Annotated in this window: 49 protein-coding genes (1 of these 49 only partly in view); 24 read left to right on the top strand and 25 right to left on the bottom strand. The window is 64.2% G+C overall.

Going from position 1 to position 56,667, the window contains the following annotated elements:
* On the bottom strand, positions 1-818 hold the 5' portion of the coding sequence (locus H1D44_RS14820) for a calcium-binding protein (RefSeq protein WP_181515634.1). 1,027 nt of this gene lie to the left of the window's left edge; only the first 818 of its 1,845 coding nucleotides appear in the window; the start codon lies at positions 816-818; the stop codon falls past the left edge of the window.
* A 397-nt stretch (positions 819-1,215) separates the two neighbouring features.
* On the opposite strand from H1D44_RS14820, the gene H1D44_RS14815 reads away from it, so the two are divergent.
* The 3 genes from H1D44_RS14815 (at position 1,216) to H1D44_RS14805 (ending at position 5,270) form a co-directional block, all read left to right on the top strand.
* Positions 1,216-2,970, top strand: a complete 1,755-nt coding sequence (locus H1D44_RS14815; RefSeq protein WP_238984543.1) for a type I secretion system permease/ATPase — start codon at positions 1,216-1,218, stop codon at positions 2,968-2,970.
* The gene (locus tag H1D44_RS14810; protein ID WP_181515632.1) at positions 2,967-4,283 is read left to right on the top strand and encodes an HlyD family type I secretion periplasmic adaptor subunit; all 1,317 of its coding nucleotides are present in this window, start codon (positions 2,967-2,969) and stop codon (positions 4,281-4,283) included. Before H1D44_RS14815 ends, H1D44_RS14810 begins: the two co-directional genes overlap by 4 nt.
* 72 nt (positions 4,284-4,355) lie before the next feature.
* Positions 4,356-5,270 carry an urea carboxylase-associated family protein gene (locus H1D44_RS14805; protein ID WP_181515631.1) on the top strand — a complete coding sequence of 305 codons (915 nt, stop codon included), beginning with the start codon at positions 4,356-4,358 and terminating at the stop codon, positions 5,268-5,270.
* Here H1D44_RS14805 and siaD read toward each other — a convergent pair.
* The 5 genes from siaD to H1D44_RS14780 form a co-directional block, all read right to left on the bottom strand.
* Positions 5,267-6,049 carry a biofilm regulation diguanylate cyclase SiaD gene (siaD, locus tag H1D44_RS14800; protein ID WP_181515630.1) on the bottom strand — a complete coding sequence of 261 codons (783 nt, stop codon included), beginning with the start codon at positions 6,047-6,049 and terminating at the stop codon, positions 5,267-5,269. The two genes, H1D44_RS14805 and siaD, sit on opposite strands and share 4 nt — an antisense overlap.
* A gap of 2 nt (positions 6,050-6,051) precedes the next feature.
* On the bottom strand, positions 6,052-6,432 hold the full coding sequence (gene siaC / locus H1D44_RS14795; protein ID WP_181515629.1) for a biofilm regulation phosphoprotein SiaC: 381 nt from the start codon (positions 6,430-6,432) through the stop codon (positions 6,052-6,054).
* Positions 6,433-6,453: 21 nt separating this feature from the next.
* Positions 6,454-6,987 (bottom strand): biofilm regulation protein kinase SiaB, encoded by a 534-nt coding sequence (gene siaB, locus H1D44_RS14790; RefSeq protein WP_181515628.1) that lies wholly within the window; start codon positions 6,985-6,987, stop codon positions 6,454-6,456.
* A 22-nt stretch (positions 6,988-7,009) separates the two neighbouring features.
* Positions 7,010-9,055 (bottom strand): biofilm regulation protein phosphatase SiaA, encoded by a 2,046-nt coding sequence (gene siaA, locus H1D44_RS14785; protein ID WP_181515627.1) that lies wholly within the window; start codon positions 9,053-9,055, stop codon positions 7,010-7,012.
* A gap of 165 nt (positions 9,056-9,220) precedes the next feature.
* Positions 9,221-11,161 carry an exoribonuclease II gene (locus tag H1D44_RS14780; RefSeq protein WP_181515651.1) on the bottom strand — a complete coding sequence of 647 codons (1,941 nt, stop codon included), beginning with the start codon at positions 11,159-11,161 and terminating at the stop codon, positions 9,221-9,223.
* 195 nt (positions 11,162-11,356) lie between these two features.
* On the opposite strand from H1D44_RS14780, the gene H1D44_RS14775 reads away from it, so the two are divergent.
* The 7 genes from H1D44_RS14775 (at position 11,357) to H1D44_RS14745 (ending at position 18,962) form a co-directional block, all read left to right on the top strand.
* Positions 11,357-12,154 (top strand): Cof-type HAD-IIB family hydrolase, encoded by a 798-nt coding sequence (locus H1D44_RS14775; RefSeq protein WP_181515626.1) that lies wholly within the window; start codon positions 11,357-11,359, stop codon positions 12,152-12,154.
* Between the two features lie 162 nt (positions 12,155-12,316).
* Positions 12,317-13,039, top strand: coding sequence for a response regulator (locus H1D44_RS14770; RefSeq protein ID WP_181515625.1), 723 nt, complete (start codon positions 12,317-12,319; stop codon positions 13,037-13,039).
* Between the two features lie 80 nt (positions 13,040-13,119).
* Complete coding sequence (locus H1D44_RS14765) at positions 13,120-14,523, top strand: ATP-binding protein (protein ID WP_181515650.1); 1,404 nt, start codon at positions 13,120-13,122, stop codon at positions 14,521-14,523.
* A 111-nt stretch (positions 14,524-14,634) separates the two neighbouring features.
* Positions 14,635-15,906: an ABC transporter substrate-binding protein gene (locus H1D44_RS14760; RefSeq protein ID WP_422671671.1), complete on the top strand. Its 1,272-nt coding sequence runs from the start codon at positions 14,635-14,637 to the stop codon at positions 15,904-15,906.
* A 93-nt stretch (positions 15,907-15,999) separates the two neighbouring features.
* Positions 16,000-16,932: a carbohydrate ABC transporter permease gene (locus H1D44_RS14755; protein ID WP_181515623.1), complete on the top strand. Its 933-nt coding sequence runs from the start codon at positions 16,000-16,002 to the stop codon at positions 16,930-16,932.
* On the top strand, positions 16,925-17,803 hold the full coding sequence (locus H1D44_RS14750; RefSeq protein WP_181515622.1) for a carbohydrate ABC transporter permease: 879 nt from the start codon (positions 16,925-16,927) through the stop codon (positions 17,801-17,803). The genes H1D44_RS14755 and H1D44_RS14750 overlap by 8 nt, the downstream gene beginning before the upstream one ends.
* A gap of 37 nt (positions 17,804-17,840) precedes the next feature.
* Positions 17,841-18,962 carry an ABC transporter ATP-binding protein gene (locus H1D44_RS14745; RefSeq protein WP_181515621.1) on the top strand — a complete coding sequence of 374 codons (1,122 nt, stop codon included), beginning with the start codon at positions 17,841-17,843 and terminating at the stop codon, positions 18,960-18,962.
* Between the two features lie 51 nt (positions 18,963-19,013).
* Here the strand turns inward: H1D44_RS14745 and H1D44_RS14740 are convergent, their stop codons facing one another.
* The 4 genes from H1D44_RS14740 to H1D44_RS14725 all read right to left on the bottom strand — a co-directional run bounded on the left by H1D44_RS14740 (position 19,014) and on the right by H1D44_RS14725 (position 22,253).
* Positions 19,014-19,454 carry a universal stress protein gene (locus tag H1D44_RS14740; RefSeq protein WP_181515620.1) on the bottom strand — a complete coding sequence of 147 codons (441 nt, stop codon included), beginning with the start codon at positions 19,452-19,454 and terminating at the stop codon, positions 19,014-19,016.
* Between the two features lie 106 nt (positions 19,455-19,560).
* Positions 19,561-20,607 carry a YcjF family protein gene (locus H1D44_RS14735; protein WP_181515619.1) on the bottom strand — a complete coding sequence of 349 codons (1,047 nt, stop codon included), beginning with the start codon at positions 20,605-20,607 and terminating at the stop codon, positions 19,561-19,563.
* The gene (locus H1D44_RS14730) at positions 20,604-21,995 is read right to left on the bottom strand and encodes a YcjX family GTP-binding protein (RefSeq protein ID WP_181515618.1); all 1,392 of its coding nucleotides are present in this window, start codon (positions 21,993-21,995) and stop codon (positions 20,604-20,606) included. Before H1D44_RS14730 ends, H1D44_RS14735 begins: the two co-directional genes overlap by 4 nt.
* Before the next feature lie 72 nt (positions 21,996-22,067).
* On the bottom strand, positions 22,068-22,253 hold the full coding sequence (locus H1D44_RS14725; protein ID WP_181515617.1) for a hypothetical protein: 186 nt from the start codon (positions 22,251-22,253) through the stop codon (positions 22,068-22,070).
* 79 nt (positions 22,254-22,332) lie between these two features.
* Here H1D44_RS14725 and H1D44_RS14720 point away from each other — a divergent pair, with 79 nt between their 5' ends.
* Entirely contained in the window at positions 22,333-22,887 is a 555-nt protein-coding gene (locus H1D44_RS14720; protein ID WP_181515616.1) for a DUF924 family protein, read from the top strand.
* Positions 22,888-22,970: 83 nt separating this feature from the next.
* Positions 22,971-23,213, top strand: coding sequence for a GlsB/YeaQ/YmgE family stress response membrane protein (locus tag H1D44_RS14715; protein WP_181515615.1), 243 nt, complete (start codon positions 22,971-22,973; stop codon positions 23,211-23,213).
* Positions 23,214-23,281: 68 nt separating this feature from the next.
* Here the strand turns inward: H1D44_RS14715 and H1D44_RS14710 are convergent, their stop codons facing one another.
* A complete protein-coding gene (locus H1D44_RS14710) occupies positions 23,282-23,965 on the bottom strand; it encodes a hypothetical protein (RefSeq protein WP_181515614.1) in 684 nt (227 codons plus the stop codon).
* 221 nt (positions 23,966-24,186) lie between these two features.
* On the opposite strand from H1D44_RS14710, the gene katE reads away from it, so the two are divergent.
* Entirely contained in the window at positions 24,187-26,367 is a 2,181-nt protein-coding gene (gene katE, locus H1D44_RS14705; protein ID WP_338073508.1) for a catalase HPII, read from the top strand.
* A gap of 81 nt (positions 26,368-26,448) precedes the next feature.
* Here the strand turns inward: katE and gabT are convergent, their stop codons facing one another.
* Positions 26,449-27,741, bottom strand: a complete 1,293-nt coding sequence (gene gabT, locus H1D44_RS14700; RefSeq protein WP_181515612.1) for a 4-aminobutyrate--2-oxoglutarate transaminase — start codon at positions 27,739-27,741, stop codon at positions 26,449-26,451.
* Between the two features lie 34 nt (positions 27,742-27,775).
* The gene (locus H1D44_RS14695) at positions 27,776-29,221 is read right to left on the bottom strand and encodes an NAD-dependent succinate-semialdehyde dehydrogenase (protein ID WP_181515611.1); all 1,446 of its coding nucleotides are present in this window, start codon (positions 29,219-29,221) and stop codon (positions 27,776-27,778) included.
* A 198-nt stretch (positions 29,222-29,419) separates the two neighbouring features.
* Between H1D44_RS14695 and H1D44_RS14690 the strand changes: the two genes are divergently transcribed.
* Both H1D44_RS14690 and H1D44_RS14685 read left to right on the top strand, forming a co-directional pair.
* Entirely contained in the window at positions 29,420-31,885 is a 2,466-nt protein-coding gene (locus tag H1D44_RS14690) for a DUF1266 domain-containing protein (RefSeq protein WP_181515610.1), read from the top strand.
* Positions 31,886-32,108: 223 nt separating this feature from the next.
* On the top strand, positions 32,109-32,729 hold the full coding sequence (locus tag H1D44_RS14685; protein WP_181515609.1) for a C40 family peptidase: 621 nt from the start codon (positions 32,109-32,111) through the stop codon (positions 32,727-32,729).
* Positions 32,730-32,803: 74 nt separating this feature from the next.
* Here H1D44_RS14685 and H1D44_RS14680 read toward each other — a convergent pair whose 3' ends face one another.
* Entirely contained in the window at positions 32,804-33,691 is an 888-nt protein-coding gene (locus tag H1D44_RS14680; protein WP_181515608.1) for a LysR family transcriptional regulator, read from the bottom strand.
* 126 nt (positions 33,692-33,817) lie between these two features.
* Here H1D44_RS14680 and H1D44_RS14675 point away from each other — a divergent pair, with 126 nt between their 5' ends.
* A complete protein-coding gene (locus H1D44_RS14675; protein WP_181515607.1) occupies positions 33,818-35,020 on the top strand; it encodes an MFS transporter in 1,203 nt (400 codons plus the stop codon).
* Here H1D44_RS14675 and msrA read toward each other — a convergent pair.
* Positions 35,003-35,623, bottom strand: coding sequence for a peptide-methionine (S)-S-oxide reductase MsrA (gene msrA / locus H1D44_RS14670; protein ID WP_181515606.1), 621 nt, complete (start codon positions 35,621-35,623; stop codon positions 35,003-35,005). The two genes, H1D44_RS14675 and msrA, sit on opposite strands and share 18 nt — an antisense overlap.
* 101 nt (positions 35,624-35,724) lie before the next feature.
* Between msrA and H1D44_RS14665 the strand changes: the two genes are divergently transcribed.
* Positions 35,725-37,944: an FAD-dependent oxidoreductase gene (locus H1D44_RS14665; protein ID WP_181515605.1), complete on the top strand. Its 2,220-nt coding sequence runs from the start codon at positions 35,725-35,727 to the stop codon at positions 37,942-37,944.
* Entirely contained in the window at positions 37,937-38,563 is a 627-nt protein-coding gene (locus H1D44_RS14660; protein WP_181515604.1) for a CDP-alcohol phosphatidyltransferase family protein, read from the top strand. The genes H1D44_RS14665 and H1D44_RS14660 overlap by 8 nt, the downstream gene beginning before the upstream one ends.
* A gap of 80 nt (positions 38,564-38,643) precedes the next feature.
* Here H1D44_RS14660 and H1D44_RS14655 read toward each other — a convergent pair whose 3' ends face one another.
* Positions 38,644-39,126: an FKBP-type peptidyl-prolyl cis-trans isomerase gene (locus H1D44_RS14655; RefSeq protein ID WP_181515603.1), complete on the bottom strand. Its 483-nt coding sequence runs from the start codon at positions 39,124-39,126 to the stop codon at positions 38,644-38,646.
* Positions 39,127-39,334: 208 nt separating this feature from the next.
* Here H1D44_RS14655 and H1D44_RS14650 point away from each other — a divergent pair, with 208 nt between their 5' ends.
* Positions 39,335-39,619 (top strand): hypothetical protein, encoded by a 285-nt coding sequence (locus H1D44_RS14650; RefSeq protein WP_181515602.1) that lies wholly within the window; start codon positions 39,335-39,337, stop codon positions 39,617-39,619.
* Between the two features lie 113 nt (positions 39,620-39,732).
* On the opposite strand, the gene H1D44_RS14645 is transcribed toward H1D44_RS14650, so the two are convergent.
* The 8 genes from H1D44_RS14645 to mnmA form a co-directional block, all read right to left on the bottom strand.
* Positions 39,733-40,200, bottom strand: coding sequence for an outer membrane lipoprotein (locus H1D44_RS14645; RefSeq protein ID WP_181515601.1), 468 nt, complete (start codon positions 40,198-40,200; stop codon positions 39,733-39,735).
* Positions 40,201-40,455: 255 nt separating this feature from the next.
* Positions 40,456-42,051 carry an isocitrate lyase gene (locus tag H1D44_RS14640; RefSeq protein ID WP_181515600.1) on the bottom strand — a complete coding sequence of 532 codons (1,596 nt, stop codon included), beginning with the start codon at positions 42,049-42,051 and terminating at the stop codon, positions 40,456-40,458.
* Positions 42,052-42,443: 392 nt separating this feature from the next.
* On the bottom strand, positions 42,444-42,875 hold the full coding sequence (locus H1D44_RS14635) for a GNAT family N-acetyltransferase (RefSeq protein ID WP_181515599.1): 432 nt from the start codon (positions 42,873-42,875) through the stop codon (positions 42,444-42,446).
* Between the two features lie 4 nt (positions 42,876-42,879).
* On the bottom strand, positions 42,880-44,067 hold the full coding sequence (locus H1D44_RS14630; protein WP_181515598.1) for a cupin domain-containing protein: 1,188 nt from the start codon (positions 44,065-44,067) through the stop codon (positions 42,880-42,882).
* Between the two features lie 113 nt (positions 44,068-44,180).
* Positions 44,181-44,744, bottom strand: coding sequence for a cob(I)yrinic acid a,c-diamide adenosyltransferase (locus H1D44_RS14625; protein WP_181515597.1), 564 nt, complete (start codon positions 44,742-44,744; stop codon positions 44,181-44,183).
* A gap of 28 nt (positions 44,745-44,772) precedes the next feature.
* Entirely contained in the window at positions 44,773-46,137 is a 1,365-nt protein-coding gene (gene purB / locus H1D44_RS14620) for an adenylosuccinate lyase (RefSeq protein ID WP_181515649.1), read from the bottom strand.
* Between the two features lie 49 nt (positions 46,138-46,186).
* Positions 46,187-46,825, bottom strand: a complete 639-nt coding sequence (gene hflD, locus H1D44_RS14615; RefSeq protein ID WP_181515596.1) for a high frequency lysogenization protein HflD — start codon at positions 46,823-46,825, stop codon at positions 46,187-46,189.
* The gene (gene mnmA / locus H1D44_RS14610; protein ID WP_181515595.1) at positions 46,822-47,934 is read right to left on the bottom strand and encodes a tRNA 2-thiouridine(34) synthase MnmA; all 1,113 of its coding nucleotides are present in this window, start codon (positions 47,932-47,934) and stop codon (positions 46,822-46,824) included. The genes hflD and mnmA overlap by 4 nt, the downstream gene beginning before the upstream one ends.
* 150 nt (positions 47,935-48,084) lie before the next feature.
* Here mnmA and H1D44_RS14605 point away from each other — a divergent pair, with 150 nt between their 5' ends.
* The 3 genes from H1D44_RS14605 to H1D44_RS14595 all read left to right on the top strand — a co-directional run bounded on the left by H1D44_RS14605 (position 48,085) and on the right by H1D44_RS14595 (position 52,862).
* The gene (locus H1D44_RS14605) at positions 48,085-48,690 is read left to right on the top strand and encodes a TetR/AcrR family transcriptional regulator (RefSeq protein ID WP_181515594.1); all 606 of its coding nucleotides are present in this window, start codon (positions 48,085-48,087) and stop codon (positions 48,688-48,690) included.
* A 108-nt stretch (positions 48,691-48,798) separates the two neighbouring features.
* A complete protein-coding gene (locus H1D44_RS14600; RefSeq protein WP_181515593.1) occupies positions 48,799-49,863 on the top strand; it encodes an efflux RND transporter periplasmic adaptor subunit in 1,065 nt (354 codons plus the stop codon).
* A complete protein-coding gene (locus H1D44_RS14595; RefSeq protein ID WP_181515592.1) occupies positions 49,860-52,862 on the top strand; it encodes an efflux RND transporter permease subunit in 3,003 nt (1,000 codons plus the stop codon). The genes H1D44_RS14600 and H1D44_RS14595 overlap by 4 nt, the downstream gene beginning before the upstream one ends.
* A 93-nt stretch (positions 52,863-52,955) precedes the next feature.
* Here the strand turns inward: H1D44_RS14595 and H1D44_RS14590 are convergent, their stop codons facing one another.
* Positions 52,956-54,053 carry a GlxA family transcriptional regulator gene (locus tag H1D44_RS14590; protein WP_181515591.1) on the bottom strand — a complete coding sequence of 366 codons (1,098 nt, stop codon included), beginning with the start codon at positions 54,051-54,053 and terminating at the stop codon, positions 52,956-52,958.
* A gap of 332 nt (positions 54,054-54,385) precedes the next feature.
* On the opposite strand from H1D44_RS14590, the gene H1D44_RS14585 reads away from it, so the two are divergent.
* The gene (locus H1D44_RS14585) at positions 54,386-56,167 is read left to right on the top strand and encodes a fatty acyl-AMP ligase (protein ID WP_181515590.1); all 1,782 of its coding nucleotides are present in this window, start codon (positions 54,386-54,388) and stop codon (positions 56,165-56,167) included.
* A 24-nt stretch (positions 56,168-56,191) separates the two neighbouring features.
* Entirely contained in the window at positions 56,192-56,602 is a 411-nt protein-coding gene (locus H1D44_RS14580) for a hypothetical protein (protein WP_220128113.1), read from the top strand.
* Positions 56,603-56,667 lie beyond the last annotated feature (65 nt).

Genomic DNA, 56,667 nt, shown 5'->3' with positions numbered 1-56,667 from the left:
AAGGTGCCGTCGTAGCTTTCGCGCAGCTCGAAGGCATAGCCGTTGCCACCGCCGCCTTTGTTGAAAGCGCCTTCGGCGGAGATATCGGTAACGTCGGCATTCACTGATCGCGAAAAATGAAAGGCGGTGGATGGGCCATGCTTGACCTCGATATCGTGGAGCTGCGAACCGATGGTGCCGTCGAGATACACGCCTTTGAAGCCCGTCAGTTCGCTCTCGGTATTCTGGAAGCTTGCAGCGTCGGGCGTGCCGAGCTCGAAATCGATGCCGAAACCCGATAGTGAAACCTCATCGACACTGGCCACTCGTTCCACCTGGGTCTTGCCCGCTTCGAAATCGAAATGCACTCCACGGTCCAGGCTGACTCGCCCATCTTCCACTGCCGTGACCTTGGCCATGCTGGTGCGCAGCTCCGCATGCTCCTGCTTGCGCCACGTGCTGTCGCCGATTTCATCAAGAAAGGCGCTGTCGTTGTCCTGCCACAGGCGCAGGGTATCGCCCACTTCCAGTTGGGTATCGATGGCGATACTCGTCTCTCCCTGCCGGACGGCGGCATCGAGGGCGCCAAGATCGAGGCTGTCGGCTGTGCCGTCCAGTTTGATGGTATGGCCCTGATCCAGGGCGCTGCGGGTGAAGGTCAGGCGGGTAGTGTCGGCGCCGGCTCCGCTGAGGGTGAGGTCGGAACGTTCGATGGTCAGAGGGCCATCGAGCGTATATTCTCCCGCCGTGAGTTCGATGGTGGCGCCGTTCGGTGCGTCATCGATCAGGGTCTGAAGGGCCGTTGCCGTCGTCGATGGGCCAGCCTTTAACACGGACATGTCGTCTCTCCTCGTGCACTTTGTTTGCTTTGTTTTCAAGACTCATTGTCGAGGTTTGCGATGTGACGAGTGGCGAGATGCTAAACGCTGAGCGACGAGAAAAACAGGCGGTCGAGGCGCCAGAAGGGTGGGAATTGGACAGGCTTGCCGGCTTTGTAACGATTAACTCTACCTAGAAAAATTGTCCGGGTCGTGATGCCTGGCGGCGACGCTGATGGCGAATGAAGAGAGAGGACGCCTGGGCAAGAAACATAACAAGACCCGCCGTTACGAAAACCATCATTCCGTAGTCATCGCTTCGCTGCGGCTCTGTTAGTCTGCCCCGCTTCAAGCCTTCATACCGTCGTTCTCGTGCCGCGAGTGCGAGCCGGAGTATCTCTGCGGGAGGATGCAAGCCATGGCCTCCGAGACCGTCGACGATCTCGCGAGAGCGCTGCGCCAGTGCCGGCCGACTCTGGTGTGGGTGCTCGGCTTCAGCCTTTTCGTCAATGCCCTGATGCTGATGCCGGCGCTCTACATGCTTCAGGTGTACGACCGGGTCATTACCACCGGCAGCCGCGAGACGCTGCTGCTGCTTACCCTGGTTGTGCTGTTCCTGATGGCAGTCATGGGCTTTCTCGATGTGGTGCGGTCACGGCTGCTGGTGCGTATCGGCAATCGCCTCGATGCTCGGCTAGGGGGACGTTTGCATCAAGCCATATTCGCCCGGCAGCTCGTCGGCGAGGGGCGTACCTCGGTGCAACCGCTGGATGACCTGCGTACGCTGCGCCAGTTCTTCTCCGGCAATGCGCTGTTCGCCTTCTTCGATGCCCCCTGGGTCCCGCTCTATCTGACCCTGCTGTTTCTCTTCGACCCCTGGCTCGGCGTTTTCGCCAGTCTCGCAGGGCTGGTGCTGCTCGGCCTGACGCTGATCAATGAAAAGCTGACCCGGGGGCTCATGCGGGATGCGGGTGAGCGCTACCGCGAGGCGCGTGAGCAGGTCGCCGACAGCCTGAACGGCGCCGAAGTCGCCCGCTCCCTGGGCATGCTGTCGACGCTGCGGCAGCGCTGGCTGGCCAAACATCGAGCCGCACTCGTCTTGCAGTCGCGCGCGAGCGACCGGGCCAGCGGCCTGACCCAGCTCGCCAGGACCCTGCGCCTGACATTCCAGTCGTTGATCCTCGGCCTGGGGGCGCTGCTGGTACTGGAAGGGCGAATCACGCCGGGCGTCATGATCGCCGCTTCTATCGTTCTGGCCCGCGCTCTGGCGCCCATCGACGGCATGATCGGCGCCTGGCGGGGATTGGTGAGCGCCCGCGACGCCTATCGGCGCTTGGCGACGCAGCTCAGGGAGACGCCCGCCGAACGCCAGCGCCTGGCGCTGCCCGCTCCCCGGGGCGAGGTGGCAGTCGAGTCGGCCACGCTGCTGGCGCCGGGGTTTGACCGGGCCGTGATCGATGACATCGCCTTTCACGTAGAACCCGGCGAACACGTCGGCATCGTCGGACCGAGTGCGGCCGGCAAGAGCAGCCTGGCCCGTTTGCTGGCCGGCGCCCAGGCGCCGGCTCGGGGCGCGGTGCGTCTCGATGGGGCGAGCTTCGAACAGTGGGATCGTGCCGCCTTGGGCCCCTCTCTGGGCTATCTGCCCCAGGAGATCGAGCTCTTCGACGGCACGGTGAGCGATAACATCGCCCGCTTCGGCGAGCCATGCGCTGAGCGTGTGGTCGAGGCGGCGCGCAAGGCCGGCGTGCACCACATGATCCTGCGCCTGCCAGCGGGCTACGAGACTCGGCTCGGGCACTCCGGCGCCATGCTGTCGCGTGGGCAGCGTCAACGGGTGGCTCTGGCCCGTGCCCTGTATGGCGAGCCGGTGCTGGTGGTACTCGACGAGCCCAATGCCAATCTCGACGACGCCGGTGATCGCGCGCTGATGGCGGCGCTGGAACGCCTCAAGCAGGATGGCGTCACCCTGTTCGTGATCACCCACCGGCGCAGCGTACTGGCAAGCGTCGACACGCTGTTGGTGCTCGACGAGGGGCATCTTCGTTTGCAGGGCGCTCGTGATGAAGTGCTGGCCCGACTGGAGGCCGCCACCCGCAGGCGTGAAGCGTCGGTACGACCGTCGAGCCGGCCCGCGCCTTCCCGGCGTACGGCGCGCGAGGCGGGAACATGATCTATCCGCAGGAAGCGACGTCGACTGCCATGCCGGTGCCGCCCGTCGATCCTCGTCCCTGGCAGCGCATCGGTCTGCTGGTGCTGCTGATTGCTTTCGGCGGCTTCGGTGGCAGGGCGGTGGCAGCCAATCTGGCGGTGGGGGTCGTGGCGTCGGGCAAGGTGACAGCGGCTTCGTCCACGCGCTCGGTGCAGCACTACGAAGGCGGTATCGTCAGCGAGATCCGGGTGGCCGATGGCGATCGCGTCGAGGGGGGCGAGGTCCTGGTGGTGCTCGACGATACCCGCGCGCGTTCGCAGCTTCAGCTGGCTCGCAACCAGTATCTGCTCAACCGGGCCAGTGAAGTGCGGCTGTCGGCCGAGCTGTCCGAGCGCGAGACGCTGACCTTTCCAGCCGAGCTGCGCGACAGCCAGTCGCGTCGTGTGCGCGAAGCGCTGGCGGTGCAGCAAGGGCTGTTCTTTGCCCGCCGACAGGCGCTCGACGGTACCCTGGCCACCTTCGAGCAGCAGGCCTATCAGTATCGGGAGCAGCGCGAGGGCTTGGAAGCGCTGATCGAGGTCAGCCGGCAGCGAGTCGCCTCACTGGAGGAAGAGGCGGAGGACCTGCGCAGCCTGTTCGAGCGTGGCCACGGCGATCGGCAGCGTTTGCGTGAGCTGGAGCGTGATCTTCTCGAGCTGGAAGGGGAGACGGCCCAGCAGGAGTCGAATGCCGCGAGCATCGACGCGCAGATCAGCGAGAACCGTCTGCAGCGGCAGATACTGCGCCAGGAGTTCCAGCAGGAGACTGGCGAGCAGCTGCGGGATGTGCAGGCGCAGATCGCCGACGCCGAGGAGCGCATCACTGCGCTAGAGGACGAAGTGCGGCGCACCGCCGTGCGAGCGCCGGTTACGGGCAGTGTCGTCGATCTGCGCCTGCACAGCAGCGGCGCGGTGATCGATCCGGGCGATGCGGTACTGGACATCGTGCCGGCGGACGAAGGGTTCGTGGTCGAGGCGCGCGTGCCGGTCCACGAGATCGACAGCCTGCATCCCGGGCAGACGGCGCGCATCCGCTTCACCGCCTTCGACCAGCGCTCGAGCCGTGCCGTCGAGGGCGAGCTCGTCCATCTCTCCGCCGACAGCCTGGTGGACGAGACCACGGGCAGCGACTACTACCTGGCGCGCATCGCCGTGGACGATACGCGGCTGCCCGAAGAGAGGCGGCTGGTGGCGGGCATGCCGGCCGAGGTGATGATCCATACCGGCGAGCGAACCTTTGCCAGCTACCTGCTCGAGCCGTTCAGCGACGTCCTGGCCCGGGCCATGCGCGGCTAGCCGTTCGCCTGCGTTGACGTGACGTGGCGCGCTATCCGCTAGGCTGAGGGCAAATGTGCTTGGAGAACAACGATGAGCAAGGTACCCGCCGCCTACCAGGCGACCCGAGGCTCCGTCCTCGACGTCGACAGAGCATTCTATTCGCGGCTGACCGACCCAGCGGCCCGGGAGCGGGTCGACTCGCTGGTGGTGCCGATTCGCGAGGGGCGGGCGTGGCAGGTGCCCGCCGGGCACGTGATGCGGCTCACGACCCTGGAGGGCCCGCAGGTCGGCGACCTCAACCTGTGGAGCCGGCACAACCCGCGGGAGCGCTTCTGGGCCTCGCGCACCCGCCAGCTGCAGCGTGCCCACGTCTCCACCTTCGATCGACTATGGTCGACGCTGCCCTATCTGCGCCCCATGGCCACGATCATCGACGACAGCCTGGCGGGCTATGGCGTCGACGGCAGCGGCGTGGACGAACAGGGCGGACGTATACATGATCTGCTGGGAACCCGCTGCGACCCCTACGTCAATCGCCTGCTCACCGGCGAGGACTTCGATCACCATTGTCACTCCAACCTGGTGCGTGCCGTGCTGCCGCATGGCCTTACCGAGTTCGACGTGCACGACGTGCTCAACGTGTTCCAGTGCACCGGCCTCAACGAGGATGACCAGTATTTCATGAAGGCCTGTCCGGCGCGGCAGGGCGACTATCTGGAGCTGTTCGCCGAGATCGATCTGCTGTGTGCCCTTTCGTGTTGCCCGGGTGGCGATCTGTCGGTGGAACTGTGGGGGCCGAACGCCGGCGATCCGCTGTTGACCTGCCACCCGATCGGCGTGGAGGTGTTTCGCCTCGACCCGGAGTTGCTGTCGGGATGGCGCTCGCCGGGCTATGCGCCCTACCGGGGCGGGCACGGTCTTCACGGGCCCAGCATCGACTGGGCGACGGAAAAGCGGTGCGTCGCTGAGCGGCATGAAGGCCGCAACGGGGAGAGGAGTGTCTAGAGAGAGTCGCTGAGGATGCGGTCGCGGCCTGCCCGCTTGGCCTTGAGCAGCGCTTGATCGGCACGCTTCACGGTGAGGTGGTGAGGATCACCGGGGCGGTGCTGGCTCAACCCGGCGCTCACCGTGACCGAGATCGTCTGTTGGCCGGTACGCACCGTGACTTTCGAGAGGCGTGAGCGCAGTCGTTCCACGATAGTGCTGGCTTCGTTGCGGTCGGTATCGACAAGCAGAAGCAGAAACTCTTCCCCGCCCCACCGGGCGCAGAGGTCGTATTCTCGCAGGCTGGCGCTCAACGCCTGGGTGAGGGCGACCAGGACACGATCGCCCACGTCGTGGCCGTGGTGGTCGTTGATCCTCTTGAAGTGATCGATATCGAGCAGCGCAAGGGTAAAGGCGCGGTGCTCTGCGACAAGGGTCTCGAGGCGCTCGCAGATCAGGCGACGGTTGGGAAGCTCGGTCAGAGGGTCGTGTGTCGATGCTTGGCGCAATGCCTTGTTGCGCTCATGCATCAGGGCCTGGTAGCCATCGGAGATACGCGATAGCTTGCGTTGGCGGCGAAGGGTGCGCTCGTAGCGCTGCTGGGTAACCTGCCGCGCTTCCATGGCAAGCAGCTGATAGCGGTCGGAGATGTCGATCAGCCGATGCATTTGCCCGCGCTGCTCACAATGGTGCCGATAGAGGCGTTGCAGGGCATCATGCAGAGGGTGGCCAGCATGCTCACTGGAGTCGAGCAGGGTCGCTATTTCCGCCAGCAAGGCTTCGTCGTGGTCATCCTTCATGGCTAGGTTCCGGCAGGAGTAATGGCAAAAGGATAGCTGCAATCTTCGCGAAACTCATCGGCCAATTCGGCGATGCGTTCGTTGCGAGCATCGTAGTGCCACGTGACCGATACCTCGCGGCCCGCTTCGAAAGCTTCTTCCAGCAGGTCAAAGATGTCCATCATGGCCTTGACCGAGCTGGTGTTCAGGTAGACCAGAGCGAGTTCCAGGTGCAGTGGCCGCTGCTCCTGGGTGAGAAAGTGACGTACCCAGTGAATCACTTGGTCGAAGAGTTCGTAGGAATTTTCAGGATAGGAGTCACCTTGCATGGCAAGACGCCCGGCTTGCCAGTCGCTGCGAATGGTTGGCGTGGACAGGCTGCCGGGAATATCGATATCAGTCATCATGGTAGTCATTGGCAACGGTCAAATCGTGGCTGTCAGGCTGAAGAAACTGCGCTCATTGGGCAGTGGCTGTAATGCCGCTTGCAACGGGCGGCTGGATTTGCGGGCCATATCTAGCAGCCCTAGGCCGGCTCCTGAGTGGCCTCCGGCTTCCCTTGGATGGCGCAGCTGTTGCTTGTAGGCCTGTTTGAGCGCTTGTTTGTCGAGCAGGGCAAGCGCATCGACGGCGGCTACCAGACGCTCACCGTCGGCCCGCTCGACCAGGTTGCCAGCGCTTACCTGGTAGCTTCCCTCGCCACTGCGCGCCACTGCCACCGTAGCCGCACCCAACTCATCGTCATAGCCCTGGCGTCGAGCGTAATGGCGTATGTTCTGGGTCATCTCGATATAGACGGCGAAGACGTCCATGGCCGCAGAGGGTGCGGCTTGCTGGGTATCGAGATAGTTGCGCAACGCCTTGCCGATCTCTTCGATCAGGCTACGTGATATGGGGCCATTGAAGCACAGCATGATGCGCTCATGCTGGTAGCTCTCCCTCATACTCAGTAAGTCCATGGCAATTCCTTGGCTTGAAACGTTATCGCTGATCGGAAGGGGGCGGGTCTCGAGACACCGGCCCGGCCCCTTCCGACGTCGAGCAGAATATCAATAGGGTGATGTCGTCACGTTGACTGTGAGCGCCTCGGTAATCGTCGAGTGCCTGCTCGAAAGCGGCCAGCTGGGCATCGAGTGGTGACGCTGCCTGGGAGAGCAGTAGCTCCTCGAAGCGGCTGTTACCGAAGCCAAAGCCGTGATCCCCTCCGGCCTGATCGAGAAAGCCGTCGCTGCACAAATAGTAACGCCATCCGTCATGCAGCGGCACCTGTTGATTGCTGTAGCGGGTCGGACGGCGATGTCCCAGGGCGCGCTTGTGGCCCTTGATGCGCTCGAGCCGGTTGCCGTCGCTGGCATAGAGGTCGAGCTTGGCGCCTGCATAGGTCAAGCAATGGCGGTCCAGGTCGACCCAGGCCAGGCCGATATCCATGTTGGTGGCAATGGAGGAGGGCAACTGCGATTCCGGAAGCAGCTCGCGGGACTGGTGATCGATCTCATTGAGCAGGGCGGCAGGGTTGTCGGCGCCTTCCTGAGCGATGGCGTTGTCGATGATGGCGCGTGCCAACATGGTCATCAGAGCGCCGGGTACCCCGTGACCGGCACAGTCCACGATGCCGATCAGGTAGCCCCGGGGCGTGGCGCGGAAGATATAGAAATCGCCGCCCACGGTATCGCGCGGTTGCCACAGCACGGCGTAATGAGTGTCGAGGTGTGCCTTGAGCTGGGCGTCGGGCAGGATGGCCTGCTGAATGATGCTGGCGTACTGGATGGAGTCGCCAAGCTGCTTGTGGGCGGCGGCCATGGCTGAGTGAGCGGTCTCCAGTTCGCGGGTCCGCTCGCGGACTTGAGCCTCCAGGTTGACGGTATGATCTTCCACCTGACGGGCCATATGCGAAAAGGCTTGGGAGAGCTCGCCGATCTCGTCATGGCGCTCGGTGGGAAGCCGCGAACGGTAGTCGCCGTCGGCGATGGCGCGTGCCGACAGGGTCAGGCGGTGCAACGGCATCAGGATCAGACGGTGCGTGGCGTAGGCAAAGGCTGCCGTCAGAACGCTCAGAACCAGGATCAGGGCACCAACCAAAGGCCAGAACCAGCGTCCTTCGAGTATGGGGGCGGCTTGCTTGTCCAGCGAGGTGACCAGCAGCCACTGAAGCTCCGGTATATAGCCTACCGAAAGCAGTCTCGGCTCGCCTTGGATGTCGACGTTCAGGGCTTGGATGTCTCCCGGACGACGTATTGCACCCTGCATCGCGCGCCTGAGCTCGTCGCGCTGGCCATTGTCGGCGATCAACGACTGGATATGCTGATCGCTGTCGATATCGAAGGGGCTGCTGCCCGCGCCGAGTGCCACGCGAGCCTGGTCGGGGTGGGCGCGTATCGTGCCGCGGGGATCGACGATCATCGGGGTTACCCCGGGGGCACTGGCACGGATGAAGTGGGTCAGAAAGTCATCGAGATCGAGGGCACCGCCGGCCAGGCCAAGGAGCTCCCCGTCATCGTGGACCTTGACGTTGACCCATAGCATGCTGCGTTCGAGCACAGGGTCGGCCTGGATGGTGATGTCGTAGGTGGAAGTGCTGGCCATGGTGGCGAAGTACCAGGCGTGCTCATCGTCATCCGCGGAAAGGCGATAGTGGGGTGCCGGCTCGGCGTTGCGTCGATCGGCGAAGTAGTAGTCGCGACTGGCGTGATCGATGATGAAGTAGGTATTGCTGCCGAAATGCTGGCGAAAGCCCTCGGCCTCGGCGAAGAAACGTTCGCGGCGTTCGGGGTCGTCCGGTTGGCGTAGCCACTCACGGGTGACCACCGAGTTGGCGAAGCGGCGTGACAGGGCCAGCTCGCGGGATACCGGTGCGGAAATGCGCTGCATCTGCAGCAACGTGTACTGTTCGGCATAGGCCGTGGCGAAGTGACGGCGTACTTCATCGACGGCCTTCCACCCGATCAGCAGGGCCGGAATCAGTGCCAGCAGACAGGCCAGCAGCAAGGTTGCGACCGACTTGCCTCGCAGTCCGAGGTGTACTGCCATCGTATTGGCTTCCCTGATGGGATGGGCTTACCCACCTGTATTATTCCTTTACATTACCTTGCCTTAATTCCTTGGTTTATGCGACTCCTCATTCTTCCAGGGCCGTTACGACGAGGCCCCGACAGGAAGAACCTGCGGGGCCTCGTCGAACGCTCGGTTCGGCTGTCACATGGCCGGGCGTGCCACCAACGAGCGGGTTTCCTCGCGGGCCTCTATCAGCTCCACGCGAATCACGTCACCCAGCTTGTAGCGCTCCTCTCCCTCGACCTGGATGCGGCCTTCCTTGTCGTCGATGGCCACCTTGTCGCGGTCGCTGTGCAGCATCGGGGCCGGCACGAAAGCGGTGGCACCGTTGGCGGTCAGGCGCACCCGCATGCCGCCGCGGCTGATGCCGAAGATCTCCGCCTCGAAGGCCTGCTGTTCCTTGGCCGCCGGTGTCAGGTAGCGTACGTAGAGCCAGTCCTTGACGTCGCGCTCGGCCATGCGGTTGAGGCGGCGCCGCTCGGTGAGCTGCTCGGTCAGCGCCTGGGTCGCCTCGGCCGGGGCCTGCTCGCCCTTGAGAACGCGCTTGATCAGGCGGTGATTGACCATGTCGCCATACTTGCGGATCGGCGAGGTCCAGGTGGCATAGGCAGCCAGGCCCAGGCCGAAATGCGGGCCCGGCCGGGCGGACATGCTGGTGAAGCCCTGGAAGCGGCGCAAGCGGGCATCGAGCCAGGCGTCGTCACGGCTCTCCAGTGCGCGCTTGAGCTCCTTGTAACGGGGCAGTTCGAAAAGCGCCTCGAGTTCGACCTCGACCTGTTGGGCGGTGAGGAACTCGTGGGCGGCCTCTGCCTTCTCCGGGTCGAAGGCGCGGTGCACGTTGAAGATGCCATGGCCGACGTGCTCGGCTAGCAGGTCGGCGCAGCAGGCATTGGCGGCGATCATCGACTCCTCGATCATGCGGTTGGCGATGCGCCGCTCCTCGATGCGTACATCGAGCACGTTGCCGGCCGGATCGAGGTCGAAGACGTAGTCTGGGCGATCCTTGAACACCAGCGCATGCTCGGCACGCCAGGCGGCCCGTGCCTCGGTCATGTCGCGCAGTGCATGTAGCTGAGGGGCAATTGCTGCGTCCGGCGTCCACTCGCCCTGGCCTTCGAGCCAGTCCGAGATCCGGTCGTAGACCAGCTTGGCCTGGGAGCGCACCTGGGCGGCAAAGAAGCGATAGTCGCCGAGGCTGCCGTCGGCTTCCACTTCCAGGGTGCAGGCCAGTACCGGACGATGTTGCCCTTCGCGCAGGGAGCAGAGGTCGTCGGCGAGCTGCTCGGGCAACATGGTGACGTTCTGACCCGGCAGGTAGACGGTGAAGGCACGGGTACGGGCCTCGAGATCGGCCGCATGGCCCTCCTCGACATAGGCGGTGGGATCGGCAATGGCTACCGTCAGGCGCCAGCCGCCACCTTCGCGGGGCTCGATGCGCAGCGCATCGTCCATGTCGCGGGTTTTCTCGCTGTCGATGGTGAAAAAGGGCTCGGTGGTGAGATCCTCGCGCTCGAGGCCTTCATCACGCAGCGGCCAGTCGTTGCCGGCCTCCGGGCACGCCTGTTCAAGAGCGTGGCGGGCAAGGGTGACGCGCCAGGGAACAGCGGGGTCGTCGGACTTGGCCACCAGTTCGTCGATCTGGGTAAAGAAGGCGCGGTCATCAGGCTTGAGCGGGTGACGAACCAGCCGCGCCACGACCCAGTCGCGGTCGCCGATGCTGGCTTCATCGAGGCTGTTCTTGATCCTCGCCTTGAGGGCGTTGTTGATCGAGGGGTGGTCGGGCACCACCGCCAGGCGACCGTCGCGCTTCTGCACCCGGGCGATGAAGCGGCTCAGGCCCGCTTCGAGCAGGGTGTCGGGCTCGACGGAGGTCTTGTCGCCGTTTTCGTGAATCACGGCCTGCACGCGATCGCCATGGAGCACTTGCTTCATGGCCGGGGGCGGGACGAAATAAGACTGGCCGTCATCGGTTTCGAGAAACCCGAAGCCCTTGTCGGTGGCCTTGATCACTCCCTCGGCGCGGGGCGTGGTTTCACGAATCTGTTGCTTGAGCTGGGCGAGCAGCGGGTTATTCTGCAGCATGATCACGAACGTGTGGCGGGATAAGAGAGCCACTATACGGATTCCCGAGGCCGGCGCCAAACGCTGTCGGGCCAGTCGCGACAAAACGACCGCCTGCCAGGGGGCAGGGTAGGCCAGGAAGGAAAGCCGCCTGTTACTGGGCTTCTGCGACTGGCTGCGTTAGCCTCTTTCGAGAAGCTGAAGCGATGGATGCCCATGACACCTCACCTGATCGTCTCCGACCTCGACGGCACGCTGCTCGATGCCAATCACGACCTGCACCCCGAGACCGTCGAGACCCTGCGCCTGCTGGCCGGGCAGGGGCATCATCTGGCCTTCGCCTCGGGGCGCCATTTCCGCGACATGCTGGCCTTTCGCGAACGACTGGGCGTACCGCTCCACGTGATCAGCACCAACGGCGCTTACCTGCACGGCCCTGAAGGCGACCTGCTCTCCTCGCGTCACCTCGAGGCGGAGCTGGCGCGTGAGCTGATTGCGCTGGAGCGGGACGACAGTGTGCGCCTCAACCTCTATCTCGAGCACGAATGGCTGATCGACGCCCCGGAACCGCGTCTGCTGGCCTACCACGCCCACACCGGCTTTGGTTACCGTGTGGTCGAGCCGTCCAGCCTGGACGGGGAGGGAGTGGGCAAGGTGCTCTATATCGGCGAGCCCGGGCGGCTGGCCGGGCTCGAGGAGCAAGTGCGCCAGCGTCACGGGGAGCGTCTTCACGTCACCTACTCCACGCTCAATTCGTTGGAGGTCATGGCCGGTGGCGTCAACAAGGGGACGGCACTGCAAGCGCTGCTCGCCGCCCTCGGCCTCGACAGCGAGCGCTGCCTGGCCTTCGGCGACAACCTCAACGATACCGAGATGCTCAGTCTCGCCGGCGAGGCGCACGTGATGGCCAACGCACATCCCGAGCTGGCTGAACGGGTTCCGGTGGCGCGCCGTATCGGGCACCATGCCGAGACGGCGGTGGCCAGGCACCTGCAGGCGCGTTTTTCCCTGTAGCGCGGCGCCCCCTGGCGTCTGTAGGCCCCTTCGCGGGCAGGTAGCACGATGCGACGTTGGTCTAGGTCCCCTTGTCCCGCCGCTCGTGCATGCCCATCATCGAGCCCATAACGACAACGACCCACGGCGCTGCCTCGGCACCGCCCCTGCCATCGGACGACGATGACGACAACGCCCGCCACTCTGATCGTGGTCGACGACGACCCCGAGATCCGCGAATTGCTGGTCGATTACCTGGGGCGCCACGGCTACCGTGCCCTGGCCGCCGAGGACGCCGGAGCGCTGCACCGGCTGATGGCCAGCGAATCCCCCGACCTGCTGATCGTCGATATCATGCTGCCCGGCGACGACGGCTTCACCATCTGCCGCGACATTCGCCGCGCAAGCGATGTGCCGATCGTCATGCTCACCGCCAGCGCCGATGAAACCGATCGCATCCTGGGGCTCGAGCTCGGTGCCGACGACTACCTGGGCAAGCCGTTCAATCCACGCGAGTTGCTGGCGCGAATCAAGGCGGTACTGCGCCGCTCCCGCGGCGGTGTGGCAGCGGATCCGGCCCGGGCACGGCTGGTTGCTTTCGGCACCTGGCGCCTCGATCGCATGACCCGCGAGCTGATCGACGAACACGATGGGCGCATGCCGCTGTCCGGGGCCGACTTCCAACTGCTGCAGGTCTTCCTGGAGAACCCCGAGCAGGTGCTGTCGCGGGAGGCGCTGTATGAGCTGACTCGCGGCCGGCCGGCACCGCCGCTGGATCGCTCCATCGACGTGCACGTCTGCCGCCTGCGCCAGCGCCTTGGTGAGGATACTCACTATCATCAGTTGATTCGTACCGTGCGCGGTGCGGGCTATGTCTTCACCGCTCGGGTAGAAGCGCTGACGTGAGCGAAGGGCTGAGCCACCGTGGAAAACGGCGTCTGGCACGCCTGCTGCCGCGCACCCTGCGCGGGCGATTCGTGCTGATCATGCTCGTCGGCGTGCTCAGCGCGCAGTTGGCCAGCTACGCCGTGTGGACCTCCCAGGTGCGCTCGAGCCAGCTCGAGCAGCTCGACGAGCTGTCGCGCAACGTTGCCTACAGCGTCGCCTCGACCATGCGCTTCTTCCGCTCCCTGCCTTTCGAATACCGCCATATCGTGCTCGATCAACTGCGCAACATGGGCGGCACACGCTTCTTCGTCAGCGTCAATGAACGCCGCATCCCGGTGGAGGACATCGGTACGGGGCCGGAGAAGGCACTGGTGGTGGACAACTTCCACGAGATACTGACCAGCGAGCTGAACATCGATGACGTGCTGGTCGAGTTCTCTCGCACCGAGACGCTGCGCGTCTACAACAACGAGGTGCTGCTGCACGACCTGCCGCCACGCTGGGGGCAGCACAGCCTGCTGATGGAGCCGCTGTCGCCGCCGATCCTGGTGGTGCAGATGGAGCTGGGCCCCGAGACCTGGCTCTACGTGGCCACGCTGCTGCCGGTGCCCGACCTGTTCAACGAGCATCGCTGGCTCTCCGGGGAGCGTCTGCTGGCGAGTTTCATGGTGCTGCTGACGGTGATTGGCCTGTCGCTGCTCGGCATCCGCGGCGTGACCCGGCCGCTGGCGCGCTTGTCACGGGCGGCGCGCCAGCTGGGTGACGATCTCGATGCGCCGCCGCTGCGCGAGACCGGCCCACGGGAGGTGGCGGCGACTGCCGTGGCGTTCAACCGCATGCAGGAGCGCATCCGTGATCAGGTCGAGGAGCGCGAACGCCTGTTCTCGGCCATCTCCCACGATCTCAAGACGCCTATCACACGAATGCGCCTGCGTGCCGAGATGCTCGACGACCCGCTGCAGCGCGAGCGTTTCTGTGCCTCCCTCGACGAACTCGATCTGTTGGTCAAGGGAGCACTGGCCTCGGTGAAGGGCTTCGACCTGCACGAGGCGGTGGCGCCGGTCGACCCCCGCTCGGTGCTCGGGGAACTGGCCGAGGAGCTGGCGCTGCAGGGCGGGCAGGTGAAGATATCGGGCCGTGCCGAACCGCTGTCGGTAAAGCCGCTGGCGTTCAAGCGTTGCCTGGCGAACCTGTTGGAGAATGCGGTCTTCTACGGCAAGCGTGCCGAGGTATTGCTGGATGACTCGCCCGTACGGCTCAAACTCGTCGTGCGCGATCACGGGCCGGGTATTCCTGAAGATCAGCAGGAGCGGGTCTTCGCCCCATTCGTGCGCCTCGAACCTTCGCGAAGCCGTAACACGGGGGGCAGCGGCCTGGGACTCGGTATTGCTCGTCACATCGCCCGGACCATGGGCGGGGAGGTTCGCCTGGCCAACCCGCCAGGTGGAGGGCTGGAGGTGACCGTGGAACTCCCTCGGCCCACGGGTGTTACAGCGCTGTAATATTAGCCTAATACTTTGCAGGACTAAGTAACCCCCCATGTGGCAGCTCTCGGTTAGCGTTACTGACACGCCGGTCGTAACCGGGTCAATAACAACAGCAGGAGCATGCCGATGTATCCATTCAATATCTCGTTCAGCAAGACGGCTCTCGTCCTGGCCACCACCGCGGCGGCTTCAATGGCGTATGCCAGTGCCCAGGCGGCCGAGGTGGAGGTGCTGCACTGGTGGACCTCGGGCGGCGAAGCCCGTGCGGCCAACGTGCTCAAGGAGCTGATGGAAGCCGAAGGTTATGGCTGGGAAGACTTCGCCGTGGCTGGCGGCGGCGGCGAAACGGCCATGACCGTACTCAAGTCCCGCGCCATGTCCGGCAACCCGCCCTCGGCCGCCCAGATCAAGGGGCCCGAAATACAGGAGTGGGGCGAGCTGGGCCTGCTGGGCGAACTGGACGAGGTGGCCGAGGCCGAGGGCTGGGATGCACTGCTACCCACCACCGTGGCGGATGTCATGCGGCACAATGGCAGCTATGTGGCGGTGCCGGTCAACGTTCATCGGGTCAACTGGCTGTGGGCCAACCCCGAGGTGCTTGCGGCAGCCGGCGTGGAGATGCCGACTACGCTCGATGAACTGTTCGTCGCCGGTGAGGCGATTCGCGAGGCAGGCTACATCCCGTTGGCCCATGGCGGCCAGGCCTGGCAGGACGCCACCGTGTTCGAGAGCGTACTGCTTGCCAGCGGCGGTACCGAGTTTTATCAGCGGGCGCTGGTCGAGCTCGACGAGGAAGCCTTGGGCAGTGCGCAGATGATCGAAGCACTGGAAACTTTCAAGCGTCTGCGCGAGTTGATGGACGATGACATGTCCGGCCGCGACTGGAACATTGCCACTTCCATGGTGATCAATGGCGATGCCGGCATGCAGCTGATGGGCGACTGGGCCAAGGGCGAGTTCACTGCCGCCGAACTCACCGCCGGCGAGGAGTATCTCTGTGCCGCCGCACCGGGCACCCAGGATGCCTTCACCTTCAATATCGACAGCCTGGCCATGTTCCGCGTCGAGGGGGTGGAGCGCGAGGCACAGCAGGCCCTGGCACGGCTGGTGCTGGAGCCGACCTTTCAGGAGGCCTTCAACCTGGCCAAGGGGTCGATTCCCGCCCGTCCCGACCTCGACATGAGCGAGTTTGACACCTGCGCGCAACAGTCACTGGAGGATTTCCAGCGCACCGCCGAGGAAGGCGGGCTGGTGCCCAGCATGGCTCACGGCATGGCGGTCCGGGCCGACGTGCAGGGCGCTATCTTCGACGTGGTGACCAACTACTTCAATTCGCGTGACATGCCAGCCGAGGAGGCCGCGCGGCGGATGGTGAATGCCGCCCAGGCAGCACTCTAGGCCTGGCCTGAGTCACGTTCCGCCAAGGCTGGGCTTGAGAGTCCTTCAGGCCCGGCCTTGGCGGCCCGCCGTTCACGTCCGAGGTTTCCCGCTATGTCTCTGTCTCGTTCCGTGGCGCCCCTCGCTGCCGGAGCCGCTTCCCGGCGCAGCCACTCCGGCCGGCTTCAGGCCTGGCTGCCCAAGCTGGTGTTGGCGCCGTCGATCGCCATCTCGCTGTTGTTCGTCTACGGCTTCATGCTATGGACCTTCATCCTATCGCTGACCAACTCGCGCATGCTCCCCAGCTACGAGTTCGTCGGTTTCGCCCAGTACGCGCGGCTGATGGCCAACGACCGCTGGTGGGTGGCCTCCACCAACCTGGTGGTATTCGGCGGGCTGTTCGTGGCCATTTGCCTGGCGCTGGGGCTGTTGCTGGCCATCCTGCTCGATCAGCGTATCCGTCAGGAGGGGGCGCTGCGCACGATCTATCTCTATCCCATGGCGCTGTCGTTCATCGTCACCGGCGTGGTGTGGAAGTGGCTGCTCAATCCCGGTCTCGGCATCCAGGCCATGGTGCGCAGCTGGGGCTTCGAGAATTTCCGCTTCGACTGGCTGGTGAACCCCGACACGGCCGTCTACACCCTGGTGATCGCCGCGGTATGGCAGGCTTCCGGCTTCGTCATGGCGCTGTTTCTCGCCGGGCTGCGAGGCATCGACGACAGCATCCTCAAGGCGGCCCAGCTCGATGGCGCCAGCTTGCCACGCATCTACTGGCGAGTGGTGATTCCCTGCCTGCGCCCGGTGGTGTTCAGTGCGGTGATGATCCTCTCCCACATCGCCATCAAGAGCTTCGACCTGGTGGTGGCGCTCACCGGCGGCGGACCCGGCTACGCTTCGGATCTGCCGGCCACCTTCATGTACGCCCATGCCTTCACTCGGGCACAGATCGGGCTCGGCTCGGCCAGCGCCATGCTGATGCTGGGCGGCGTGCTGGCGATCCTGATTCCCTACCTCTATTCAGAGCTGAGGAACCGTCGTCATGGATAACGTGATTCGTCGCCGTACGCTGGGCGCGCGGCTAGGTCGGGCCATGCTCTACGCCGTGCTGCTGCTGGCCGCGCTGTTCTACCTGCTGCCGCTGGCGGTAATGCTGATCACCTCGGTCAAGCCGCTGGCCGAGATCTCCCCCGGCACGCTGCTCTCGCTGCCCCGGGAGCCGACCCTGGCACCCTGGGCCAAGGCTTGGGGCGAGGCGTGCACAGGGATGCGCTGCGAAGGCGTGGGGGTCTACTTCTTCAACTCCATCGCCATCGTGGTGCCAGCGGTGCTGATCTCCACGATCATCGGCGCGCTCAACGGCTATGCCCTGACCAAGTGGCGCTTCAAGGGCTCCGAGCTGGTCTTTGCGCTGATGCTGTTCGGCTGCTTCATCCCGTTCCAGGTGGTGCTGCTGCCCATGGCGCAGACCCTGGGCTGGCTGGGACTGTCGAGTTCCCGGGCGGGGCTGGTCCTGGTCCATGTGGTCTTCGGCATCGCCTTTACCACGCTGTTCTTCCGCAACTTCTACGTGGCGGTGCCAACCGAGTTGGTGTCGGCGGCCAAGCTCGACGGAGCCGGTTTCTTCCGCATCTTCTGGCGCATTCTGCTGCCGGTGTCGGCGCCGATCATCGTGGTCTCGGTGATCTGGCAGTTCACCCAGATCTGGAACGACTTCCTGTTCGGCGTCGCCTTCTCGGCTCACAACACCCAGCCGGTGACGGTGGCGCTCAACAATCTGGTCAACACGTCCACCGGGGTGCGGGAATACAACGTCGACATGGCGGCGGCGATGATCGCCGCACTGCCCACGCTGATCGTCTACGTGCTGGCGGGAAAGTATTTCGTCCGTGGGCTCACGGCAGGCTCGGTCAAGGGCTGAGACCCTCTGTACCACCGAACAACAAGAGGTTTTCGACATGGCAGCACTGGAAATCAACAATGTCTGCAAGGACTTCGGCAGCGAGCAGGTGCTCAGGGACGTCAGCCTGGCGATCGATTCGGGAGAGTTCCTGATCCTGGTGGGGCCTTCGGGCTGCGGCAAGTCGACGCTGATGAACGCCATCGCCGGCCTGGAGCCGGTCACCTCCGGCGAAATCCGGATCGCCGGCGAGGATGTCACCTGGCAGACCCCGGCAGAGCGCGACATCGCCATGGTGTTCCAGTCCTACGCGCTCTATCCGAGCATGACGGTACGCCAGAACATCAGCTTCGGCCTGGAGATGCGCAAGGTCCCCAGGGCCGAACGCGAGGCTGCGGTGGAGCGGGTCGCCGATCTGCTGCAGATCTCGCACCTGCTCGAGCGCAAGCCGTCACAGCTCTCTGGCGGTCAGCGCCAGCGCGTCGCCATGGGCCGGGCATTGGCCCGCGAGCCCAAGGTCTATCTGTTCGACGAGCCGCTCTCCAACCTCGATGCCAAGCTGCGCGTGGACATGCGCACCGAGATCAAGAAGCTGCACCAGCGCCTGGGCACCACCATCGTGTACGTCACCCATGACCAGATCGAGGCAATGACGCTGGCCGACTGCATCGCGGTGATGCGCGACGGGCGCATTCTCCAGCTCGGCACGCCCGACGAGGTCTACAACGACCCAGTGGACCTCTTCGTCGCCGGCTTCATGGGCTCGCCGTCGATGAACTTCATCAGCGCCACGCTGGTGGGGGAGAGTGGGACATACCGGCTGCGCGTGGAGACTCCGGGAGAAGAGATGCTGGAGCTGCCCTGGCCGCGGGAGCGCGAAACGCCGGCGCTAGCCGGGAAGGTTGGCGAGCGCGTGATTCTGGGTCTGCGGCCGGAGCACTTTTCGGAGGATGATGACCGGCTCAGGGAACACGCCGAAGGCGTGCTGCTCACGCCGCGGATCAGCGTGGTGGAGCCGACCGGAGCGGATATCCTCCTCCAGCTGAAGTTGGGCGAGGATGAAGCGACGGCGCGAGTCGGCCCCAAGTGCCCGGTGAAGGCGGGCGAGCGGCTGGCGCTGCGCATCGACATGGGGCGCGCAGTGCTGTTCGACCGAGAGACCGAACGGCGCCTGGCCTGAAGAAACCGTGGAGCCGCCACAGAACAGGGGTGGCGGCCTCCAGAGGCGGCCTCAGCGTACGGTGATCACCGTACACTCGGCGACATGGCTGACCTTGTGGGAAACGCTGCCCACCACCAGGCCGCGCAGGTCGCTCAAGCCGCGGCTGCCCATGACGATGGCCTCGACGCCGCGACGGCGGGATTCGCTGACGATGGTGCGGGCCGGGTCGCCCTGGCCGATGACCGTCTCGACCTGGCTCACGCCCTGGGCGCGAGCAGCCTCGGCGGCCTTGTCGACGACCTGCTTGCCGATGTCCTCTCGCTCCTTGCGGGATGCCTCGATGGCGATGGCGCCGATGCCCCACACCAGCGTCGTCTCGTGGGCGAGTTCCTCGGGAATGTGCAGGATGTGCAAGGAGGCGTCGGCTTGCTTGGCCAGTAGGCAGGCAACTTCCAGCGCTTTCTTCGCTCCTGCGGAGCCATCGACGGGAACCAGGATGGACTTGTACATTTTTTGATTTCCTTCTAGGCGAGTTTGAGCCAATCCATACGCTAGAGCGTAACGCTTATGGCCGTTACTGTCATGACCGGCGTCAAGAGAAAGCTCGGCCCCTGCGCTAATCCTGCTTTTCCAGCCGGCGTAGCTGCTGCCAGAGCTCGCTGCGCAGGTCGGCCATGCGCGGTGCCTCGCCCTCGCCGAATACCAGCGGGCGGGTCAGGCGCTGGGTGCGCAGGCCGAGGCGGGCAGTGAGCAGCCCCACCCCCATGCCCTGGCCGGCCCGCGCCGAGAGGCGCCCGGCCAGGTTCAGCGAGAGTAGCTCCACCCCCGCATCGCTGGCCATCTCGGTGGCACCGGCGAAGGCCATGTTGTAGAGCACGTTGCGCAGCAAGCGCAGGCGGCTGGCATAGCCCAGCTCCAGCCCATAGAGGCGACAGATACGGTCGATCATCGCCAGGTTGCGCCATGCCACCAGGGCCATGTCGACCAGCGTCAGTGGACTCACGGCCACCATGACGGCGGTCTCGCCGGACATGCGGGAAATCATGCGCCGAGCCTGGCGGTCACGGGGTGCAAGTAAATGGTGCGCAAGCAATTGGCGCACATCGTCCCCCGTATGGTGCGCCTCCCTGGCGGTGAGGAAGGCCTGCCAGTGGGGGTGGTCGTCGTCCAGGCCTAGCTGCTGCTTGAGCGTCTTCGCCAGCTCGAGCGCCTCGCTGGCATCGGCCTCGGGCAAGCGGGCCAGGCGCTGGCGCAGAGTGTCGTGTCGCTTGAGGCGTCGCAGGCGCCAGGCCTCGCGAAGCAGAGCTCCGCCGCCCAGGGCGATGGCACCGAGCCCCAGCAAATGCCAGCCACCGCTGAGCCAGTGGCCCCCAAGCAGCGCTTCGGGGAGTCGCAGGGCCATTTCTGCAGCGCCTAGCGCGATGCCGCCGACCAGCAGTGCCAGCAGTCCCCAGCGGCGCTTGCGTGGGCGGCCGAGGCTTGCCTCCAGGTCGCGTTCGGCGCGACTGATCGGTGCCTCTCCCATGGCGCGGGTGGGCAACTGGCTGTCGAAGTCCCGGCGCGGAAGGGGCGATTCTGTGCCGGGCGAGGCCGGCTCATCCAGCGTGAAGCGGTGTGCCGGACGCGGATCGTCGCTCTTCGGTTCGTGACGCTCAGCGCTCATTGCAGCTTGTCTCCGATCAACCAGTCCAGGGCGGCGTCCAGCCGGATATGGGGCAGGGCGCCACCTTCGCGAGGGGCGGGGCGAAAGGCACGAAAGTCGAACCCTTGGCGGCGCCAGAACACTGCCTCCGGCAGTCTGGCCGGTACCTCGCCGGGAAACACCAATACCTCTTCAGCGTCCAGAGTCGTGCCCCGCAGCGCCGGCATCGGCCCTCCCTTCTGGCTGACCTCGCGCACTTCGGTGGCGCGGATTGCCGCCAGTGACAGCGCTTTCACCGGCACGTTGGCGTAGCGCAGGTCCTGCAGCGGTTCGGCGAGCAGAGCCTCGAGCAGGGCCGTCAGGTTGGCATGCTGCTCCGGAGTCACGTGGTCGGCCTTGGTGGCGGCAATAGCCAGCTTATCGATGCGCGGTGCGAAAAGCCGCGAGAGCAGGCTGCGCTTGCCATAGTCGAAGCTCTGCATCAGTGTGGCCAGTGCTTGGGAGAGGTCCTCGAAGCGCTCCGGACCGGCGTTGAGCGCACCGAGCACGTCGACCAGCACGATCTGGCGGTCGAAGCGGCGAAAGTGGTCGCGGTAGAAGGGACGCACGATATGTTGCTGGTAGTGACGAAAGCGTGCCGCCAGCGTGGCGTAGACACTCTCTGGCGGCAGCTTGGCCAGTGTCGCCTCGTCGGCTCCTTCCAGTGCCGGCAGCGGAAAGAACTGCAACACCGGAGCGCCCTCCAGGTCCCCTGGCAGCAGGAAGCGGCCCGGCTGCAGGTTGGCAAACCCTGCTTCGCGAGCCGCCTGCAAACTATGAGCATAAAGACCCGCCACGTCGGCAAGCTTGGCTTCGTCGGCTTCGGCTGCGGGGTCGAGTGAGGCAGCGGCGCGATGCCACTCGGCCAGCAGGGCACGCCGCTGCTCGCCGCCGCCGGCCAGTACGCTGCGGCTCCAGCTCAGGTAGTCGTGACCCAGCAGGGGCAGGTCGAGCAGCCATTCGCCGGGGTAGTCGAACAGGTCGAGGTTGAGTTCGGCAGTCTCGCTGCGCAGCAGGCTTCGACGTGCCGGACGGTAGCGAATCGACAGGCGCAGTTCGCTGATGCCCCGCGTGGGCTCCGGCCAGCGGGGCGGTTCGCCGTCGAGTGCCGCCATGGCCTGATCATAGGGGAAGCGTGGCACGCCGAGGTCGGGCTGGCTGACTCGACGGGCGCCCAGCAGGCGGCCTGCGCGTGCTGCCGGCATCAGGTCCAGTCGCGCCTCCAGGCCGGCATGGCGCAATTGATTGACCAGCGAAGTGAGAAAGGCCGTCTTGCCCGAGCGTGAAAGCCCGGTAACTGCCAGGCGCAGCTGGCGGTCGCGGCCGCGTTCGATCAGGTTGGTCAGCTCCCGGGTGAGCGACTGGCGCATTGGCGAGACATCCCCCTCTCGATAGTGTGAGCCGCCAATGTGCGGCTCTCGGCGGCATCTGGCAAGGCGGCGCTACTGCTGCAAACCGGCAAGCAACTGGTACCAAAGCGGCGAGGCGGCGATGAAGAAGCCAAACACCGCCAGCGCATAGCCCGGCCAGCGCTTTTCCCTGCGCTGGGCAAGCGTCAGGCCGACGATACAGATCACCAGCCCGACCAGGTTGAAGATGAATGTGAACATGCCAAGGGTAGGTGTCATGGAGTCTCCATGGCAGCGCAGATGAAATTATCGAAACTCAAGGGCATGATATCAGTCGCACCCACCACGAGGACACGCTATGGACGAGAGGTTGCCCAGCGGCGAGGCGGTGATCGCCTTCTGGTTCGATGAAATCGAGCCAGCCCAGTGGTTTCGCAAGGACACCGAGTTCGACAGCATGGTACGTCAGCGTTTCGGTCCGCTGCATCAGGCGGCTGCGGCAGGGGAGTTGTGGGAGTGGCGCGAGACGCCCCGTGGACGGCTGGCGGAGATCCTCGTGCTCGATCAGTTCTCGCGCAACCTCTACCGTGACGATCCGCGCGCCTTTGCCCAGGATGCCATGGCCCTGGTGCTGGCCCAGGAGGCCGTGGAGCAGGGGCATGACAGGGCTTTGGCAGTCTCCTGGCGCAGCTTCCTTTACATGCCCTACATGCACAGCGAATCGCTGAAGATCCACGACCAGGCGCTGAGGCTGTTCGACCAGCCGGGCCTCGAGGAGAACCTGCGCTTCGAACACCGTCACCGTGACATCCTGCTGCGATTCGGCCGCTATCCCCACCGCAACGCCATTCTGGGGCGAGAATCCAGCGCCGAGGAGCTGGCGTTCCTGCAGCAGCCTGGGTCGTCGTTCTAAGCTACCCTGTGCAGGAACGCTGCTTTGGCACCCTCTATCCCCCCGCAGGGGACAAGAGTCGCTCAATGGAAAGGAGAGAAAGTATGGGACTTATCGCCTGGCTGGTTATTGGCGGATTGGCTGGCTGGATCGCCGGCAACATCATGCGTGGCGGCGGGTTCGGCATCCTGCCCAACATCGGCGTGGGCATCGTGGGCGCGGTCATCGGCGGCTTCCTGTTTCGCCTGCTGGGACTCCAGGCTGGTGGCCTGATCGGCTCACTGGTCACGGCCACGGTAGGTGCCGTGGTGCTGCTGTGGGTCATCTCCAAGATCCGACAGGCGTAACTTCGCGAAGCAAGACGATTCGGCCCGGGCCATTGCCCGGGCCGAATCGTTTACGGCCAGCCTGGAATTCAGAAGGTATAGGAGATGCCCAGTACGGCCACCGGGTAGAACGGCAGCTTGTCGGCTTCGTCCTTGAGCCGCTGCTCCTCGCGGCGAATGTCTTGGCGAAGTTGCGCAGCCCTGTCAGAGTCTCCGTCTTCAAAGCGACGTGAGGAGCTGAGGGAAACGTCGATATTCGTCGCCATCACGCCGAGCTCGGAGAAGACGCCGAAGCCGCTGCGATGGGAGCTGCGCCAGCCCAGCCCGGCATAGGGCTGCACGCCGTCGGCTATGGTCAGGGTGCCCTGGACGTTGCCCAGCTCATCGGTGGAATAGGTATTGCCATTGAACTCGAAGGTCTGGCTATCCCTGGCACGACCGACGACGTTGGCTTCCATGTCGGGCAGCATGATGCCGGCGGTCAGAAAGAAGCGCCCCGCGAAGGGGTAGTAGTCAAGCCCCAGCTTGCCGGCGGAGAGGCTGACGTCGCCGCTGTAGTCCACACCGTCGGTATCGAAGTCGCCGTCCCAGTCGAGCCCACCCGTATAGCGGGCCGACACCCCGAGGCGCTCATGGAAGCGCCAGGAGACGTCGGCGCCCACGCCAGTGGTGCCGGCGATGGCGCCAACCGTGACCTTGCTGTCGAAGGCCTGGGCCTGCGCGGTACCGAAGGTGATCAGTAGAGCCGTCACGGCGCTTGAGAGTCGTTTCATTGCTGTTCCCTGTGTCCTTTGCCTAATGGCATCGGGCTCCAGCCCGATGTCCGACGTACTTGATCGGCAATCCTCGGGAAAACTGTATTTTAATTAATTCTGCCTTTGGCCTTCATAGCCTCGGGTGATTGGCGACCGCCAGGGGGGCAACTACCTTTGATTCGAGGCTTGGCACTGCATTTGGCCGGACAGCGGCCGAGCGTCGTGTTTAGCGCGCAAGGATGGATTCACATCGATACAGGAGTTCGAGCATGGCCAACAACCCCCACACTACGCCCAACAGCGGCCAACCCAACGACACCGAGTTCAAGACCGACGAGCACAGCAAGTCGGAGAGTCTCGAGAAATATCGCAGCGATGCCACCGGGCACGACCTGCGCACCAACCATGGTGCGCGCATCGCCGATAACCACAATTCGCTGAAGGCGGGGGAGCGGGGGCCGACGCTGCTCGAGGACTTCATCTTCCGCGAAAAGCTCAACCACTTCGACAACGAGCGCATACCCGAGCGTATCGTTCACGCCCGCGGTGCCGCGGCCCACGGCTATTTCCAGCCTTACGACAACGCCGCCCAGTACTCCAAGGCGGGGCTGTTCCAGGACCCCGGCAAGAAGACGCCGGTCTTCGTGCGTTTCTCCACCGTGCAGGGCGCACGCGGTTCCAACGACACCGTGCGCGACGTGCGCGGCTTCGCCACCAAGTTCTATACCGACGAGGGAAACTGGGACCTGGTGGCCAACAACATGCCGGTGTTCTTCATTCAGGATGCGATCAAGTTTCCCGACTTCGTGCATGCGGTGAAGCCTGAGCCCCACAACGAGATTCCCCAGGGGCAATCGGCTCACGACACTTTCTGGGACTTCGTCTCGCTGATGCCCGAGTCGACCCACATGGTGCTGTGGACCATGTCCGACCGAGCCTTCCCGCGGCACTACCGCAACATGGAAGGCTTCGGCGTGCACACCTTCCGCCTGATCGACAAGCAGGGCAAGTCGCGCTTCGTCAAGTTTCACTGGAAGCCGCTGGCGGGCACCTGTTCGCTGATCTGGGATGAGGCGCAGAAGCTGTGGGGCCGCGATCCCGACTTCAACCGGCGCATGATGTGGGAGGACATCGAGAACGGCGACTTCCTGGAGTACGAATTCGGCATTCAGGTGGTCGAGGAGGAGGACGAACACAAGTTCGACTTCGACCTGCTCGACCCGACCAAGCTGATTCCCGAGGAGCAGGTGCCGGTCATACCGATCGGCAAGATGGTGCTCAACCGCAACCCCGACAACTTTTTCGCCGAGACCGAGCAGGTCGCCTTCAACCCCGCGCATATCGTGCCGGGCATCGACTTCAGCAACGATCCGCTGCTGCAGGGGCGGCTGTTCTCCTATCTCGACACCCAGATGCTGCGCCTGGGCGGGCCCAACTTCAACGAGCTACCGATCAACCAGCCGGTGTGCCCGTTCCACAACAACCAGCGCGACTCGATGCACCGCCAGACCATCAACAAAGGGCAGGCCTCCTACGAGCCCAACTCCATCGACGGTGGCTGGCCCAGCGAAACCCCGGCAGCGCCGGAAAACGGCGGCTTCGAGTCCCATTACGAGCGCATCGACGCGCACAAGGTTCGTGCCCGCAGCCCCTCGTTCGGCGACCACTACTCCCAGGCCACGCTGTTCTGGAACAGCCAGACGGACGTCGAGAAGGAGCACATCATCGCCGCCTATACCTTCGAGCTGTCCAAGGTGCAGCGGCCGTGGATTCGCGAGCGGGTGATCCAGGAGATCCTGCCCAACATCGACCTGGAGCTCGCTCGCCGGGTGGGCGAGAACCACGGTATCGAGGCGCCCAGCGAAAAGTCCGCTCCCGCCGAGGAGCTGGGCCGGAGTTCGCAGCAGGAGTCGCCGACGCTTAGCCTGATGGCGCGCCTGCCCGGCAACATCAAGTATCGTAAGGTGGCGATCCTGGCCGCCGATGGAGTCGACGCCGGTCAGGTGGAGGCGATCAAGCAGAAGCTCGAGGCCGAAGGTGCCGAGGGCATGGTGATCGCCCCCAGCATGGCCCCGCTGACAGCGGCCGACGGCAAGCAGGTGGCTCCCGACGCCATGCTCAACGGCATGCCCTCGGTGGCGGTGGACGCGGTGATCGTGCCCGCTGGTAGCGACAGCGTGGACGCCCTGGCCCAGTCCGGGCTCGGCCGCTACTACGTGCAGGAGGCCTACAAGCACCTCAAGGCGATCGCCGCCGTGGGCGAGGGCAAGATGCTGTTGGATGCCGCGGATGTACCGACGAACGAGGAGGGCGTGCTGACGGGCAGTGCGCTGGATGACGTCTTCACCGCGCTGCGCGATGCCATGGGGCAGCACCGGGTGTGGGCGCGTGATGGCAAGGCAAACGATATGCCAGCTTGATAGCCTATCGCGTCGACGATAGGGCCTTGACGAGAACGCCCGCCGGCAACTGCCGGCGGGCGTTTCGCTACGTGGTCACGATCAGGCGGTGGCTTTGCTGCCGACCAGCTCCTTGAGCGAGGCCTCGACGATGTCCAGGCCTTCCTGGAGCACGTCGTCTTCAATGGTGACCGGCATCAGGAAGCGGATGGTGTTGCCGTAGAGGCCGCAGGAGAGCAGGATGAGCCCCTTCTCGCGGGCCTTCTTGCACAGCGCGGCAGCCAGGTCGGCGTCCGGCGTGTGCCTGGCCTTGTCCGTCACCAGGTCGATCGCCGCCATGGCACCCATGTTGCGGGGGTTGTCCACGCAGTCGAAGTCGCTCTGCCACTGGCCGAAGCGCTTGGCCAGCTTGTCGCCCAGGGCCAGGCTCTTGTCCAGAATCTGCTCTTCCTCGAACACGTCGAGTACTGCCAGGGTGGCAGCGCAGGAGAGCGGGTTACCGGTGTAGGTCCCGCCCAGGGAGTTGCCGCCCGAGGCATCCATCACCCTGTCGGTGCCTACCACGGCGGAGATCGGCATGCCGTCGGCCATGCTCTTGGCCATGGTGATGATGTCCGGCTCGACGCCGCTATGCTCGATGGCAAACATCTTGCCGGTGCGGCCGAAGCCCGACTGCACTTCATCGACGATCATCAACATGCCGTGTTCGTCGCAGATCTCGCGGATCGCCTTGAGGAAGCTAGGCGGCGCCGGGTAGAAGCCGCCCTCGCCGAGCACTGGCTCGAGTACGATCGCCGCGGTGTCACGCGGGTTGGCGTCGGTCTTGAGTGTCATCTTCAAGCCGCGCAGCGCTTCGTCCTCGCTGACGCCGTGGTAGGGCACCGGGAAGGGGGCGCGGAAGACGTTGCCCGGCATGGTGCCGAAGTCGGTGGCGTAGGGAGCGACCTTGCCGTTCATCGCCATGGTCATGAAGGTTCGGCCGTGGTAGCCGCCATCGAAGCAGATGACGTTATTCTTGCCGGTAGCGGCGCGGGCGACCTTGACCGCGTTTTCCAGCGCCTCGGCGCCCGAGTTGGCCAGCATCACCTTGGCGTGGCCGCGCACTGGCGTGACCTGGCTCAAGCGTTCGGCCACCTTCACGTAGCCTTCGTAGGGAATCACGGTCTGGCAGGTGTGCATCACCTTGTCGAGCTGTGCCTTCACGGCTTCCACGACCTTGGGATGGCGGTGGCCGATGTTGAGCACGCCGATGCCGCCGGCGAAGTCGATGATACGATTGCCGTCGGCGTCCCAGACCAGCGCGTTTTCGGCGCGATCCACGAACTGGGTGGCGGGGCTGGCGGCGCCGTTGGCGACGTAGCGTTGCTTGAGTTCGTTGAGCTGTGCGTTGTTCATCTAGCCTACCTCCTTGGACAGAAGCTGCTGGCGATCACAGGCCGCCGACACAGACGTATTTTAGTTCAGTGAATTCATCCAGGCCGTGGTGAGAGCCCTCGCGGCCCAGACCCGACTCCTTGACGCCGCCGAAAGGCGCCAGCTCGGTGGAGAGGATGCCCTCGTTCACTGCTACCATGCCATATTCCAGGCCTTCCATGACATGCCAGATACGGCGATAGTCACTGGCGTAGAAATAGGCAGCCAGGCCGAATTCGGTGGCATTGGCCATGGCAATGGCTTCTGCGTCCGTGTCGAAGCGGAAAACCGGGGCCAGTGGGCCAAAGGTCTCCTCGCGGGCCACGCGCATCTCGGCATTGACGTCGGCGATCACCGTGGGCTGGAAGAAGGTTCCTCCGAGAGCATGGGGCTCGCCACCACAGACCAGCCGCCCGCCCTTTGCCAGGGCGTCATCGATGTGCGAGGTCACCTTTTCCACCGCCGCCTGGTTGATCAACGGCCCCTGCATCACGCCCTCCTCGAGACCGTTGCCCACCTGAAGCTGGGCGACTCGGGCGGCGAGTTTCTCGACAAAGGCGTCATAGACGCCCGCTTGTACCAGCAGGCGGTTGGTGCATACGCAGGTCTGTCCCGAGTTGCGGTACTTCGAAGCCACGGCCCCCTCTACCGCGGCGTCCAGGTCGGCATCGTCGAAGACGATGAATGGAGCGTTGCCGCCAAGCTCGAGGGAGACCTTCTTGACCGTGCCGGCACACTGGGTAAGCAGGCGCTTGCCGACCGGCGTCGAGCCGGTGAAGGAGACCTTGCGTACGCGTGGGTCGGTAGTCAGGACTTCGCCAATCTCGGCAGGGCGGCTTGCCGTGACCACATTGAGTACGCCTTCCGGGAAGCCGGCCTCCGCTGCCAGCTTGGCCAGGGCCAGGGCCGTCAGCGGGGTGGCTTCGGCCGGCTTGATCACCACCGGGCAGCCGGCGGCCAGGGCTGGAGCGCACTTGCGAGTGATCATCGCCAGCGGGAAGTTCCACGGGGTGATCGCCGCTACCACGCCGATAGGCTCACGAAAGACCAGGATGCGCTTGTCGACGCCGTGGCTGGGTAGGGTCTCACCCGCCATGCGCTTGGCCTCCTCGGCATAGAACTCCACGAACGAAGCGCCATAGGCGACTTCGCCACGGGACTCCGCCAGCGGCTTACCCTGTTCCAGTGTCATCAGTCGGGCCAGTGACTCCTGATTGGCCATGATGGCGTCAAACCAGGCGCGCAGCAGGGCGGCACGCTGCTTGACGGGCTGGCGCCGCCAGGCTGGCCAGGCCGCTTCGGCAGCTGCCACGGCGTCACGAGCATCGTCGGCGGTGAGGTCCGGCACCTCGGCAAGCACTTCGTCGGTGGCAGGATTGGTGACATTGAAACGGCGCTCGCCTTGGCGCCACTGTCCGGCAATATAGGCCTTGTCGGTGAAAATCTCGCTGGGGAGGGACATGGTAGCTCCATAATGTTGATTATCTTGTTGCGGTAGTGTGCATTATTTAAAACGGATCGCCAAGACGGCTACCCAGCGCCAGGCGGGTTTTTCCACCTCAAGCCCATCGGCGCGCGCGGCGCTTTCGGCTACACTAGGCGCCGATTTCCAGATGTGGCTTTGCCGCACTCTTCCGCTCGTAGATTGTCGAGGTGAGACTTGGTCGATCCGCTTAACGCCTGGTGGGCTCAGCAGCTGGTCCTGTGCGATTGGGCCTTCGAGCCCGAACCCAACAAGATCGAGGCCGGGGCGGCCCAGGCCAGGCTGCAGGCGCTTGGCGTTACCGATCGTGGTGAGCTGGGCTGGCGGCTGATCGAGGCCTTCGGCATCGGGACATCCGACCCGGCGCGCCTGCTGGCTGCTCTCGAGCTGCTTGCTCTGGCGAGCTCGGCCGACTGGATCGGCGAATCTCGCCTGCGCAGCTGGTTGCTGCGCCTGACCGACGAAATCTCCAGCCGCCATGCCAGTCTCGAGCACTGGCTCGAGGCGCTGCGGCATGCCAAGAGCGCCGAGGGCTGGGTGCGTGGTGACGATGACTTCTGGGAGGCTTGCGAAGCGCTGGCAGCGCTCGAGCGAGACGGAGAAGGCGTCACCTGGGACAGCCTGATTGACTGGGTGGCCAGGCAGCGCAAGGAGGCCCGGGTCGCGCTCTGGCCGAACGACCCGCATGCCTGCGCCTGGCGGCTCAGGGCGGCCTTCTCACCGGTGGTCGAGGCGCCTCCTGTCGAGGCGGATTGGCCCGATGCCAAGGCGTGGCTGTGGCGCTATTGGCAAATCCAAGACCGTGACGGACTCATTCAGAATCTGCTGTGGCTGGCGGGTTATGGCCATCGACAAGGTTGGGATCTCGATGCCACCCGGCTGTTGACGGCCGATAGCGAACAGCAGCAGGCCTGGCTGGAGGGGCTCGCTGCTACCGAGCGAGACTACGGCAGGGTGCTGCTCGGCTTCGTCGCTTGTGGTGAGCCACTGGAGTGGGCGGCCTGGGATTGGCTGCGGTTGGCTGATCTGGCCTGGGCCGGCGCCTGCGTGGGGTGGCTGCAAGTCGACGAGGCGCAGGATTTCGCCACCCATGCGGCGGACCTCGTGCTGCGTCGCTACAGTGACTGGTCAGCCGTGGCACGGGCTTATCAGCGGGGCTGCAGCCTGTTCGAGGGCCGTGATCGGCTGCGCGATATCAAGAGAGACTGGGAGCTGCTGCTCGATTCTCCTGTCAGCCCCTGGCGGATGCCGCTGCAGCAGCTGCTGGACGAAGAGGAGAGGCAGGCGTCGCGCCACGCGATCATGAAATGGCGGAAGTCGCCTCGACACTGGGTGCTGGCACTGGCCTCGGTCCGCGAACCGGAATTCGGCATGCGCCAGGGCGCGGTTGCACCGGTGGCACTGGAGAGACGCGCCGACGCCTTGCGTTATCTCGATGAAACGCTGGGGCTGCATCCCGATGAGGGCGTGGAGGCGTTGACGCGCTACTGGTTGCCTGCCCAAGCGCATCATCTCAACCAGCTTGCTGCCGACGCAGCTCACGGCGCCTTGCCGCCAGCGGATACGCCGTTCGGTCGGGCAAACGCCGACGACAGGAGCGTGCTTGAAGCGCTGAGGAAGGGCAGCCGGCATGCAGCCACGATCCATATGGCCGAGAAATACGCTTTCTATCTGCAGATGGCCATGGACAGCGAAGCATTCGACCCGGAGGCGCTGAACCGACTGGCCGAGGCGCTGCGGGGCACGCTGTGCCGGTTTTATGCCGATGCCCGACGCCTGCTGGAAGCCTGGGCTCAGTGGGAGGCGTTGCTTCCCGAAGGGGAGCAGCCCCCGCTGGGCAATGAGATCCGCTGGCACCTGGACGATCCTGGTAGCCCGTTTCATTGGCTCGACTGGCAACCTTCACAATGGCACGAGCCCGGCCCTCGCCCGACGCTGTCGCGCTTCACGTCCATGGCGCTGGTGGGGCCGCTCAACAACGCCGCCTGGAGCGAGCCGCATGTAGAAAGCGAACGCGAGGCAGTTTCGATCAGAGAATGGGTCGACGGGCACTATGGCCTGCACGGCGAAGCCGAGCTGGTCGAATTCCTCGACTTCCTGCTCGAGGCTGGCGATCGCCAGGAGTACCAGATCAACTATGCGCCCTATACGCTGAACGGCCAACGACTGGCCTCGGAGATCGCCATGCTGGAGTCCGGCGACTGCAGCGAGGAGGATCGCAATCACCTGCTGCGGTTGCAGCGGGTGCGAGACGATACGGACGGCTGCAACGAGCTGGACATGACGGCCTGGGACGTCGCCCAGGCCGTCGACCTTGCCATCGCCGGCCGCCAGTTGGGCTGGCTCGATGATGCCGCCTTCAGCGCCGTGCTGGAGCGGGCATATGCCCTGGCGGAGGAGCATTACGGCAGTTGGGAGGCCTACGCCAGGGGACTCTATGCCGGGTTCTCCTTCTTCATGGGTGAGACGCCCGAGCGTGACGCCTTCCTGGCCAGCTTTCGCCAGGCCCTGGTGGCGTGGCTGGCGGGTTCGCCACCGTTGGCGGGACCCTGGGCCAGCCTGGATTTCCCCGGTGCTCGGCCGCGCCACTGGGCACCGATGCATATCGATACGTTACCGGGTGATGTCAAAACGCTACATTAGTGCTCGCTCTAGTCAGGAAGTGTGGTTTATAGTCGGCAGGTTTATTGATGCTCCCCTTTGGGGAGCTTGATCCATGAGTCGTGAGCCGTCGCAAGGCCGTTCTGGCAGTGGTACGGGCAGCAGTGCCAGGCACCACTCCCACAACGTTCCTCTCGGGTCTACCAGGTAGAGCATTTGCTCGACCCGGGCTTGCGCGCAGCTCAAGGAATGAGGATATCGCACGATGGTTGCCACGGTATCGAGTCGTATCGCGGTGCTAGGCGTGTCGCTGGCCCTGATCACCGGCTGTGCCGGAACGTCGACCACTTCGCAAACGCCGGAAGACTATTTTGCACTCCAGTTGCCTGGCATGCCTTCCTCCTTCAATCCCATGATGTCCCCGGTGGACAACCCCATTCTTCAGGTCAGCAGCCTGCACAACCCCCCGCCCGAGCTGGTTCGCCAGGCCCTGCTGGCACAGCACGAACGGTGGGCCGGCACGCCCTACCGCATTGGCGGCACCGGGCGCAGCGGCATCGACTGCTCCGCGCTGGTGCAGAACGTGTTCAGCGAAACCTTCCGCCTGCAGTTGCCGCGCTCCACGAGCGGGCAAGTGCAGGAGGGCACGCAGGTCTCACGCGACCAACTCCAGGTGGGTGACCTGGTCTTCTTCCGCCCCCCGGGGCGCTACGACCACGTCGGCATCTACGTTGGCGATGGCTACTTCCTGCATGCGTCCACGTCTCAGGGCGTGATGCTCTCCGAGCTCGACAACAGCTATTGGCAGCGCTACTACTGGCAGGCACGCCGGACCCTGGAGCCGACCACGCTGGCTCAGCGCGTCACCGAACCGGGCGAGGGCTGAGAAGCACCTTCGCTCTCTCTGCCTATCGCTCAGGAAGCGTCAGCGTGCTGGCGCTTCACTCTTATCAGACTTTTTTACAAGACCTCGCGGTGAGCGATAACGTACTCAACGAAGGCACTCTCCGCCCGTGACAGGTAGGCGTCCTTCGCCCAGGCCAGCGACAGGTCGAGCCAGGCCGGCTCGTCGAACGAGACTGCAGCGAGGCCGGGCTCGTCCACGACACGGCGCAGAAAGGTAGTGATGCCGAAGCCTTGACGGACGATCGCCTTGGTCAGCGGTATCAGGTTCGACTGGAACGCCACATTGGCTGTGAGTCCGGTTTGCCGCGACAGGGCATCGACGAATTCGCGGTGAAAGTAGCCGTCCTGGAACAGCACCAGAGGCTCCTGGAAGAACTCTTCGGCACTCACGCTGTTGCGCTCGGCGAACACGTGCTCGCGAGGCACGCAGACTACCATTTCCTCCCTGGTCAGATGGCGCCGCTCCATGGGCTGACTCTGCTCGTCATCGATCACCACGCCAAGATCGAGCTCTCCTGCGGCAATCATGCGCTGCAGGCGACGGGCACCGGCTTCCACTACGGTGAGTCGGATGCCGGGATGCTGAGCCTTGAAGCCCATGAGCAGCGGCGGGAAGTAGTAGGAGCCAAGCATCGAGGGGATGCCGATTCGTACCTCGCCCTTGACCAGTCCATGGAGCTCGCGCATGGCGAGATGGGTGCTCTCGGCTCGCTCGAGCAGCTCGCGGGCATGGACGTAGAGCTCACCCCCTTCTGGCGTGAGGGAGATGCGTCGTTCGTGCCGGTGGAGCAGGGTCAGCTCCAGCTGTCGCTCCAGATTGGCGATGGTCTGGCTGACGGCTGACTGCGCCACGTGGAGGTCACGGGCGGCAGCGCTGAAGCCGGCGCGGTCGGCAACCGTGACGAAGACCCGTAGGGCGCGCAGGTCGAAGGGCAGGGCCATGGAAGCTCCTGGAGTTGAAAAAAGCGAATAAGAAAAAGAGATGGAGGCGATCTTTTTATTCTGTTTGGCTTATCATACGCCATGACGGATCATGGCTGCCAAGCTTTTCCACCTAGGCAACAGTCAATGATTTCTGCACGCTCAAGCGCCTGGTGGCGCGCCACACTGGCGCTCTGCCTTGGCTCCATTCTGGTGTTCGTCAACCTCTACGCGCCGCAGCCGCTATTGCCCGATCTGCGTCAGGCCTATGGTGTCTCGACCCTGGCTGTCAGCCTGATCATGTCGGTTTCCACCCTGGCGCTGGCTGGCGCCCTGCTGGTCTTTGGTCCCTTGTCCGATGCCATCGGCCGGGGCGGTATCATGCGTGTGACCCTGCTGTTGACCGGGCTTTGCTCGCTGGGCCTGGCGTTTGCACCCAACTTCGAGACCCTGCTGGCGCTGCGCCTGGTGCAAGGCTTCGTTCTCGGTGGGCTGCCGGCGGTGGCGATTGCCTGGATGGGGGATGAATTCGATCGTCCGGCGCTGATGGCGGCCGTGGGACTCTACATCGGAGCCAATACCCTGGGAGGAATCGGCGGGCGGCTGATCGGCGGGGGCATCGGTGAGCTGGGGGGTGCCAGTGCCGGTTTTCTGGCGGTGGGCCTGGTGACACTGGCCGGTGTGGCGCTGTTCTGGAAGTTGCTTCCCCCACCGAGCCAGTTCAAGCCACGTCGTTTCGAACTGCGTGGTGCGCTTGCCGACCTGGGTGGGCATCTGCGCCACCCGCTGCTGCTGGCAGCGTATCTGCTGGGGGGCGTCAACTTTCTCATCTTCATCAACCAGTACAGCTATATCACTTTCCGTCTGGCCGAGGAGCCGTTCGGCCTCAGCGCTCGCTGGCTGGGAATGATCTTCCTGACCTACCTGGGAGGAACCTTCAGCTCGGCGCTGTCCGGTCGGCTGACGCGGCACCTCAGCCAGCCGGCCTGCATGACGCTGGGTATCCTGATCATGATGGGCGGTACCTGGGTGACTCTGAGCGACTCCCTGGCCTGGATCATCGCCGGTCTGACCATTAACGCAGTGGGCTTCTTCCTGGCCCACTCCATGGCGTCGAGCTGGGTCAGTCGTCAGGCGCAGCGCGCCCGCGGCAGTGCCTCGGCGCTCTACCTGGTGTTCTACTATCTTGGCGCCAGCGCCGGTAGCCTGTGGCTGGAGCCGTTCTGGCAGCGGGGGGGCTGGGTAGGCGTGGCGATCGGCTCCTGGCTGCTGCTGAGTGCCACCTTCGTCATCGCGCTGTGGCTGTGGCGCACAGAGCGCTCCTTCGATCGACTATCCCTGGCTCGCTAAGCCACCGGCTTCATCGCCCCAGACTTCTTCCAGGCGGCGCTCGCGTCCGCAGGCCGCCTTGTAGAAGTTGTAGCGCACCGGATTCTTGCGATAGTAATCCTGATGGTACTCCTCGGCAGGGTAGAAGACCTCGAAGGGGGCGATTTCAGTGGCGATCTCACGCCCGAAGCGCTCCGCGAGCTCGTCGCGGCTGGCTTCGGCCAGTTCGCGCTCTTCGTCACTGGCGGGGAAGATGACGCTGCGGTAGGCCTCGCCCACGTCACAAAATTGACGGTCGACGGCAAAGGGGTCGATATTGCGCCAGAAGACGTGCAGCAGGGTGACATAATCGACCGCTGAGGGGTCGTACTCCACCAGCACAACCTCGGCGTGGCCGGTGCCGCCATCCACTACCTCCCGATAGCTGGGGTTCTCGACGTGACCGCCGCTGAAGCCGGAGGTAGTCGACACGACGCCAGGCACCTGGTCGAAGGCCTCCTCCACGCACCAGAAGCAGCCGCCGCCGAACACTGCCCTGTCGGTTTCCTCGCTGGCCCCGGCCTTGCCAAGAGGGAGCGCCAGTACCACCAGCCCGATGCATAGCCAGCTCTGCCTGATCGTCATGTCTCGACCTCTCGAATCGCAGCGGCGTGTAAGGTTGGAAGCTGTCGTACGACGCAAGTTCCGTATAACCTCTGTTTAATCTCATATCTTCGGGGGTGGTCGTGACGCGTCGCCGTCTGATTCTTGCCGGGATCATTGCCGCGTTAGTGGCAGCCTATTTCGTGAGCGGCGCCGATCAGGCGCTGACACTGGCCAACCTGCAGGCGGAGCAGGCCCGGTTCCAGGCCTGGCTGGCCGAGGAGCCACTCAAGGTAGTAGGAGGCTTCTTCCTGCTCTATGTCGTCATGGCCGCGCTGTCGCTCCCCGGGGCGACGCTGCTGACGCTGTTGGGCGGAGCGCTGTTCGGCTTCTTCTGGGGCCTGGTGATCATCTCCTTCGCCAGCACCCTGGGCGCCACCCTGGCGGCGCTGATCGCTCGCACCCTGGCCCGCGCGCCGCTGGAGAAGCGCTTCGCCCCCCAGCTCGAGCGCATCAATGCCGGCATCCGTCGTGAAGGCGCCTTCTATCTCTTCACCCTGCGGCTGATACCGCTGTTTCCCTTCTTCGTCATCAACCTGGTGGTGGGGCTGACGCGCATGCGCCTGTGGACCTTCTACTGGGTCAGTCAGCTGGGCATGCTGCCGGGCACGGCGGTGTTCGTGAATGCCGGGCGCGAGCTCGGTAACCTGGAATCTCTCTCCGCCATCCTCTCGCCGGGGCTGATCGGCTCTTTTGTGCTGATCGGACTGTTTCCCTGGCTGGCTCGTGGCCTGGTGGCGGTGGCCAAGCGTCAACGTCTGGCGCGTCGCTACACTAGGCCGGCCAGCTTCGACTATGACATTGCGGTGGTCGGCGGCGGCTCGGCTGGGCTGGTAGCGAGCTACATCGCCGCGGCCGTCAAGGCCCGGGTGGCGCTGGTGGAGCGCGACCGCCTGGGCGGCGACTGCCTGAATACCGGCTGTGTGCCGTCCAAGGCGCTGATTCGTGCGGCGCGCCTCGCCGAGGAGATCCGTGGTGCCGGGCGTTACGGCATTCATGTCGCAGAGCCACGGGTCGACTTCGGCGAGGTGATGGCACACGTGCACGATGCCATACGCCAGGTCGAGCCCCACGATAGCCGTGAGCGCTATGAGGGGCTGGGCGTCGAGGTGCTGGCGGGTGAGGCCCGACTCGACGACCCATGGCACTTACGCGTTACCGGGGCCGACGGCGAGCGGGTGCTCACCACCCGGCACGTGATCATCGCCAGCGGGGCACGGCCGAAAGTGCCACCCTTGCCCGGGATCGAGAGCATCGAGGTGCTGACCTCGGACAATCTGTGGCAGCTCGAGACGTTGCCGGAGCGGCTGGTGGTGCTCGGCGGCGGCCCTGTCGGCTGCGAGCTGGGACAGAGCTTCGCGCGCCTGGGCAGTCGGGTGAGTCTGGTCGAAATGGGGCCCCAGCTGCTGCCTCGCGAGGATATCGACGCTGCCGGCCAGCTGCGCCAACGGTTCGAGGCGGAAGGGGTGGGGCTGTGGTTGGATACGCGTGCCATACGCATCGTACCGGGAGAAGGTGGCGATACAGGTCATGCGCTGGAAGTGGAACAGCGCCTGGCCTCGGGTGAGCTCAAAACGCAGCGGTTGCCTTTCGATCGGCTGCTGTTGGCTGTCGGGCGCCAGGCCAACGTATCCGGCATGGGACTGGAGGAACTGGGCATTGAAGCTCGTGAAGACGGCACCTTGTCGGTGGACGAGGCGCTGCAGAGCGTGCTGCCCAACGTCTGGGCCTGTGGCGACGTGACCGGCCCGTTCCAGTTGACCCATGCCAGCGCCCATCAGGCGTGGCATGCAACGGTGAATGCGCTGTTCGGTGAACTCAAGCGCTTTAGAGTCAGCTATCGTGCGCTACCGGCGGTGACCTACACCGAGCCGGAGGTAGCGCGGGTAGGGCTCAACGAGCGCGAAGCCAGGGCAACAGGGGTGGATTTCGAGGTGACGCGCTATGACCTCGCCGAACTGGACCGAGCCATTGCCGAAGGTCGCACCGAGGGCTTCATCAAGGTACTGACGGTGCCGGGCCGGGATCGCATTCTCGGGGCTAGCGTAGTCGGGCCTGGCGCCGGCGAGCTGTTGGCCGAGTTCACCCTGGCGATGACCCACGGAATCGGGCTCAACAAGTTGCTGGGTACGGTCCACCCCTATCCGACCTGGTCGGAGGCAACCAAGGCCACGGCGGGGGTGTGGAAGAATGCGCACAAGCCCGAGCGCTTGCTGGCGTGGCTGGCCCGTTACTTCGCCTGGCGCCGAGGGGAGCAGGCAGCCCGGAGCGCAACGGCAGAGGGGACTAGGACAGATGCTTGATCGCTGGACCATGCCTCTGACCCAGGCGCCGTTGAGGCTCATTGCCAGGCGGCTCCAGGCGTGGGGTGCCAAGCCCGACCAGGTCACGCTGGCAGCGTTCGTCATCGGCATGCTGGCCCTGCCGCTGCTGGCCATGGAGTGGTACCTGGCCGCTTTGATGGCGATCCTGATCAACCGCCTGGGCGACGGCGTGGACGGAGCCCTGGCCCGACTCAGTAGGAGAGCCAGCGATGCCGGCGGTTTCCTCGACATCGGCCTCGACTTCGTCTTCTATGCGGCGGTAGTGCTGGGGTTTGCCCTGGCCGACCCGGGCTCCAATGCGTTGGCAGCGGCCTTCCTGCTGTTCGCCTTCATCGGTACCGGCACTTCCTTTCTGGCATTCGCCATCATGGCGACCCGCTATGGCCTCGAGCGACCGCGTTTCCAGAAAAAAGCCTTCTACTACCTGCACGGTTTGACCGAAGGGACGGAGACCATCCTGGCCTTCGTGCTGTTCTGCCTGCTGCCTGGTCATTTCGCGGTGCTGGCCACACTGTTTGCCGTGGCCTGCCTGATAACCACTGCTACCCGGCTGTGGGGGGGCTACCGTACGCTGCGTGGCCTTGATATGTCATCCTGAAGCGCGCTCCGACAAACGCAAGGGGGCAGCCTTGCGCTGCCCCCTTGCGGTGGTCCGGGTCACATGGCGTCGTGCCCGATTCAGTGCTCCACGCCGCCTTCACCGTGCACGTGGCCGTGCTCGATCTCTTCCTGGCTGGCCTCACGCACGTTGGAGATCTCGACGTCGAAGTTGAGCTTCTGGCCGGCCAGCGGATGGTTGCCATCCACGGTGACGGTGTCGCCTTCGACCTTGGTGACGGTGACCATCAGCGGGCCGCCCTGGGTCTGGGCCTGGAACTGCATGCCCGGCTCGACGGCCTCTACGCCCTGGAAGGCGTCACGCGGGACTTCCTGAACCAGCTGCGGCTGTACTTCGCCGTATCCTTCCTCGGGCGCGACGCTCACGTTGAGCTTTTCGCCGACTTCACGTCCCTCGAGTTGCTTCTCCAGCCCGGGAATGATGTTGCCGGCGCCGTGGAGATAGGTCAGCGGCTGGCGGCCTTCCGAACTGTCCAGCACTTCACCTGCGTCGTTGGTCAGGGTGTAGTGAAACGCGACAACGGAATTTTGCGCAATCTGCATTGATGAACCTTTCGGTGAGTGCATGTAGAAACCATGGTAACGCGCGAGGCCAGGGCTGTCAGGGGGCATGTGTTTTTTTCAGCTTGGCTGTTGCATGGCTGAGAGTGATTCACGCCCTTTGGCGAGTTGCGCGGCAAGAGGCTCGCGGCTACTCTAGCGGGACCAAAATTTCCCTTCCCAACACGAGCCTCTTTTCTGGAGTGAGCCCATGACCGAAATCGTGATCTGGCTGATGGCCTTTGCCCTGATTCTGTTCTTCAGCCTGAAGAAGTGGGAGACGGCCGTGAGCGCCGGCCTGAACAAGGTGATTCCCCGAGTCATCAAGAGCGGTGACGAGAATCGCTGGATCTGGAGCGTGGCGCTTGCCGTGCTTGGTGCCACTACGCTGGTGCGTCCGGTCGACATCCTGCTGACCAGCATCATCCTTGGGCTGATTGGCTTGCTTGTGTGGAAACTGGTTCCCTGGGCGATGGGCCGGGCCAGCTTCCACTAAAGCGCTGTATTGAGGCGGCCACGTGGCCGCAGACAAACCACAAGGTCCCACGGCATAACCGTGGGACCTTGTGGTTGTGTCCGCTCAAATGGCCAGGGCCATCGGAATGGCAATCAGTAGGGAGCGACGGTCACATTGGCACCGCTGCCGATCATGCGCACTCGCTGCCCGGTCTGGAAGGGGCGGTCGGCCTTCTGCACGATGACGACTTCCTGGCCATCGTCACGGCGAATTTCCATTTCCCAGGCGCGTACCCGGTTGGTTGATTCCTCAATGGTGCTGCCTGCGACAGCACCGCCGATCACGCCGGCGGCCGTGGCGAGCTGACGTCCTGAGCCGCCGCCGACCTGGCTGCCCAGCAGGCCGCCGATCACGGCGCCACCGCCGGTGCCGACGACACCACCCATGCGGCTATCGGCCTGGATCTGAACCTGGCGCAGTGCGGTGATGGTCCCGAAGGTCACAGTCTGGGCGGTACCAGCCTGGGAGCCCCGATAGACATCGCCGCCCATCGTCGAGGTGTTGGCACAGCCGGCCAAGGTCAGCATGCCGATGGCCACAGCGGGAAGAAGACGCTTCATTGATACCTCCTGAGAGCACGTCGATGACACGTGCGGCCATCATCGTTGCCATGTTTAAGGAACACTGTTTGTTAATTAGCTTAACCAGTCATTGATCATTTGACCAGCACGACCTCACGAAGTGCCCCTCTGCCAGGTGGGGAAACGGGCAAACAATGTGTAAGTTGCGTGATACCCCGCTTGTCGGGACCTTCCTGGCGCACAAAAAAGGGAGGCCAAAGGCCTCCCAAGGGTTCCAGTCGTCCTACGCCATGCTCAGCCGAACTGATTCATGGTGTTGTCCTTGCCACCGGCCTTGAGTGCCGCTTCACCGTGGAAGAACTCCTTGTGGTCATCGCCGATGTTGGAGCCGGCCATGTCCTGGTGCTTGACGGTAGCGATGCCCTCGCGGATCTCGCGGCGCTGAACGCCCGCCACGTAGGCCAGCATGCCTTCGTCTCCGAAGTAGCCCTTGGCCAGGTTGTCGGTGGACAGCGCGGCGGTGTGGTAAGTCGGCAGCGTGATAAGATGGTGGAAGATACCGGCTTCACGCGCGGCATCGCGCTGGAAGTTGCGTGTCCACTCATCGGCCAGTTTCGCCAGCTCGGTGCTGTCGTACTCTTCGCTCATCAGCTTGGCGCGGTCGTAGGCGGAAACATCCTTGCCTTCCTGCTCCCAGGCATCGAACACCTGCTGGCGGAAGTTCAGCGTCCAGTTGAAGGAGGGTGAGTTGTTGTAGACCAGCTTGGCGTCCGGCACCACTTCGCGGATACGGTTGACCATGCTGGCGATCTGGCCGACGTGGGGCTTCTCGGTTTCGATCCACAGCAGGTCGGCGCCGTTCTGCAGGCTGGTGATACAGTCGAGCACCACGCGGTCTTCGCCGGTGCCCGGCTTGAACTGGTAGAGGCCGGATGCCAGGCGCTTGACCTTGACCAGCTTGCCGTTCTGCTTGATCACCACGTCGCCGTTATCGATGTCGGTGGCGCTGTCGATCACGTCACCATCGAGGAAGCTGTTGTACTGGTCACCCAGGTCGCCCGGCTCCTTGGTCACGGCAATCTTCTGGGTCAGGCCGGCACCCAGGGAGTCGGTGCGCGCAACGATCACGCCATCGTCAACGCCCAGCTCGAGGAAGGCGTAGCGCACGGCGTTGATCTTGGCCAGGAAGTCCTCGTGGGGCACGGTGACCTTGCCGTCCTGGTGGCCGCACTGCTTCTCGTCGGAAACCTGGTTTTCCAGCTGGATACAGCAGGCGCCTGCCTCGATCATCTTCTTGGCCAGCAGGTAGGTGGCCTCGGCGTTGCCGAAGCCGGCATCGATGTCGGCAATGATCGGCACCACGTGGGTCTCGTGGTTGTCGATCTTGGCGATCAGCTCTTCCGCCTTGGCGTTGTCGCCGGCCTTCTGGGCTTCTTCCAGGTCGCGGAACAGGTGGTTGAGCTCCCAGGCGTCGGCCTGGCGCAGGAAGGTGTAGAGCTCCTCGATCAGCCCCGCCACGGTGGTCTTCTCGTGCATGGACTGGTCGGGGAGCGGGCCGAATTCGCTGCGCAGGGCGGCGACCATCCAGCCGGAGAGGTAGAGGTAGCGGCGCTTGGTAGTGCCGAAGTGCTTCTTGATCGAAATCAGCTTCTGCTGACCGATGAAACCGTGCCAGCAGCCCAGGGACTGGGTGTACTGCGCGCTGTCGGCGTCGTAGGCGGCCATGTCGTCGCGCATGATCTTGGCAGTGTACTTGGCAATGTCCAGACCGGTCTTGAAGCGGTTCTGGGCGCGCATGCGGGCGGCGTTCTCGGGGCTGATGCTGGCCCACTTGCCTTGCTGGGCCTCACGCAGTTGAGCCAGTGCCTTGATGTCGTCTTTGTATGACATGGTGCCATCCTTCCGATCTGTGGGGTCGTCGGCCTCGATTGCCATGGGGGTGGCGCTCGCTGCCTCGTCGGTCGCTTGCTTGCTGCATCGGCCGGATCAACCGAACATATGCTGCAACTGCGAAGTCGTTTCAGATTCAACTAGACGCTATGAAATGTCTGTAGGGCCTTGGTCGAATCCTCGGCGGCGCTAAGGAAGTTCGGGTGAAGCAGCTTGTTGCTCGTGACCGAACGACTGTTTTAACGCTGTCATGGAACCACTATGCCGCATGACAGCTGGGGTGGACAATCAACACTTGGGGGGAAGGAGGGTTGTAACTCGACTACAAGAGTGGCATTGAGGTGCCTGATCCTGTAGTCGTATTTCGATTCTTTCAAGTGCCACTTAAAGGCTCAGTGCCGGAGAGAAAGGCGCATGTTGCGATGCGGAATTCCAGCGTCAAGAAACTCCGGGCCAAAGGCGCTGAAGCCGAGACGCTGATAGAAGTCCAGGGCATGTGTCTGGGCGGCAAGCTCGACATGGGGATGTCCCTGGCGCTGCGCCGCTGCAATGGCCGCCTGCATCAGCGCCTTGCCAATGCCCAGGCCGCGCGCCTCCTGCAGCACGGCGACGCGACCGATGTGGCCGTCGGGCAGCAGCCGGGCCGTGCCCAGCGGCTTGCCCCGACTCAGCGCCAGGAAGTGGCGGCATGGCTCGTCGCGACCGTCCCACTCCTCCTCGAGCGGTACACGCTGCTCCTCGATGAAGACCACGCGGCGAATCTCGCCGGACTGCGCACCAAGTTCGGCCCAGCTGCCTTCGCGAATATCGAACGGCGTCGTCATGGCGCTACTCCTCTTCGCTGTCCCACGCCTCGCCTCCCCACTGCAGGCTGCCGGCGTCAACCAGTGCCACCAGCAGCTCCGCCGCGCCGTCGATCTCGAGTGCCGCCGCATCGATGGTCGGCTCGGATGCCAGCCAGCGCGCCAGTGCGGGCGGGCAGGGGTGGCCGTCCCCATCGGCGAACAGAGTGGCCATACTCTCGCCAGCCTGGCGCCAGGCGAAGCGTGAGCCGGGGCTGCGAAGTAGTTCCTCGCCTTCTTGTAGTAGAGCGACAAGCTCGTCGACGTCGGTAGGGGACTCAGTGGGCACGAGTTGGTCGACGTACTTGGGCTGGGTCATGGCACGGCCGAACCACTGGGCGAGCTGGGTCGGGCTGTCGAGGGTTTCCAGAATCAGCTGGCGCACCCGCTCGAGGGAGGCGTCGTCGAGTTCTGCGGGGTCGGTGGGTGGGGTCATTCCGGCATCGGAGTAGCGCAGGGAGGCTGGCAGCTGTTCACCGAGGTAATCGGCGAACGAGGTGATCGCCTCATCCGCCGATGGCGCCCGGAAGCCCACCGAGTAGGTCATGCAGTCGTTGGACTGGCTGACGCCGTGATGTGCCCAGCCCGGCGGCAGGTAGAGCATGTCGCCGGGCTCGAGCACCCAGTCATCGTCCGGGGTAACTTGGAAACGCTCGAGAATGCGCAGGTCGATGCCGGGAATGATCGGGGCATCGTCGGGCACCTTGCCGCCGAGCTGCCAGCGCCGTCGGCCCAGGCCCTGGATCAGGAAGACGTCGTACTGGTCGACGTGGGGCCCCACGCTGCCGCCTGGCGGAGCGTAGCTGATCATGATGTCATCGAGCCGCCAGCGGGGCAGGAAGTCGAAGTGCTCGAGCAGCTCGGCCACTTCGGGCACATAGTGATCCACCGCCTGTACCAGCAGGGTCCAGTCGCGCTCGGGCAGCTCGCCGAACACGGTCTCGTCGAAGGGGCCGTGGCTGACCTGCCAGGGGCCGTCGGGGCCGTCCTCTTCCACCAGCCGGGCCTCGACGCCCTCCTCGCAAGCGAGCCCGGCCAGTTCGTCGGGGTCCAGGGGGCTTTCGAAGTCGGCAAAAGCGCCGCGGATCAGCAGCGGCTTGCGCTGCCAGTAGTCGCGCAGGAACTCGGTGGCGGTGAGGCCGCCCAGCAGGCGGAGGTGGGCGTCGCTTGGCATGGTGTCTCGCTATCCGGCAGATGGCACGAAGAGCCGCAGGGCGCCATGGCGGCCCTGCGAGCTGAAGGAGTAATGGTAGCGTATTGCAGCCAGTTTTCGGACAGAGTCTGGGCTTAGCGGTTGGCGCCTGGCACCCAAAGCACGTCGCTCTCACCGTTGCCGTTGGCCCGGCGCGCCAGGACGAACAGCAGGTCGGAGAGGCGGTTGAGGTAGCGCAACACTTCGGGATTGACCGCCTGCTGCGTCATCAGCGCCGTGACCGTACGCTCGGCGCGGCGGGCCACGGTGCGGGCCAGGTGCAGGTGGGCGGCGAGCGCCCTACCGCCGGGCAGGATGAACGAGCGCAGGGTGGCCAGCTCGGCGTTGTAGGCATCGATGCGCGCCTCGAGATAATCGACCTGGCCAGCCGTGACTCGCAGCGGCGGATATTCCGGGGCCTCCTGCTCCGGCGTGCACAGGTCGGCGCCAACGTCGAACAGGTCATTCTGCACCCGTGCCAGGACCTCGGCGAACTCGCCTTCGGCGTGGAGCTGGGCCAGGCCGAGGGTGGCATTGGCCTCGTCCACCGTGCCGAAGGCTTCCACGCGCAGATCGTGCTTGGCCACGCGGGTGCCGTCGCCGAGGCCGGTATCGCCCCTGTCGCCGGTACGGGTGTAGATCCTGGTCAGCTTGACCATGGCGCCTCCTGGTGCGTTGCCGGCCGGCTCACAGGCGGCGGGCCTGGGCCTCGGCGTTGCCGATGTAAGTGGCAGGCGTCAGTGCCTTGAGCTCGGTCTTCACCTCGGCCGGCAGTTCCAGCGTGTCGATGAAGGCGGCAAAGCCGGCCTGGTCGATGCGCTTGCCGCGGGTCAGCTCCTTGAGCTTCTCGTAGGGCTTCTCGATGCAGTAGCGGCGCATCACCGTCTGGATCGGCTCGGCGAGCACCTCCCAACTGGCGTCGAGGTCCTCGGCCAGACGTGCCGGGTTGGCCTCGAGCTTGCCAATGCCCTTGAGCGCCGCTTCATAGGCGATCAGGCCGTAGGCCAGGCCCACGCCCAGGTTGCGCAGCACGGTGGAGTCGGTCAGGTCGCGCTGCCAGCGCGAGATCGGCAGCTTCTGCGCCAGGTGGCCGAGCACCGCGTTGGCCAGGCCCAGGTTGCCCTCGGAGTTTTCGAAGTCGATCGGGTTGACCTTGTGCGGCATGGTCGAGGAGCCGATCTCGCCCTCGACGGTCTTCTGCTTGAAGTAGCCCAGCGAGATATAGCCCCACACGTCGCGGTCGAAATCGATCAGCACGGTGTTGAAGCGGCACACGCCGTCGAACAGCTCGGCGATGTAGTCGTGGGGTTCGATCTGAGTGGTATAGGGATTGAAAGTGAGTCCCAGGCCCTCGACGAAGGTGCGTGCATTGGCCTCCCAGTCCACGTCCGGATAGGTGGCCAGGTGGGCGTTGTAGTTGCCCACCGCACCGTTGATCTTGCCCAGGATCTCTACGTTCTCGATCTGGGCGAGCTGGCGGCGCAGGCGGTAGGCGACGTTGGCCATCTCCTTGCCCAGGGTGGTGGGGCTCGCCGTCTGGCCATGGGTGCGCGAGAGCATCGGCAGGGCGGCGTGCTCATGGGCCAGCTTGGCGATCTCGTCGGCGACGCGGTGCATCACCGGCAGCAGGGTCTTAAGGCCGTCGGCGAGCATCACGCCGTAGGAGAGATTGTTGATGTCTTCGCTGGTGCAGGCGAAGTGCACGAACTCGGTGATGGCATGCAGCTCCGGCTGTTCGGCGATCTTCTCCTTGATGAAGTATTCCACCGCCTTGACGTCGTGGTTGGTGGTGCGCTCGATCTCCTTGATGCGCTCGGCGTCGGCCAGCGAGAAGTCGCGAATCATGGCTTCGAGGTAGGCGGTGGCTTCGGCCGAGAGCGGCGGTACCTCGACGATGCCGCCCTGCTCGGCAAGGCGCTGCAGCCAGCGGATTTCGACGATCACCCGGGCGCGGATCAGCCCGAACTCGCTGAAATGCTCCCGCAGTGCCTCGGCCTTGTTGCCGTAGCGGCCATCGACGGGAGAGAGAGCAGTGAGGGCGGTAAGGGGCAGGGAAGCGGCTTGCATGGTCATGGTCCGGTAATGGTGGAAAAGGGTGGGGTCAGCTCAATTGGTCCAGGGCGTTCTTCAGGCCGCCGCGCTGGAACACCAGCTTCCAGCGACGACCTCCCTGCTGGTGCCAGAGCAGGGCGAAGCGAATGCCGGCGAGCAGGATGGCGCGAACGCGCTCGGGCATCATCCGGCTTTGCAGCATCGAAGGGTCGCCCTGAACGACGATGCGCGTCTTCAGGGTCGAGAGGGTTTCCTGATAGGCCTCGCCGAGGCTGGCAATGACGTTCTCGTGGGTAGCGCCGAAGTGCTCGGCCTGCCCTTGGATGCGGCTCAAATGCTGGCCGAGCGTGCTCATCATGGCGTCGTCGCTGCGCAGCTTGCTCATCAGCAGCAGCAGCGAAAAGCCATAGCGCAGCACCACTGGATTGGCCTGCTTGCGCCCCACCACCGCCTCGAGGACCTCGAGACCGCGACGCAGATTATTGGGATGGCCGCCGTAGATTGCCTCGAAACTTTCCGGGTTGGTATCCAGGGTGGCACGAATCAATGTTTCCCAGGCGCGCGGTTCGACCTGTCCGGTGCGTGCCAGTTCGTCGACCAGGCTGGCGGCCTGAAACACGCCGGCCAAAGCAAGAGCCTGGCGCGCCGCTGGGGTGTCGGGAGCGCGATGAATGGGGGTCGTACTCATGCGCCGGTCTCCTTGGCGTTCCAGGTGTGTCGGATGATGCCGCCACCCAGGCAGATCTCACCGTCGTAGAGCACCAGCGACTGGCCGGGCGTGACGGCACGCTGGGGGGCATCGAAGCGCACCTCGACGCCGCCATCCGGGAGCGTGCGCATGTGGCAGGGTACGTCGCTCTGGCGGTAGCGGGTCTTGGCGGTAAGGCGGCCCTCGGCGGCGGGGGGCTCACCGGCCACCCAGTCCATTGCCTCGGTGGCCAGCGAGTCGGTGTAGAGCAGCGGATGATGCTTGCCCTGCACGGCGACGAGCACGTTGCGTTCCAGATCCTTGGCTGCCACGTACCAGGGCGCTTCGGGGTGATTGGCGAGGCCGCCGATGCCAAGCCCCTGGCGCTGGCCCAGGGTGTAGTACATCAGCCCCATATGCTCGCCGATCACTTCGCCCTCGGGCGTCTCGATCACCCCCGGCTGGGCCGGCAGATACTGCTGCAGGAAGTCGCGGAAACGCCGCTCACCGATAAAGCAGATCCCGGTGGAGTCCTTCTTGCGTGCGGTGGCCAGGCCGTGGCGCTCGGCGATGGCGCGTACCTCGGGCTTCTCCAGTTCGCCCACCGGGAACAGCGTGCGGGCGATGGCGCTCTCCGGAACGGCGTGCAGGAAGTAGCTCTGGTCCTTGTTGGGGTCGATGCCCTTGAGCAGCCGCGGCCGACCTTGGCGCACACCGCCACGAACATAGTGGCCGGTGGCGATCTTCTCGGCGCCGAGCATCTCGGCGTACTCGAGGAACACCTTGAACTTGATCTCGCGGTTGCACAGGATGTCCGGGTTCGGCGTGCGTCCGGCCTTGTACTCGGCCAGGAAGTGCTCGAACACGTTGTCCCAGTATTCGGCGGCGAAGTTGGCGGTGTGCAGCTTGATGCCGAGTTTTTCGCACACGGCCTGGGCATCCGCCAGGTCTGCCTTGGCGGTACAGTACTCGGTGCCGTCGTCCTCGTCCCAGTTCTTCATGAACAGGCCTTCGACCTGATAGCCCTGCTCCAGCAGCAGCAGGGCGGAAACGGAGGAGTCGACGCCGCCGGACATGCCGACGATCACCTTGCCTGAGGTGGCGGTCATGGGCGCTCTCGGGTTGAGTGGGTCGCAAATGGGCGGGGATTATAGCCTATATACGATAGTGTCTTCATCCTGGCGCGCGGATGACGCTTCGCGTAGTCGGTGCATCCTCAGCTAATTGACCGGCCGGCCAGTTAGCGCTATCTTCAGCGCATGAATCAGAAAACCCAGACCCGCGATCCCGAGCTGACCCGCGCCCGCATTCTCGACACGGCTGAAGCCCTTTTCGTCGAGCAGGGCTTTTCCGCCGTCAAGCTCAGCGAGCTGGCGCGTGCGGCCGAGGTGACCAAGAGCTTGATCCATCACCACTTCGGCAGCAAGGAGCAGCTATGGGAGGCGGTCAAGGATCGCGCCTTCGAGCGCTACTTCGCCGCCCAGATGGCGATGCTGGAAGAGGCCGGCGAGCCGGATGCCGCGCTGCTGCGCCGCTCGGTGGAAGCCTACTTCCACTTTCTGCGCGACAACCCCGGCGTGGTGCGGCTGTTCGCATGGACCCATCTGGAGGGAGACAGCCACTGCAGCGAGCTCGACGGTCAGCTCGTTGGTGCAGGGGCGGAGTGGGTTCGGCAGACCCAGCTGCGTGGCCTGCTGCGGGCCGACATCAACCCCACGCATGTCATCGCCGTCTTCGTGATGACATGCACCCAGTGGTTCGAGGCCAAGGGCCATCACCAGCACTGGCCGGGCATGGGGTCGGACGAGGCGTTCCTGGAAGATTTTCTGAAGATATTCATGGAAGGCGTAACGCCACGAGAGTGAGCGTTTTTTTACGCGAATAACTGACCGGCCGGCCAGTTCATCGGTGGGCCAATCAACACGGTTTGATGTCAACACGGTTCGATGGAGGGGAGAGCGATGGGGAGGGTGGTGCGTGCAAGTCTTACGGCTTCGCTGATGCTGACTGCGGCTCTGCTGGCAGGCTGCGATGCGGCACCGGCGGAGACAGAGCATGTCGAGGTCGTGCAGCCCAGCGTACGCAGCAAAGCGGTGCAGCTGGTGTCAGACGAACTGCGATACCGCTTTCCCGGCGTCGTGCGGGCCACTGAGCGTGCCGTCCCAGCCTTCTTGCATGGTGGAGTGCTGCGTGAACGCCACGTGGTGCGAGGGCAGCGGGTCGAGCAGGGAGAGCCGCTGGCCACGCTGCACAATCCGGCCATGGCGCCGGCATTCGTTGCGGCCGAGGCGCGTGTGCGTGAGCTGGATGCCAGCCTGAGCCGGCTGGGGCGCGACGTGGAGCGTGCCCGCACCCTGCGCGAGCGTAACCTGAGTGCAGAAGAGGAGCTGGACCGGCTGCGCTCGGAGCGTGAAGCCCTTGTCCAGGCTCGCGAGCAGGCGCTGGCACAGCGCGACGAGACCCAGGCGCAGCTCGAGGAGTTGACGCTGCGCGCACCTTTTGCCGCCGAGGTGACCGACCTCGACGCCGAACCCGGCGACTTCGTTGCAGCCGGCCAGCCGATCATGCGGTTGGCCGGGGTGGCCGAGCGGGAGGTGGCCATCCGTGTGCCGGCAAACCTTGCTGCGCGGCTGGAGCTCGGGCAGGCGGCAAGCGTTTCACCGACGTTCGACGCACAGCGCCTTGCCGGCGAGATCGTCCATATCGGGCGGGCGGGAGAGAGCATGGCACCGATCATCATCTCCATTTCAAACGATGGCGCCCCGGCACTGGGCGAGGCAGTACGGGTCCAGCTCGAGATAGTCGCCCGTGAGGTCACGCGGGTGCCGCTGGCGGCAGTGGTCGACCCTGCTGGCAGCGCGCCCTACGTGCTGGCGTTGAATGATGACGACACAGTTCGGCGTGTTCCGGTGACGCCGGGGCGTCTGGCAGGCGGCTGGGTAACTGTGAACGGCGAGGGGCTGGCGCCGGGTGACGGGGTGGTGACGGCAGGTCAGGGGCGCCTGGAAGAGGGCATGCGGGTGAGGGTATTGCCATGAGCTGGATGCTCGCCTCGCTGCGCTACAAACGACTGATCCTGACCGTCACGCTGCTGCTGGCGCTACTGGGCCTGACGGCCTGGGTGGCGATGGATCGTCAGGAGGACCCGTTCTTCCCCTATCGCTTCGGCCAGGTGCTGGTGCCTTATCCCGGCGCGGAGCCGGAACAGGTCGAGAGGCTGGTGCTCAACCCCCTCGAAGAGGAGCTGGCCCAGGTCGAGGAGGTCAACGACATCATCGGTACCGCGCGTCTCGGCGTGGCCCACGTCACCATCGAGATGCACGAGCACGTCTACGACACCGATGCCGCCTGGGAGCAGATACGTATCGCCGTGAATCGGGCCATGCGGCAGTTCCCCGACGGCGTGGGCGAGCCGGAGATCAGCGACCGCGACTCCGATACTCACGGCATCGTGCTGGCGGTGACCGGCTCGGACGATCTGCTCGAGCTGCGCGAGGCGGCCAAGCGCCTGCGCCGTGACCTGTTCCGACTCAACGAGGTGTCCCGCATCGACCTGCTCGCCGACCCGGGCCAGCAGGTGGTGGTGGGCTGGGACGATACGCTGGCCGAAATGACTGGACTGGACGCCCGGGCGCTCGGCGACCAGCTCGCTGTGCGCAACCTGACCTCTCCCGGTGGCACGCTGGAGATGGCGGGACGTTCACTGGTGCTCGACCCGCTTACCGAGTTCGGTTCGCTGGAGGAGCTCGCCGCCGCCCCGATTCGCACCCGGCAGGGCGACCTGGTACCGCTCGGCGAACTCACCGACGTCAGCCTGGCTCCGCAGGAGCCCGCCACCGCGCGCATGTGGCACGACGGGCGTCCGGCGGTGGCGCTGGGAGTGGTACTCGCCAATGACCGGGGCAACGCCGTTCGCTTCGGCAAACAGCTGCGCACGCTGCTGGATGAGCTGCGTCCCGCCTACGCCCCACTCGCCATCGAGGAGACTTTCTATCAGCCGCACTGGGTCGAGCAACGCCTGGCGGAGCTGGGTTTCTCGCTGCTGCTGGGGGTCGCCATTCTCGGCGTGCTGTTATTCCTGGCCATGGGACTGCGGCTCGGATTCGCGGTGATGGTGATCGTGCCGCTGGTGACCTTCTCCTCCCTGGCGCTCTACGCCATGGGCGGCGGTGTGCTGCACCAGATCGCCGTGGCCGGCATGGTGATCGCACTGGGTATGCTGGTGGACAACGCCATCGTGATGGTCGAGAACATCCAGTACCACCGCGACCAGGGGCGTTCGGCCATGCAGGCCGTGACTCGCTCAGTACGGGAGTTGGCCACGCCCTTGCTGGCGGCGACCGGCACCACGCTGGCCGCTTTCGTGCCACTGCTGCTTTCCGGTGGCAACACGGCCGATTTCACCCGTGCCATACCCATCATGGTGATGTTGACCCTGGCGGTGAGCTACGTCTATGCGGTGTTCGTCACCCCGATGTTTGCAGCCGGCATCCTCAAGCCGCGCCTGGCGGTGCGGCGCGAGCGACTGCAGGCCGTCGGTCAGCGTGTCGGACGGGTTGCCGTGCGCTGGCCGCTGGCGGTGCTGGCAGGGGCGGGCGTTCTGCTGGTGGCTGCCATCGCCATGCTGCCGCTGCTCGATCACGACTTCTTCCCTGACACCGATCGCAACCAGCTCGTCATCGACCTGAATTTCCCCGAGGGCACCCACCTCGACTACACCGCCTATCAGGCCGAGGTACTGGCCGCCGAGCTGGCCGCGCGTCCTACGGTGCAGGCGGTGCACCGATTCGCCGGCTTCAGCGGTCCGCGCTTCTACTACAACCTGGTTGAGCAGCCGCGCCAGTCGCACCTGGCGCGGCTGGTGGTGGAGACCGACAGTGCCGACGACCTTCCCAGGCTAATGACCTGGGTGAGAGCCGTGGCGGCGGAGTGGCTGCCCGAGGCCGAGGTGGTGGCGCGCCGGCTGGGGCAGGGGCCGCCGGTGGAGGCCCCGGTGGAGATTCGCGTATTCAGTGAGGATCGTGCTGCACTGGCTGCCGCTGCTGACGCTATTCTCAGCGAGGTGCGCAAGGCCGACGGCGCCCGGGATGCACGACATCGCCTGGGCGAGGGGCTGGCTACCCTGCGAGTCGAGACCGACGATGCGCGTGCCGCCGAGTACGGCCTCTCGAGGCACGACGTGGCCAGCGCACTGGCCGGCGCCAGCCGTGGGATCGAGGTCAGTGCCTGGCGTGTCGGGCGCGACCCCGCTCCCTTATTGGTGCGAGCGCCGGAGGGCGAGCGCTTCCCACTCGAGGGGCTCGAAGGCCTGCGTCTGTCAGCGGCCGATGGACGTTCGCTGCCGCTGAGTGAGATTGCTGCCTTGACTCCCGCCTGGCGCCCGGCGGTGATCCAGCATCGTGGCCTGCAGCGCATGACGGCGGTGCTTGCCGAGGTGGAGGATGGCTGGACTTACGACGGTGTGCTCGGGGATATCCTGCCGCGTCTGGAGGCGCTCGAGCTACCTCCCGGGGTCAGTTTCACCGTCGGCGGAGCGGCGGAGTCCGCTGGCGATGCCAATACCGCGCTGTTCCAGACGCTGCCTTTCGGTGGCCTGCTGCTGGTGGTCTTCCTGCTCGCCCAGTTCAACTCCTTCCGCCAGCTGTTCATCGTGCTGGTCACGGTGCCGCTGGCGATCATCGGCGTGGTGCCGGGTCTGTGGCTGGCCGGTCAGCCCTTCGGCTTCACCGCCTTGCTCGGCGTGGTGGCGCTGATTGGCATCGTGGTCAACAATGCCATCGTGCTGATCGACCTGATGAATGCCAACCGGCGCCAGGGCGAGTCAGTGGGTGAGGCCGTGGTCGCGGCTGTCGCCCGCCGCACGCGGCCGGTGCTGCTCACCACTGCCACCACCGTGGCCGGCCTGGTGCCGCTGACCCTGACCCAGTCGACGCTGTGGCCGCCAATGGCCTGGGCGATCATCTCCGGGCTGGTCGCCTCCACACTGCTGACGTTGCTGGTCATTCCGGCACTATATCGACTGTTGATAAGGGGCTAGGTCAGTGACGAGCGCCACCGCAGTGTGATGAAGTCAGTGGGGCCGTGTGGGCTCGCAGTCATGAAGCGTCACTCGTGATGGGCAAGGCGACTACTAAGATGTGAAATAGCCTGGGTGGTTCTCTGCAGCCTGCGATATATGAGCCTCGGGGAGACTGTTTGACCCGCGAGTGGCGCGCAATTGGCCAGGGGTGCAGCCCAGATTCTTGAGGAACAGCTTGCGCAAGGCGGTTGCGTCTGCATAGCCCACCTTGGAGGCGATTTCTTCCAATTGTAAGTGGGTGGTTTCCAGCAGGTGCTGTGCATGTCGCAGCCGTACATGTTGGATAAAGGAGAGCGGTGTCATACCTGTGGCTTTCTTGATACGGCGGCTCAGGGTTTTTTCAGTTACCGACATTTCCTCCGCGATTTTTTTGAGTGGGGGTACGTTGGGCATATAGCTTTCGACTATTTTTTCCAGCTTTACCACATTCCGGTCGTCATTCTTCAAATCAGCCGCTGTCATGTATTGAGCGAGCGTAGGGCGCCCATCAATGAGGAGGTAGCGTCTGGTGAGGTCTGATATCTCGTGGCCCATGGCCTTTCTCAACAAATGTAGCATGAGGTCCATTTGTGACATTGCAGCGCCCGCAGTAATCAATGTTCCGTCCTGGACAAGCATGCGTGTGACATCCAGCCCGCATTTCGGGTATTTTTTCCTGAACCAGTCGTAGAGCCTCCAGTGAGTCGTGGCGACTCTCCCATTCAAAAGCTCCGCCTGTCCTAGAATCAAGACTGAAGAGCAAGACGCGGCGACGACATTGCCGTTATTGTTATATTGATGTGCTAACTGCGCAAGCTGGGCGATGTCATCATGCTCCAGGCGCTCCTTGATGAGTGCGAAAGTTGACTTTCTATTGCTTGAATCCAGCCTGTAGTGCCCATACAGGTTGAAGTATCTCGGTGACTCCAGGCCTAGCCCGGGAATCACCAAGGTGCTGCGATCGCACAGGCTGGTTTCGCTGAATGGGACTGCCTTGATGAGCATCCCATTGCTCATCTGGGTCACGGCTGAGCTGCCGATGACCTGCCAGGTGATGGTGGGGCGATTGACGCTTTCTGCTATCTGGTTTGCGGTACGGAGGATGTCAAGAGTTATTGAGGTGCTCGCTCCCAAAGCACCTTCCAGAGCAGCAATGGTAAATGTGTGCATGTCCGTTTTCGCCCTGTAAATGTCCGTGTGGGCTCTTTTGGAATCTCCCTTGGTTGATCATGATAGCTAGGGCTATGGGCAGAGGCAAGAAGACTCAGGGCCTGTTTATGCCTGTGCTGTCAGGTGCAGAGGGAGTAGGAATAAGAATAGCGTACTTAATTACCTGATACTGTTCAGGATCTACGGCTCATTACCGTTCGGAAGTGACAAGTTGAGTGAGGAGATAGGGTGAAGTTGGGTTAAGTAGGCTGAGCAATAAGTCATTTTTTGGTGGTGGGCAAGGCTTTCGATGGAGCATGCCTGGTGTTTCCTAAGGAGTGGGAGAAAGGGACATGGGGGAGGTCGAAGAGTTTTATGATAATTATACTGGGCCATCCGCAACGCTAAGCCATTTACCGGCTGAGACCTTGCTTGATGTGCTCCGCTTTCGCGCGGAAGTGCAGCCGGACGCCACAGCATTCGTCCATTTGCTGGATGGTGAGTCCGAGGAGCAGCGTATCAGTTACGCGGAACTCTGGTTGCGCAGCAAGGATTTGGCCCAAGCGCTAATTCCGCTGAGGCCAGAGGGAAAGCGTGTGTTGATGATGTTTGAGTCGGGCATCGACTACATTGTTGCACTTTTTGGCATCTGGTTGTCGGATGCGACCGCCGTTCCCTCCTTTCCGCCGGTTGGATCGCGTGCCCTGGAGCGCCTCGGCATTGTGGCCGCCAATGCCGAGCCGGATATCATCCTGACCAACCAGCGTTTTACCCGGTTGCGTGACCGTGTTCATGCAGTCCTCCCTGGCCACAGGGAGGTGCCACATTGGATGGATATGGACGCCTTGGCCAATCCTGCCCAGGGTTGCTATGTGCTGCCGGTTATCGAGCCTGAGCGTATTGCCCTGATTCAGTACACCTCCGGCTCGACTTCCGAGCCCAAGGGGGTCCTGCTCTCTCACAGCAATCTGCTGAGTAATTGTAGCAGTGCCAGCGTGTGGATGGGGGGTGCCCGACCGCGGGTTGGCTGCAGTTGGTTGCCGCCTTATCACGATATGGGACTGATGGGGGGCATCCTGCAGCCTATTTACGAGGGCTTCCCGACCGTACTCCTTTCACCGGCCCACTTTGTTCAGCAGCCATTGCGCTGGCTACGTGCGCTGTCAAATTATCAGGTATCGGTCTCCATTGCGCCAAACTTTGCTTTTGATCTGTGCGTCGAGACAGTCAGGGATGAAGAGCTTGCAAACCTCGATCTGAGTTTCCTGAAGGAGGTCTATTGCGGTGCCGAGCCAGTGCGCTGGAGTACGTTGCAGCGCTTCGCTGAACGCTTTGCCTGCACCGGGTTCACCACCCGGGCCTTCAGCCCCTGCTACGGATTGGCCGAGGCCACGGTGTTCGTCACTGGAAAGCCCGTGGACAGTGCCCCCATCTCGGTTCGTGTGGACCGGGAGGCGCTTGCTGCAGGACGTCTGATGCCGGTGGGGCGGGAGCATGAAAATGCCCTGATGCTGGTCAGCAGCGGCCATGCTGCCCCCGGCCATCTCGTGCTGATCGTGGATGCCGATACCCAGAATGTGCTTGCCGATGGGAGCGTGGGCGAGATATGGGTACAAGGCGGCAACATTGGGTCCGGCTATTGGCGCAATAGTGAGCTGACCGCTGCTCGCTTTCAGGCACGCCTTGCGTCGTTGCCGGGGGAGTTCCTGCGCACCGGGGATATCGGGGCCAGGATCAACGGTGAGCTTTTCGTCACCGGCCGAATCAAGGACCTGATCATCATTGCCGGGCGCAATCTCTACCCACAAGACCTCGAACTGTGTGTTCAGCAAGCTGATCCAAGGTTACGTGCCAATGGCATTGTCGCAGTCGGAATTGACGATGGTGATCAGGAGCGGTTAGCCATTGTTGCCGAGATAAAGCGCAGCGTGAAGCTCGCGACTTCAGATCTCGAAGCCTTGCGTCAGGCTATCACCGCGACGCTGGTTGCTACGTTTGGAGTCGCCCCCTCCTTGGTTCATTTCGGTCCTGTGGGCACTGTACCCCTTACCACCAGCGGAAAACCTCAGCGTCAGGCTACCAAGCTCAGCCTGAAGGCCGGGTCGTTGCCTGCCTATGTTCCGCGGTCTCGGTAATACGCCAAAAAATGAGAGGTAGAGATGCAAACCAATAGCGCCGTGGATGATCGCTCTGGACTGCGCGAGCGCCAGTTGGCCTGGTTCACCGTCGGCATACCGACGCTGGGGACTATCCTGGCTGTGGTGCTCGCCTTATACAATGGCATCGGCGTGCTGGAGCTAGGACTGCTGGCTAGCATGTATTTGTTGACCGCGCTGGGGGTGGAAGTTGGACTTCACCGCTTTTTCTCCCACCATGCGTTCAAGGCCGGGCCTGGCGTCACGGCTTTCTTTGCCACCAGTGGCTCAATGGCCGCTCAAGGGCCAGTGCTTTTCTGGGCTGCGACCCATCGCCAGCATCACGCCTTTACCGACATGCTGGGGGATCCCCACTCCCCTTGTGTCAAGGAGAAGAGTTTATGGGGGCAAATCAAGGGTTGGGAGCTATGGTGACTTCTGGTGTATGGGAGGAGGTAGAAAGGGTGGCGTATCCTGTTGATTGATCACGACCAAGATCT

This window comes from Billgrantia kenyensis (assembly GCF_013697085.1).
In the GTDB taxonomy this organism is placed as follows: domain Bacteria; phylum Pseudomonadota; class Gammaproteobacteria; order Pseudomonadales; family Halomonadaceae; genus Halomonas; species Halomonas kenyensis.
Note: the sequence above shows the minus strand (reverse complement) of the source record. Positions and strands in the feature narration are given on the sequence as shown.

Excerpts from the sequence above, each read along its gene's own strand:
- H1D44_RS14815 (WP_238984543.1), top strand. The coding sequence starts at position 1,216 with ATGGCCTCCGAGACCGTCGACGATCTCGCGAGAGCGCTGCGCCAGTGC.
- H1D44_RS14810 (WP_181515632.1), top strand. The coding sequence starts at position 2,967 with ATGATCTATCCGCAGGAAGCGACGTCGACTGCCATGCCGGTGCCGCCC.
- H1D44_RS14805 (WP_181515631.1), top strand. The coding sequence starts at position 4,356 with ATGAGCAAGGTACCCGCCGCCTACCAGGCGACCCGAGGCTCCGTCCTC.
- siaD (WP_181515630.1), bottom strand. The coding sequence starts at position 6,049 with ATGAAGGATGACCACGACGAAGCCTTGCTGGCGGAAATAGCGACCCTG.
- siaC (WP_181515629.1), bottom strand. The coding sequence starts at position 6,432 with ATGACTGATATCGATATTCCCGGCAGCCTGTCCACGCCAACCATTCGC.
- siaB (WP_181515628.1), bottom strand. The coding sequence starts at position 6,987 with ATGGACTTACTGAGTATGAGGGAGAGCTACCAGCATGAGCGCATCATG.
- siaA (WP_181515627.1), bottom strand. The coding sequence starts at position 9,055 with ATGGCAGTACACCTCGGACTGCGAGGCAAGTCGGTCGCAACCTTGCTG.
- H1D44_RS14780 (WP_181515651.1), bottom strand. The coding sequence starts at position 11,161 with ATGCTGCAGAATAACCCGCTGCTCGCCCAGCTCAAGCAACAGATTCGT.
- H1D44_RS14775 (WP_181515626.1), top strand. The coding sequence starts at position 11,357 with ATGACACCTCACCTGATCGTCTCCGACCTCGACGGCACGCTGCTCGAT.
- H1D44_RS14770 (WP_181515625.1), top strand. The coding sequence starts at position 12,317 with ATGACGACAACGCCCGCCACTCTGATCGTGGTCGACGACGACCCCGAG.
- H1D44_RS14765 (WP_181515650.1), top strand. The coding sequence starts at position 13,120 with ATGCTCGTCGGCGTGCTCAGCGCGCAGTTGGCCAGCTACGCCGTGTGG.
- H1D44_RS14760 (WP_422671671.1), top strand. The coding sequence starts at position 14,635 with ATGTATCCATTCAATATCTCGTTCAGCAAGACGGCTCTCGTCCTGGCC.
- H1D44_RS14755 (WP_181515623.1), top strand. The coding sequence starts at position 16,000 with ATGTCTCTGTCTCGTTCCGTGGCGCCCCTCGCTGCCGGAGCCGCTTCC.
- H1D44_RS14750 (WP_181515622.1), top strand. The coding sequence starts at position 16,925 with ATGGATAACGTGATTCGTCGCCGTACGCTGGGCGCGCGGCTAGGTCGG.
- H1D44_RS14745 (WP_181515621.1), top strand. The coding sequence starts at position 17,841 with ATGGCAGCACTGGAAATCAACAATGTCTGCAAGGACTTCGGCAGCGAG.
- H1D44_RS14740 (WP_181515620.1), bottom strand. The coding sequence starts at position 19,454 with ATGTACAAGTCCATCCTGGTTCCCGTCGATGGCTCCGCAGGAGCGAAG.
- H1D44_RS14735 (WP_181515619.1), bottom strand. The coding sequence starts at position 20,607 with ATGAGCGCTGAGCGTCACGAACCGAAGAGCGACGATCCGCGTCCGGCA.
- H1D44_RS14730 (WP_181515618.1), bottom strand. The coding sequence starts at position 21,995 with ATGCGCCAGTCGCTCACCCGGGAGCTGACCAACCTGATCGAACGCGGC.
- H1D44_RS14725 (WP_181515617.1), bottom strand. The coding sequence starts at position 22,253 with ATGACACCTACCCTTGGCATGTTCACATTCATCTTCAACCTGGTCGGG.
- H1D44_RS14720 (WP_181515616.1), top strand. The coding sequence starts at position 22,333 with ATGGACGAGAGGTTGCCCAGCGGCGAGGCGGTGATCGCCTTCTGGTTC.
- H1D44_RS14715 (WP_181515615.1), top strand. The coding sequence starts at position 22,971 with ATGGGACTTATCGCCTGGCTGGTTATTGGCGGATTGGCTGGCTGGATC.
- H1D44_RS14710 (WP_181515614.1), bottom strand. The coding sequence starts at position 23,965 with ATGAAACGACTCTCAAGCGCCGTGACGGCTCTACTGATCACCTTCGGT.
- katE (WP_338073508.1), top strand. The coding sequence starts at position 24,187 with ATGGATTCACATCGATACAGGAGTTCGAGCATGGCCAACAACCCCCAC.
- gabT (WP_181515612.1), bottom strand. The coding sequence starts at position 27,741 with ATGAACAACGCACAGCTCAACGAACTCAAGCAACGCTACGTCGCCAAC.
- H1D44_RS14695 (WP_181515611.1), bottom strand. The coding sequence starts at position 29,221 with ATGTCCCTCCCCAGCGAGATTTTCACCGACAAGGCCTATATTGCCGGA.
- H1D44_RS14685 (WP_181515609.1), top strand. The coding sequence starts at position 32,109 with ATGGTTGCCACGGTATCGAGTCGTATCGCGGTGCTAGGCGTGTCGCTG.
- H1D44_RS14680 (WP_181515608.1), bottom strand. The coding sequence starts at position 33,691 with ATGGCCCTGCCCTTCGACCTGCGCGCCCTACGGGTCTTCGTCACGGTT.
- H1D44_RS14675 (WP_181515607.1), top strand. The coding sequence starts at position 33,818 with ATGATTTCTGCACGCTCAAGCGCCTGGTGGCGCGCCACACTGGCGCTC.
- msrA (WP_181515606.1), bottom strand. The coding sequence starts at position 35,623 with ATGACGATCAGGCAGAGCTGGCTATGCATCGGGCTGGTGGTACTGGCG.
- H1D44_RS14660 (WP_181515604.1), top strand. The coding sequence starts at position 37,937 with ATGCTTGATCGCTGGACCATGCCTCTGACCCAGGCGCCGTTGAGGCTC.
- H1D44_RS14655 (WP_181515603.1), bottom strand. The coding sequence starts at position 39,126 with ATGCAGATTGCGCAAAATTCCGTTGTCGCGTTTCACTACACCCTGACC.
- H1D44_RS14650 (WP_181515602.1), top strand. The coding sequence starts at position 39,335 with ATGACCGAAATCGTGATCTGGCTGATGGCCTTTGCCCTGATTCTGTTC.
- H1D44_RS14645 (WP_181515601.1), bottom strand. The coding sequence starts at position 40,200 with ATGAAGCGTCTTCTTCCCGCTGTGGCCATCGGCATGCTGACCTTGGCC.
- H1D44_RS14640 (WP_181515600.1), bottom strand. The coding sequence starts at position 42,051 with ATGTCATACAAAGACGACATCAAGGCACTGGCTCAACTGCGTGAGGCC.
- H1D44_RS14635 (WP_181515599.1), bottom strand. The coding sequence starts at position 42,875 with ATGACGACGCCGTTCGATATTCGCGAAGGCAGCTGGGCCGAACTTGGT.
- H1D44_RS14630 (WP_181515598.1), bottom strand. The coding sequence starts at position 44,067 with ATGCCAAGCGACGCCCACCTCCGCCTGCTGGGCGGCCTCACCGCCACC.
- H1D44_RS14625 (WP_181515597.1), bottom strand. The coding sequence starts at position 44,744 with ATGGTCAAGCTGACCAGGATCTACACCCGTACCGGCGACAGGGGCGAT.
- hflD (WP_181515596.1), bottom strand. The coding sequence starts at position 46,825 with ATGAGTACGACCCCCATTCATCGCGCTCCCGACACCCCAGCGGCGCGC.
- mnmA (WP_181515595.1), bottom strand. The coding sequence starts at position 47,934 with ATGACCGCCACCTCAGGCAAGGTGATCGTCGGCATGTCCGGCGGCGTC.
- H1D44_RS14605 (WP_181515594.1), top strand. The coding sequence starts at position 48,085 with ATGAATCAGAAAACCCAGACCCGCGATCCCGAGCTGACCCGCGCCCGC.
- H1D44_RS14595 (WP_181515592.1), top strand. The coding sequence starts at position 49,860 with ATGAGCTGGATGCTCGCCTCGCTGCGCTACAAACGACTGATCCTGACC.
- H1D44_RS14590 (WP_181515591.1), bottom strand. The coding sequence starts at position 54,053 with ATGCACACATTTACCATTGCTGCTCTGGAAGGTGCTTTGGGAGCGAGC.
- H1D44_RS14585 (WP_181515590.1), top strand. The coding sequence starts at position 54,386 with ATGGGGGAGGTCGAAGAGTTTTATGATAATTATACTGGGCCATCCGCA.
- H1D44_RS14580 (WP_220128113.1), top strand. The coding sequence starts at position 56,192 with ATGCAAACCAATAGCGCCGTGGATGATCGCTCTGGACTGCGCGAGCGC.